The organism is Tepidimonas sp. HKU77 (assembly GCF_049728535.1).
Taxonomy (GTDB): domain Bacteria; phylum Pseudomonadota; class Gammaproteobacteria; order Burkholderiales; family Burkholderiaceae_C; genus Tepidimonas.
On record NZ_CP187300.1, the window covers coordinates 1,844,986 to 1,899,252 of the forward strand.

General features: G+C 67.2%; 52 protein-coding genes, 2 tRNA genes and 4 pseudogenes (1 of these 58 only partly in view). 19 read left to right on the top strand and 39 right to left on the bottom strand.

What is annotated here, in order from left to right:
- Positions 1 to 4: 4 nt before the first annotated feature.
- From ACPP3B_RS08880 to yegQ, 4 genes are all read left to right on the top strand, one after another.
- On the top strand, positions 5 to 1,018 hold the full coding sequence (locus ACPP3B_RS08880) for an HpcH/HpaI aldolase/citrate lyase family protein (RefSeq protein ID WP_424858750.1): 1,014 nt from the start codon (positions 5 to 7) through the stop codon (positions 1,016 to 1,018).
- Between the two features lie 24 nt (positions 1,019 to 1,042).
- Positions 1,043 to 3,637, top strand: coding sequence for a bifunctional aconitate hydratase 2/2-methylisocitrate dehydratase (acnB, locus tag ACPP3B_RS08885; RefSeq protein ID WP_424858751.1), 2,595 nt, complete (start codon positions 1,043 to 1,045; stop codon positions 3,635 to 3,637).
- 49 nt (positions 3,638 to 3,686) lie between these two features.
- A complete protein-coding gene (gene pabB / locus ACPP3B_RS08890) occupies positions 3,687 to 5,441 on the top strand; it encodes an aminodeoxychorismate synthase component I (protein ID WP_424858752.1) in 1,755 nt (584 codons plus the stop codon).
- Between the two features lie 63 nt (positions 5,442 to 5,504).
- Entirely contained in the window at positions 5,505 to 6,932 is a 1,428-nt protein-coding gene (gene yegQ / locus ACPP3B_RS08895; protein WP_424858753.1) for a tRNA 5-hydroxyuridine modification protein YegQ, read from the top strand.
- Between the two features lie 30 nt (positions 6,933 to 6,962).
- On the opposite strand, the gene hemL is transcribed toward yegQ, so the two are convergent.
- Positions 6,963 to 8,258, bottom strand: coding sequence for a glutamate-1-semialdehyde 2,1-aminomutase (gene hemL / locus ACPP3B_RS08900; protein WP_424858754.1), 1,296 nt, complete (start codon positions 8,256 to 8,258; stop codon positions 6,963 to 6,965).
- On the bottom strand, positions 8,255 to 9,121 hold the full coding sequence (gene thiD / locus ACPP3B_RS08905; protein WP_424858755.1) for a bifunctional hydroxymethylpyrimidine kinase/phosphomethylpyrimidine kinase: 867 nt from the start codon (positions 9,119 to 9,121) through the stop codon (positions 8,255 to 8,257). Before thiD ends, hemL begins: the two co-directional genes overlap by 4 nt.
- Before the next feature lie 95 nt (positions 9,122 to 9,216).
- On the opposite strand from thiD, the gene ACPP3B_RS08910 reads away from it, so the two are divergent.
- Positions 9,217 to 9,393: a rubredoxin gene (locus ACPP3B_RS08910; protein ID WP_299019672.1), complete on the top strand. Its 177-nt coding sequence runs from the start codon at positions 9,217 to 9,219 to the stop codon at positions 9,391 to 9,393.
- Here the strand turns inward: ACPP3B_RS08910 and ACPP3B_RS08915 are convergent.
- A complete protein-coding gene (locus ACPP3B_RS08915) occupies positions 9,332 to 10,879 on the bottom strand; it encodes a cryptochrome/photolyase family protein (protein ID WP_424858756.1) in 1,548 nt (515 codons plus the stop codon). The genes ACPP3B_RS08910 and ACPP3B_RS08915 overlap by 62 nt on opposite strands.
- Positions 10,880 to 10,905: 26 nt before the next feature.
- Here ACPP3B_RS08915 and ACPP3B_RS08920 point away from each other — a divergent pair, with 26 nt between their 5' ends.
- The 7 genes from ACPP3B_RS08920 (at position 10,906) to ACPP3B_RS08950 (ending at position 16,829) form a co-directional block, all read left to right on the top strand.
- Positions 10,906 to 11,649 (top strand): YqgE/AlgH family protein, encoded by a 744-nt coding sequence (locus tag ACPP3B_RS08920; RefSeq protein ID WP_299021225.1) that lies wholly within the window; start codon positions 10,906 to 10,908, stop codon positions 11,647 to 11,649.
- Positions 11,646 to 12,056 (top strand): Holliday junction resolvase RuvX, encoded by a 411-nt coding sequence (gene ruvX / locus ACPP3B_RS08925; RefSeq protein WP_299021222.1) that lies wholly within the window; start codon positions 11,646 to 11,648, stop codon positions 12,054 to 12,056. The genes ACPP3B_RS08920 and ruvX overlap by 4 nt, the downstream gene beginning before the upstream one ends.
- Positions 12,053 to 12,616 carry a bifunctional pyr operon transcriptional regulator/uracil phosphoribosyltransferase PyrR gene (pyrR, locus tag ACPP3B_RS08930; protein WP_424858757.1) on the top strand — a complete coding sequence of 188 codons (564 nt, stop codon included), beginning with the start codon at positions 12,053 to 12,055 and terminating at the stop codon, positions 12,614 to 12,616. The genes ruvX and pyrR overlap by 4 nt, the downstream gene beginning before the upstream one ends.
- 21 nt (positions 12,617 to 12,637) lie before the next feature.
- A complete protein-coding gene (locus ACPP3B_RS08935; RefSeq protein ID WP_299021216.1) occupies positions 12,638 to 13,594 on the top strand; it encodes an aspartate carbamoyltransferase catalytic subunit in 957 nt (318 codons plus the stop codon).
- Entirely contained in the window at positions 13,591 to 14,919 is a 1,329-nt protein-coding gene (locus ACPP3B_RS08940; RefSeq protein WP_424858758.1) for a dihydroorotase, read from the top strand. The genes ACPP3B_RS08935 and ACPP3B_RS08940 overlap by 4 nt, the downstream gene beginning before the upstream one ends.
- A 7-nt stretch (positions 14,920 to 14,926) precedes the next feature.
- Positions 14,927 to 15,715, top strand: a complete 789-nt coding sequence (locus tag ACPP3B_RS08945) for a lysophospholipid acyltransferase family protein (RefSeq protein WP_424858759.1) — start codon at positions 14,927 to 14,929, stop codon at positions 15,713 to 15,715.
- 85 nt (positions 15,716 to 15,800) lie between these two features.
- Positions 15,801 to 16,829 (top strand): DUF475 domain-containing protein, encoded by a 1,029-nt coding sequence (locus ACPP3B_RS08950; RefSeq protein WP_424858760.1) that lies wholly within the window; start codon positions 15,801 to 15,803, stop codon positions 16,827 to 16,829.
- 25 nt (positions 16,830 to 16,854) lie between these two features.
- Here ACPP3B_RS08950 and ACPP3B_RS08955 read toward each other — a convergent pair whose 3' ends face one another.
- Genes ACPP3B_RS08955 through puuE form a run of 3 tightly spaced genes read right to left on the bottom strand, consistent with a single transcriptional unit; the run spans position 16,855 to position 20,922 of the window.
- Entirely contained in the window at positions 16,855 to 18,138 is a 1,284-nt protein-coding gene (locus ACPP3B_RS08955; protein ID WP_299022738.1) for a M20/M25/M40 family metallo-hydrolase, read from the bottom strand.
- A gap of 22 nt (positions 18,139 to 18,160) precedes the next feature.
- Positions 18,161 to 19,942, bottom strand: a complete 1,782-nt coding sequence (gene uraD / locus ACPP3B_RS08960; protein WP_424858761.1) for a 2-oxo-4-hydroxy-4-carboxy-5-ureidoimidazoline decarboxylase — start codon at positions 19,940 to 19,942, stop codon at positions 18,161 to 18,163.
- Positions 19,939 to 20,922: an allantoinase PuuE gene (puuE, locus tag ACPP3B_RS08965; RefSeq protein ID WP_424858762.1), complete on the bottom strand. Its 984-nt coding sequence runs from the start codon at positions 20,920 to 20,922 to the stop codon at positions 19,939 to 19,941. Before puuE ends, uraD begins: the two co-directional genes overlap by 4 nt.
- A gap of 39 nt (positions 20,923 to 20,961) precedes the next feature.
- Between puuE and uraH the strand changes: the two genes are divergently transcribed.
- Positions 20,962 to 21,312: a hydroxyisourate hydrolase gene (gene uraH / locus ACPP3B_RS08970; protein WP_424858763.1), complete on the top strand. Its 351-nt coding sequence runs from the start codon at positions 20,962 to 20,964 to the stop codon at positions 21,310 to 21,312.
- Here uraH and ACPP3B_RS08975 read toward each other — a convergent pair.
- Positions 21,297 to 21,974 carry a hypothetical protein gene (locus ACPP3B_RS08975; protein ID WP_424858764.1) on the bottom strand — a complete coding sequence of 226 codons (678 nt, stop codon included), beginning with the start codon at positions 21,972 to 21,974 and terminating at the stop codon, positions 21,297 to 21,299. The two genes, uraH and ACPP3B_RS08975, sit on opposite strands and share 16 nt — an antisense overlap.
- A gap of 179 nt (positions 21,975 to 22,153) precedes the next feature.
- Between ACPP3B_RS08975 and xdhC the strand changes: the two genes are divergently transcribed.
- A complete protein-coding gene (xdhC, locus tag ACPP3B_RS08980; protein ID WP_424858765.1) occupies positions 22,154 to 22,975 on the top strand; it encodes a xanthine dehydrogenase accessory protein XdhC in 822 nt (273 codons plus the stop codon).
- 217 nt (positions 22,976 to 23,192) lie between these two features.
- Here xdhC and ACPP3B_RS08985 read toward each other — a convergent pair.
- Positions 23,193 to 23,268, bottom strand: a tRNA-Lys gene (locus ACPP3B_RS08985).
- Between the two features lie 7 nt (positions 23,269 to 23,275).
- Positions 23,276 to 23,351: transfer RNA gene (locus ACPP3B_RS08990), tRNA-Ala, on the bottom strand.
- A 200-nt stretch (positions 23,352 to 23,551) separates the two neighbouring features.
- Here ACPP3B_RS08990 and ACPP3B_RS08995 point away from each other — a divergent pair.
- The gene (locus ACPP3B_RS08995; RefSeq protein WP_424858766.1) at positions 23,552 to 24,301 is read left to right on the top strand and encodes a pirin family protein; all 750 of its coding nucleotides are present in this window, start codon (positions 23,552 to 23,554) and stop codon (positions 24,299 to 24,301) included.
- Between the two features lie 75 nt (positions 24,302 to 24,376).
- A complete protein-coding gene (locus ACPP3B_RS09000) occupies positions 24,377 to 24,931 on the top strand; it encodes a flavodoxin family protein (RefSeq protein WP_299021895.1) in 555 nt (184 codons plus the stop codon).
- 27 nt (positions 24,932 to 24,958) lie between these two features.
- Here ACPP3B_RS09000 and ACPP3B_RS09005 read toward each other — a convergent pair whose 3' ends face one another.
- The 19 genes and pseudogenes from ACPP3B_RS09005 to galE all read right to left on the bottom strand — a co-directional run bounded on the left by ACPP3B_RS09005 (position 24,959) and on the right by galE (position 40,037).
- Positions 24,959 to 25,279, bottom strand: a complete 321-nt coding sequence (locus ACPP3B_RS09005; RefSeq protein ID WP_424858767.1) for a helix-turn-helix domain-containing protein — start codon at positions 25,277 to 25,279, stop codon at positions 24,959 to 24,961.
- A complete protein-coding gene (locus tag ACPP3B_RS09010; RefSeq protein WP_424858768.1) occupies positions 25,269 to 25,550 on the bottom strand; it encodes a BrnT family toxin in 282 nt (93 codons plus the stop codon). Before ACPP3B_RS09010 ends, ACPP3B_RS09005 begins: the two co-directional genes overlap by 11 nt.
- Before the next feature lie 39 nt (positions 25,551 to 25,589).
- Positions 25,590 to 26,680: pseudogene (locus ACPP3B_RS09015) on the bottom strand (MraY family glycosyltransferase).
- Entirely contained in the window at positions 26,680 to 28,002 is a 1,323-nt protein-coding gene (locus ACPP3B_RS09020) for a hypothetical protein (protein ID WP_424858769.1), read from the bottom strand. Before ACPP3B_RS09020 ends, ACPP3B_RS09015 begins: the two are co-directional and overlap by 1 nt.
- Complete coding sequence (locus ACPP3B_RS09025) at positions 27,999 to 29,153, bottom strand: glycosyltransferase family 4 protein (RefSeq protein WP_424858770.1); 1,155 nt, start codon at positions 29,151 to 29,153, stop codon at positions 27,999 to 28,001. The genes ACPP3B_RS09020 and ACPP3B_RS09025 overlap by 4 nt, the downstream gene beginning before the upstream one ends.
- Positions 29,150 to 29,527: an asparagine synthase-related protein gene (locus tag ACPP3B_RS09030; protein ID WP_424860173.1), complete on the bottom strand. Its 378-nt coding sequence runs from the start codon at positions 29,525 to 29,527 to the stop codon at positions 29,150 to 29,152. Before ACPP3B_RS09030 ends, ACPP3B_RS09025 begins: the two co-directional genes overlap by 4 nt.
- A 2-nt stretch (positions 29,528 to 29,529) precedes the next feature.
- A complete protein-coding gene (locus tag ACPP3B_RS09035; RefSeq protein WP_424858771.1) occupies positions 29,530 to 31,026 on the bottom strand; it encodes an IS5 family transposase in 1,497 nt (498 codons plus the stop codon).
- 128 nt (positions 31,027 to 31,154) lie between these two features.
- A pseudogene (locus tag ACPP3B_RS09040) lies at positions 31,155 to 31,700 on the bottom strand (asparagine synthetase B family protein); the annotation flags it as partial.
- A 189-nt stretch (positions 31,701 to 31,889) separates the two neighbouring features.
- A complete protein-coding gene (locus tag ACPP3B_RS09045) occupies positions 31,890 to 32,879 on the bottom strand; it encodes an IS5 family transposase (protein ID WP_066708478.1) in 990 nt (329 codons plus the stop codon).
- Between the two features lie 89 nt (positions 32,880 to 32,968).
- Positions 32,969 to 33,814: a mannose-1-phosphate guanylyltransferase gene (locus tag ACPP3B_RS09050; RefSeq protein ID WP_424858772.1), complete on the bottom strand. Its 846-nt coding sequence runs from the start codon at positions 33,812 to 33,814 to the stop codon at positions 32,969 to 32,971.
- Positions 33,815 to 33,863: 49 nt separating this feature from the next.
- A pseudogene (locus tag ACPP3B_RS09055) lies at positions 33,864 to 34,001 on the bottom strand (Vi polysaccharide biosynthesis UDP-N-acetylglucosamine C-6 dehydrogenase TviB); the annotation flags it as partial.
- Positions 33,998 to 34,177: pseudogene (locus tag ACPP3B_RS09060) on the bottom strand (PIN domain-containing protein); the annotation flags it as partial. The pseudogenes ACPP3B_RS09055 and ACPP3B_RS09060, both read right to left, overlap by 4 nt.
- Before the next feature lie 8 nt (positions 34,178 to 34,185).
- Positions 34,186 to 34,440, bottom strand: coding sequence for a type II toxin-antitoxin system Phd/YefM family antitoxin (locus tag ACPP3B_RS09065; RefSeq protein WP_424858773.1), 255 nt, complete (start codon positions 34,438 to 34,440; stop codon positions 34,186 to 34,188).
- 36 nt (positions 34,441 to 34,476) lie between these two features.
- Positions 34,477 to 36,048 (bottom strand): ATP-binding protein, encoded by a 1,572-nt coding sequence (locus tag ACPP3B_RS09070; RefSeq protein ID WP_424858774.1) that lies wholly within the window; start codon positions 36,046 to 36,048, stop codon positions 34,477 to 34,479.
- Positions 36,049 to 36,064: 16 nt separating this feature from the next.
- The gene (locus ACPP3B_RS09075) at positions 36,065 to 36,451 is read right to left on the bottom strand and encodes a type II toxin-antitoxin system VapC family toxin (RefSeq protein ID WP_424858775.1); all 387 of its coding nucleotides are present in this window, start codon (positions 36,449 to 36,451) and stop codon (positions 36,065 to 36,067) included.
- Positions 36,448 to 36,699: a type II toxin-antitoxin system Phd/YefM family antitoxin gene (locus ACPP3B_RS09080; RefSeq protein WP_299022949.1), complete on the bottom strand. Its 252-nt coding sequence runs from the start codon at positions 36,697 to 36,699 to the stop codon at positions 36,448 to 36,450. Before ACPP3B_RS09080 ends, ACPP3B_RS09075 begins: the two co-directional genes overlap by 4 nt.
- Before the next feature lie 55 nt (positions 36,700 to 36,754).
- The gene (locus ACPP3B_RS09085; RefSeq protein WP_299022945.1) at positions 36,755 to 37,780 is read right to left on the bottom strand and encodes an NAD-dependent epimerase/dehydratase family protein; all 1,026 of its coding nucleotides are present in this window, start codon (positions 37,778 to 37,780) and stop codon (positions 36,755 to 36,757) included.
- Positions 37,777 to 39,009, bottom strand: a complete 1,233-nt coding sequence (locus ACPP3B_RS09090; RefSeq protein WP_424858776.1) for a nucleotide sugar dehydrogenase — start codon at positions 39,007 to 39,009, stop codon at positions 37,777 to 37,779. Before ACPP3B_RS09090 ends, ACPP3B_RS09085 begins: the two co-directional genes overlap by 4 nt.
- Positions 39,006 to 40,037: a UDP-glucose 4-epimerase GalE gene (gene galE / locus ACPP3B_RS09095; protein ID WP_424858777.1), complete on the bottom strand. Its 1,032-nt coding sequence runs from the start codon at positions 40,035 to 40,037 to the stop codon at positions 39,006 to 39,008. Before galE ends, ACPP3B_RS09090 begins: the two co-directional genes overlap by 4 nt.
- Before the next feature lie 300 nt (positions 40,038 to 40,337).
- Between galE and dnaE the strand changes: the two genes are divergently transcribed.
- Positions 40,338 to 43,904 (top strand): DNA polymerase III subunit alpha, encoded by a 3,567-nt coding sequence (gene dnaE / locus ACPP3B_RS09100; RefSeq protein WP_424858778.1) that lies wholly within the window; start codon positions 40,338 to 40,340, stop codon positions 43,902 to 43,904.
- Positions 43,905 to 43,924: 20 nt separating this feature from the next.
- Here the strand turns inward: dnaE and tolA are convergent, their stop codons facing one another.
- The 8 genes from tolA to ACPP3B_RS09140 are packed head-to-tail and all read right to left on the bottom strand — an operon-like array spanning position 43,925 to position 49,190.
- Positions 43,925 to 44,800 (bottom strand): cell envelope integrity protein TolA, encoded by an 876-nt coding sequence (gene tolA / locus ACPP3B_RS09105; RefSeq protein WP_424858779.1) that lies wholly within the window; start codon positions 44,798 to 44,800, stop codon positions 43,925 to 43,927.
- Between the two features lie 7 nt (positions 44,801 to 44,807).
- Complete coding sequence (locus ACPP3B_RS09110) at positions 44,808 to 45,251, bottom strand: ExbD/TolR family protein (protein WP_424858780.1); 444 nt, start codon at positions 45,249 to 45,251, stop codon at positions 44,808 to 44,810.
- Between the two features lie 18 nt (positions 45,252 to 45,269).
- Positions 45,270 to 45,953 carry a protein TolQ gene (gene tolQ / locus ACPP3B_RS09115; RefSeq protein WP_299022692.1) on the bottom strand — a complete coding sequence of 228 codons (684 nt, stop codon included), beginning with the start codon at positions 45,951 to 45,953 and terminating at the stop codon, positions 45,270 to 45,272.
- Positions 45,950 to 46,435, bottom strand: a complete 486-nt coding sequence (gene ybgC / locus ACPP3B_RS09120) for a tol-pal system-associated acyl-CoA thioesterase (protein ID WP_424858781.1) — start codon at positions 46,433 to 46,435, stop codon at positions 45,950 to 45,952. Before ybgC ends, tolQ begins: the two co-directional genes overlap by 4 nt.
- Entirely contained in the window at positions 46,413 to 46,868 is a 456-nt protein-coding gene (gene nusB / locus ACPP3B_RS09125; protein WP_299022691.1) for a transcription antitermination factor NusB, read from the bottom strand. The genes ybgC and nusB overlap by 23 nt, the downstream gene beginning before the upstream one ends.
- Before the next feature lie 27 nt (positions 46,869 to 46,895).
- Complete coding sequence (gene ribH / locus ACPP3B_RS09130; protein ID WP_299022690.1) at positions 46,896 to 47,366, bottom strand: 6,7-dimethyl-8-ribityllumazine synthase; 471 nt, start codon at positions 47,364 to 47,366, stop codon at positions 46,896 to 46,898.
- Positions 47,363 to 48,532 (bottom strand): bifunctional 3,4-dihydroxy-2-butanone-4-phosphate synthase/GTP cyclohydrolase II, encoded by a 1,170-nt coding sequence (gene ribBA / locus ACPP3B_RS09135; RefSeq protein WP_424858782.1) that lies wholly within the window; start codon positions 48,530 to 48,532, stop codon positions 47,363 to 47,365. Before ribBA ends, ribH begins: the two co-directional genes overlap by 4 nt.
- A gap of 22 nt (positions 48,533 to 48,554) precedes the next feature.
- Positions 48,555 to 49,190 carry a riboflavin synthase gene (locus tag ACPP3B_RS09140; RefSeq protein WP_299022684.1) on the bottom strand — a complete coding sequence of 212 codons (636 nt, stop codon included), beginning with the start codon at positions 49,188 to 49,190 and terminating at the stop codon, positions 48,555 to 48,557.
- 159 nt (positions 49,191 to 49,349) lie between these two features.
- On the opposite strand from ACPP3B_RS09140, the gene ACPP3B_RS09145 reads away from it, so the two are divergent.
- Positions 49,350 to 50,390, top strand: a complete 1,041-nt coding sequence (locus ACPP3B_RS09145; RefSeq protein WP_299022681.1) for a sensor histidine kinase — start codon at positions 49,350 to 49,352, stop codon at positions 50,388 to 50,390.
- Here ACPP3B_RS09145 and nrdR read toward each other — a convergent pair.
- The 3 genes from nrdR to ACPP3B_RS09160 form a co-directional block, all read right to left on the bottom strand.
- Positions 50,359 to 50,808, bottom strand: coding sequence for a transcriptional regulator NrdR (nrdR, locus tag ACPP3B_RS09150; protein WP_299022677.1), 450 nt, complete (start codon positions 50,806 to 50,808; stop codon positions 50,359 to 50,361). The genes ACPP3B_RS09145 and nrdR overlap by 32 nt on opposite strands.
- Before the next feature lie 6 nt (positions 50,809 to 50,814).
- Positions 50,815 to 52,059, bottom strand: coding sequence for a serine hydroxymethyltransferase (gene glyA / locus ACPP3B_RS09155; protein WP_424858783.1), 1,245 nt, complete (start codon positions 52,057 to 52,059; stop codon positions 50,815 to 50,817).
- A gap of 216 nt (positions 52,060 to 52,275) precedes the next feature.
- Positions 52,276 to 53,184: a transglycosylase SLT domain-containing protein gene (locus tag ACPP3B_RS09160; protein WP_424858784.1), complete on the bottom strand. Its 909-nt coding sequence runs from the start codon at positions 53,182 to 53,184 to the stop codon at positions 52,276 to 52,278.
- Between the two features lie 960 nt (positions 53,185 to 54,144).
- On the opposite strand from ACPP3B_RS09160, the gene ltrA reads away from it, so the two are divergent.
- Positions 54,145 to 54,267, top strand: partial view of a group II intron reverse transcriptase/maturase gene (gene ltrA / locus ACPP3B_RS09165; protein WP_424858785.1) — the beginning only. 1,242 nt of this gene lie beyond the right edge of the window; 123 of the gene's 1,365 nt are visible here — the first part of the coding sequence; its start codon is at positions 54,145 to 54,147; its stop codon lies off the right edge, out of view.

Here is a 54,267-nt window from a genome sequence, read left to right on the forward strand (position 1 = left end):
CCCCATGACCCACGCCCGAGCCACGAAAGCACCGCACCCGCGCGACGTGCTGCTGGGGGCGCAGGCGGGGGCGGTGGCGTTGCCCGTGTGCGATCACTACGCCGGGGTCGAGGCGCGCATGCGCAAGAGCCTGGCGCTGCAGGCGCAGTGGGCTGCCGAGCGCGGCGCGTGCCCGTTCGACGTGACGCTGGATTGCGAGGACGGCGCGCCGGTGGGCGGCGAAGCCGAGCACGCGGCGCTGGTGGTGGCGCTGGTGCAGGGGTTGGACTGGTCGGCCCCGGTGCGGCCGCGCGTCGGCGTGCGGGTGCACCCGGTGGATCATCCGGCCTTCGAGGCAGACGTGGCGACCATCGTCGGTGCCGTGGGGGATCGGCTCACGCACGTGATGTGCCCCAAGGTCGAGTCGGTGGCCGACGTCCAGCGCGCCGCGGCCGCGCTGGACGCTGCGGGCGCGCCCGCGCTGGCGCTGCACGTGCTCATCGAGTCGCCCGCGGCCGTGCATCGGGCGTTCGACATCGCGGCACACCCGCGCGTCGTGTCGCTGAGCTTCGGGTTGATGGACTTCGTCTCGGCGCATGGCGGGGCCATCCCAGCCGAGGCGATGGCGCTGCCCGGGCAGTTCGAGCACCCGCTGGTGCGGCGGGCCAAGCTCGAGATCGCCAGCGCCGCGCATGCGCACGGCAAGGTGCCGTCGCACTGCGTGGTGACCGAGTTTCGCGACCGCGACGCGGTGCGCGAGGCGGCGCGGCGCGCGGCGCGCGAGTTCGGCTACACCCGCATGTGGAGCATCCACCCCGACCAGATCGAGCCCATCGTGCAGGCCTTCCAGCCCAGCGAGCAAGCGGTCGCCACCGCGGCCGAGATCATCGAGCAGGCGGCGGCGGCCGACTGGGCGCCGATATCGCATCAAGGGCATTTGCACGACCGCGCGTCTTTCCGTTACTTTTGGCAGGTGCTCGAGCGCGCCCACGCCACCGGCGTGCCGCTGCCCGAGTCGGTGCGCGGCTACTTTTCTTGACACCTTTTCTTCGGAGCACTCACCATGTTGCAAGCCTACCGTGACCATGTGGCCGAGCGCGCGGCGCTGGGCATCCCGCCGCTGCCGCTCAACGCGCAGCAGACCGCCGACCTGATCGAGCTCATCAAAAACCCGCCCGCCGGGGAAGACCCGCAGTTCCTGGTCGACCTGTTGACGCACCGCGTGCCGCCCGGGGTGGACGACGCGGCCAAGGTCAAGGCCAGTTTCCTCGCTGCCGTCGCCCACGGCGACATTTCGGTGGACCTGATCAGCAAAGCCAAGGCCACCGAGCTGCTGGGCACGATGGTGGGGGGCTACAACGTCAAGCCGCTCATCGACCTGCTCGACGATGCCGAGGTGGCGCCCATCGCCGCCGAGGGCCTGAAGAAAACCCTGCTCATGTTCGACGCCTTCCACGACGTGGTGGAGAAGGTGCAGGCGGGCAACCCCCATGCCAAAGCCGTGATGCAGAGCTGGGCCGATGCCGAGTGGTTCTTGTCGCGCCCCGAAGTGCCGCACAAGATCACGGTGACCGCGTTCAAGGTGCCGGGTGAGACCAATACCGACGACCTGTCGCCCGCGCCCGACGCCTGGAGCCGCCCGGACATTCCGCTGCACGCGTTGGCCATGCTCAAGAACAAGCGGCCCGATGCGCCGTTCGAGCCCGACGAGGACGGCAAGCGTGGGCCCATCAGCGTCATCGAGCGCCTCAAGCAAAAAGGCCATCTGGTGGCCTACGTGGGGGACGTGGTCGGCACGGGCTCGAGTCGCAAGTCGGCCACCAACAGCGTCATCTGGCACACGGGCTTCGACATCCCGTTCGTGCCCAACAAGCGCTATGGCGGCATCACCCTGGGCGGCAAGATCGCGCCGATCTTCTTCAACACGCAAGAAGACTCCGGCTCGCTGCCGATCGAGGTCGACGTCAGCGGCATCGACTTCGGTGACGTCATCGACATCTACCCCTACGAGGGCAAGATCGAGAAAAACGGCACCGTCATCGCCACCTTCCAGCTCAAGAGCGAGGTGCTGCTCGATGAGGTGCGCGCCGGCGGGCGCATCAACCTCATCATCGGCCGCGGGCTGACGGCCAAGGCGCGGGAGTTCTTGGGCCTGCCCGCCTCGACCGTGTTTCGCCTGCCCAAGGCGCCGCAAGACAGCGGCAAGGGCTATACGCTCGCGCAAAAGATGGTCGGCCGTGCCTGCGGGCTGCCCGAGGGCAAGGGCATCCGCCCGGGTACCTACTGCGAGCCGCGCATGACCACCGTCGGAAGCCAAGATACCACTGGCCCGATGACGCGCGACGAGCTCAAGGACCTGGCGTGCCTGGGTTTCTCGGCCGATCTGGTGATGCAGTCGTTCTGCCACACCGCGGCTTACCCGAAGCCGGTGGACGTCAAGATGCACCGCGAGCTGCCCGCCTTCATCAGCAGCCGCGGCGGCGTCAGCCTGCGCCCGGGTGACGGCGTCATCCACTCGTGGCTCAACCGCATGCTGCTGCCCGATACCGTGGGCACGGGCGGCGACTCGCACACGCGCTTCCCCATCGGCATCAGCTTCCCCGCCGGCTCGGGCCTGGTGGCGTTTGCCGCGGCCACCGGCGTCATGCCGCTGGACATGCCCGAGTCGGTGCTGGTGCGCTTCAAGGGCCAGATGCAGCCGGGCATCACGCTGCGTGATTTGGTGCACGCCATTCCCTATTACGCCATCAAGCAAGGGCTGCTGACGGTCGAGAAGAAGGGCAAGAAAAATATCTTCTCCGGCCGCATCCTCGAGATCGAAGGCCTGCCGCATCTGAAAGTGGAGCAGGCGTTCGAGCTGTCGGACGCGTCGGCCGAACGTTCGGCGGCGGGCTGCACGATCAAGCTCGACAAGGAACCCATCATCGAGTACCTGAAGTCGAACATCGTGTTGCTCAAGAACATGATCGCCGACGGCTACCAGGACGCGCGCACGCTGGCACGCCGCATCAAGGCCATGGAGGCGTGGCTGGCCAACCCGCAGCTGCTCGAAGCCGACCCCGACGCCGAGTACGCCGCGGTCATCGAGATCGACCTCAACGAGATCAAGGAGCCCATCCTGTGCTGCCCGAACGACCCGGACGACGCGCGGCCGCTGTCCGAAGTGGCGGGCACCAAGATCGACGAGGCGTTCATCGGCTCGTGCATGACCAACATCGGGCACTTCCGCGCCGCAGCCCAGCTGCTGCACGGTCAGCGCGACATCCCCGTGCGGCTGTGGGTGGCACCGCCGACCAAGATGGACCAAAACGAGCTCATCAAGGAAGGCTACTACGCCACGTTCGGCACCGCGGGCGCGCGCACCGAAATACCGGGCTGCAGCCTGTGTATGGGCAACCAGGCGCAGGTGCGCGAGGGCGCGACCGTCGTGTCGACCAGCACGCGCAACTTCCCCAACCGGCTGGGGCGCAACACCAACGTCTTCCTGGCCTCGGCCGAGCTGGCGGCGATCGCCTCGCGTCTGGGGCGCCTGCCCACGGTCGAGGAGTACCATGCCGAGATGGGCATCATCAACCAGAAGGCGAGCGAGGTCTACCGCTACATGAACTTCGACCAGATCGAAGAGTACGCCGAGACGGCCAAGACGGTCGAGGTGTGACCGGCGCGGAGCCGATCGCGCGGGCGGCCCCGGATGGGGCGGTTTTTGCTTGCTTTTCATCGTGTCGACCCCCAACCCTATTGCACTGATCGATTTCACGGCACCGACCGAGGGTGCTTTCCGTGAGCGCCTGGCTTTCGTCGAACCGATCGAGGTGCTGCGTGCCGATACGCTGGATGCGGTGTTGTCGGTGCTGCAGCAGGTGGAGGTCGAAGCCAAGCGCGGACGCTGGTCTGTGGGTTTCGTCGCTTATGAGGCAGCAACCGCATTCGATCCCGCCTTGCTGACGTACCCGCCCGACGGTGAGCTGGCCTGGTTCGCCGTCTTCGATCAAGCGCGGCCATGGCCAAGGCTGCCAACTGGCACCTACGCGCCTTTGTCTTGGAGAGCCGGTCTCGACCGACGCGACTTCGAGCGGGCGATCGACCAGATTCACCGAGCCGTCGCCGATGGTGAGGTCTATCAGATCAACTTCACGGCACCATTGTCAAGCCCCTTTTCGGGCGACCCCCTGGCGCTGTTTGAGGCGTTGCTGCGTGCACAGCCTGGTGGGTACGCGGCCTATATCGACACAGGATCGCAGCAAGTGCTTTCGGTCTCTCCGGAGCTGTTTTTCGATTGGCGCGATGGGTTGTTGTTGTCGCGACCGATGAAAGGGACTGCAGCGCGCTCACCGGACCCGGCCGATGATGCGAGCCGCGCCAACCACTTACGCACGAGCGATAAAGAGCGCGCTGAAAATGTCATGATCGTGGATCTGGTCCGCAACGATCTGTCACGCGTGGCCGAGCCACACAGCGTGCAGGTGCCCCGATTGTTTCATGTCGAGGCCCTGCCGACGGTATGGCAGATGACGTCGGATGTGGTTGCCCTTACTCGCCCGCACGTCGGACTGCCCGATATTTTTCGAGCGCTCTTTCCATGCGGATCGGTCACAGGCGCGCCCAAACGGCGCGCGATGCATTGGATCGCTCAGCTCGAGACAGGTCCACGCGGCGTGTATTGCGGTGCGGTAGGGGTGGTGCGGCCTGGCGGCTCGGCCACGTTCAATGTGCCTATTCGCACGGTGCGTGTACGCTCGGACGCGGCCCGCTGCGGTATTGGCAGCGGTATCACGGCTGATGCAACTGCCGCTGGCGAATGGGCGGAATGGCGCAGCAAACAAGCTTTCCTGCTGCGGGCCGAATCACCGTTCGAACTGTTAGAGACGATGCGGCTGGAGAACGGCTACCTATGGCACGTCAGCGAGCACTTGGCGCGCATGGCCAACGCTGCCCAGCGTTTTGGATTTGCTTGGCAGCCGCAGATGGCTCAGCAGGTGTTGCGTCATTTGATTGACGAACATCCCACCGGCCGGTGGCGGGTGAGGTTGCTGGCTGGCGCGGATGGCGCTTGCCGGGCCGAGGCTTTCGAGCTTGCCGAAATGTCACTACCCGCCCGGGTACGGCTCGCTGAGCAACCTTTCGAGGCGGCCGGAAGCGAATTCGTACGCTTCAAGACCACTCGGCGAGGCCACTACGACGCGTTTGCGCCGGACGACCCCGATGTTTTCGACACCTTACTGTGGAACGAGGCGGGCGAGTTGACCGAGTTTACCCGCGGTAACGTGGCCGTAAGAATAAACGGTCAGTGGGTGACCCCACCGACCTCCTGCGGCCTGCTCAGCGGTGTTGGGCGTGCGGTGGCGTTGCGTGAGGGGAAGGTCGTCGAACGCGTGGTCCAACGCAGCGAGCTGGCGCATGCCCAAGGGCTGGCTTTCATCAACGACCTGCGGGGCTGGCTGCCGGTCGAGCTCATTCCATGAGCCTCTGTCTATGGTGTACCGAGCGGCCGAGGTCGCGGGGCTCGTGCGGCGACAATACGCCTTATGAACGCCCCTGAATTGCTCTTGCCTGCGGGCTCCTTGCGCCATCTGCGGGCCGCCTTCGACTTCGGGGCCGACGCGGTCTACGCCGGCCAGCCACGCTACTCATTGCGCGCGCGCAACAACGAATTCCGCTTGGAGCAGCTCGCACAGGGCATCGCCGAGGCCCACGCGCGCGGCAAAAAACTCTTCGTCACCAGCAACCTGATTGCGCACAACGACAAGGTGCGCACCTACCTGCGCGATTTGGCGCCGGTGGTCGAGCTGCGGCCGCACGCCCTCATCATGGCCGATGCGGGCCTGATCATGCTGGTGCGCGAGGAGATGGAGCGCGGCCGCTGGCCAGAGATCCCCATCCACCTGTCGGTGCAGGCCAACACCACCAACTGGGCGGCGGTCAAGTTTTGGCAGCGCGCGGGGGTATCGCGCATCATTCTGTCGCGCGAACTCAGTCTGGATGAGGTGGCGCAGATTCGCGACGCCTGCCCCGACGTGGAGCTGGAGGTGTTCGTGCATGGCGCGCTGTGCATTGCCTACTCGGGGCGCTGCCTGCTGTCGGGGTATTTCAACCGCCGCGATCCCAACCAAGGCACCTGTACCAACGCCTGCCGCTGGTCGTACACCACCCACGCCGCGCAGCCGACCGAGACCGGTGACGTACAGGCGATGGCCACCGGGGCCGGGTGTGGCAGCGGGTGCGGCAGCGATGCGCCCGACCCGCAACCGCTGGGGACGGACTTCGACTGGGCGCGCGAGCAGGCCGACGCCGAAGCGCGGCCCGCCACCACCGGCGATGGTCGGCGCCACCCGTTGGCCGACCGGGTGTGGCTGCTGCAAGAGAGCCAGCGCCCGGGCGAGCTCATGCCCATCATGGAGGACGAGCACGGCACCTACATCCTCAACAGCCGCGATCTGCGCGCGGTCGAATACGTCGAGCGGCTGGTGCGCATCGGGGTGGACTCGCTCAAGATCGAGGGCCGCACCAAAAGTGTGTACTACGTGGCGCGCACAGCCCAGGTGTACCGGCGCGCCATCGACGACGCGGTGGCGGGTCGGCCTTTCAACCCCGAGCTGCTGCGGGAGCTGGAGGGACTGGCCAGCCGTGGCTACACGAGCGGGTTGCTCGAGCGCCGACCGGCGCAGGACTACCAGAACTACCTCAGCGGCCACTCCGCACCCACGCGTGCGCAGTACGTGGGGGATGTGATCGGCGTGCGCGCCGACGGTTGGGCCGAGGTGGAGACGAAAAACCGCTTTGCCGTCGGCGACCGGCTGGAGGTGATCCACCCCGCGGGCAACCGCACGTTGACCCTGTCGGCCATGCAGGATGGCAACGGCCAGCCGATCGAGGTGGCGGCGGGCAACCCGCTGCGCGTGTGGGTGCCGCTGGGCGCACCCGCCGACGGGGCGTTGCTGGCGCGGCTGGTGTGATGGCCGGACAGCGGGGCAGCAGCCCCGGTGTCAGAGCTGGGCCAACACCGCCCGCGCCGCCTGCAGCGTGGCGTCGATGTCGGCGTCGCTGTGCGCAGCGCTGACGAAGCCCGCCTCGTACAGCGCGGGGGCGAAATAGACGCCGCGCTCGAGCATGCCGTGGAAGAAGCGGTTGAAGCGCGCGGCGTCGCTGGCCATGACCTGCGCGTAGTTCTGCGGCAGCTCGGGCAAGAAGAAAAAGCCAAACATCCCGCCTTCGCTGTCGGCGCTGAACGGGACGCCCGCGCGCTGGGCCTCGGCGCGCAGCCCGCCGACCAGCGCCCGTGTTTGCGCGGCCAGCCGATCGAAAAAGCCCGGCTGTTCGATCAGCCGCAGCGTCGCCAGCCCGCAGGCGGTGGCCACCGGGTTGCCCGACAGCGTGCCAGCCTGGTACACCGGCCCCAGCGGGGCGAGCTGTTCCATAACCGCGCGCTTGCCGCCGAAGGCCGCCAGCGGCATACCGCCGCCGATGACCTTGCCCATGACGGTCATGTCCGGCTCGAAGCCGGGGATGTGGCGTGCATAGACGCTTTGCGCCCCGCCGAGCGCGACGCGAAAGCCCGTCATCACTTCGTCGAACACCAGCAGTGCGCCGTGCTCGGTGCACAGCTCGCGGCAGCGGCGCATGAACGGGACGCTGGCGCGCACGAAGTTCATGTTGCCCGCGATCGGCTCGATCATCAGCGCCGCGATCTGCTCGCCGTGCTCGGCAAAGGCCGCTTCCAGCTGCGCGATGTTGTTGTACTCCAGCACCAGCGTGTGCTGCACCACCTCGGGCGGCACGCCGGCGCTCGTGGGGTGACCGAAGGTGGCCAGCCCCGAGCCGGCCTTGACCAGCAGCGCGTCGGCGTGGCCGTGGTAGCAGCCTTCGAATTTGATGATCTTGGGCCGGCCGGTGGCACCGCGCGCCAGTCGAATGGCGCTCATGCCGGCTTCGGTGCCGGAGCTGACCAGCCGCACCATTTCCAGGCTGGGCAGCAGGCGCCGGATGGCCTCGGCCAGTTCGATCTCGCGCTCGGTCGGGGCCCCGAACGAAAACCCTTCGGCGATCGCCGCCTCCACCGCCTGCACCACCTCCGGGTGGCCGTGACCCAGGATCATCGGGCCCCACGAGCCGATGTAGTCGATGTAGCGCTGGCCGTTGGCGTCCCACAGGTAGGCGCCCTGGGCGCGGGTGATGAAGCGGGGTGTGCCGCCCACGGCCTTGAAGGCGCGCACGGGCGAATTGACCCCGCCCGGGATGACGGTCTTGGCGCGCTCGAACAGCGTGGCGTTGCGGTCGGTCATGGCTCTCCGGGGGTGTCGTTGGGGTTGTCAGTATCGTCGTCGGCCCAGAACAGACGGTCGGGCACGGCGTGCCCCATGCCCGGCTGAAAGCCGTTGGCCAACGTCTGGTCCAGGTAGGTGAGCGCCTCCGCGCCGGCCTGCGACAGGTCGCTGCCGTGCGCCAGCAGCGCGGTCAGCGCGGCGGACAGCGTGTCGCCCGCGCCAATGAAGGTGGCCTCGATGCGCTCGAAGCGCGCCTGCGCCAGCACGACCTCGGGCGACGCCAGGTGGTTGTCGATGCCGTCGTCGTGCACCATGCCCGTGACCAGGGTGACGCTGACGCCATGGGCGGCGGCGGCGCGGGCGATGTCGCGCGCGCCCGGCGCTCGCTCGTCCTCCCAGTCAGGCAACAGCCAGCGCGCCAGCGTGTGATGGTTGCCCACCAGCACGTCGGTCTGGGGCAGCACCAGCTCCTCGCACGCTTCCAGATAGGCCTCGCGCTCGCCGTCCGACAGCCATGCCAGCTCGGGCAGGTAGGTCACCACGGGCACGTCGTCGTAGTCGCTCAGGATGCTGCCGATGGCCGACAGACCTTCGGGGCTGCCACCAAAGCCGACCTTGATCGCTGCCACCGGCATATCCTCCAGCACGGCGCGCGCCTGGTCGTCGATCCATTCGGCGTCTAGCGCGTGGTGGCCGTGCAGGTGGCGCGTGTCGCGCAGCCAGACGCTGGTGGTCACCGGCAGCACGTGACACGAGGCGCTGGCTAGCGCCCCGATATCGGCGCCCAGGCCGCCGGCGCCGCTGGGGTCGCTGGCATTGAAGCACAGCACGCACGGCGGCCGCGCCGGGGTGTCGCGAGCAGCGGGGGTTTCTGGGGACATGGGCATCGGACGTCGGTCGACCGAGGTCGCAAAGCGCGCCGGGGTCATGGCTACAATGGTTCCATTCTACTTGGACCCCTCGTGCCGACGCTGCCATGACGACCCCGACCCGAACCTGGATGTGCTTGATCTGCGGCTGGATCTACGACGAGGCCGCAGGCGACCCCGAGCACGGCATCCCCCCCGGCACCCGCTGGGAGGACGTGCCCGTCAACTGGACCTGTCCCGAGTGCGGCGCGCGTAAGGAAGATTTCGAGATGGTTCCGATTTGACCACCGCGTAGCGCTCCAGCGTGCGCAGCCGCGCCTGCGCATGGTCGACGATCGGCGCCGGGTAGTCGCGCCCGATCACCACGCCGGCGGCCGCCAGATCGGCGGCACTCGCGCGCCAGGGTGCGTGCAGTGCTGGGGTGGGTAGCGCCGCCAACACCGGCAAGTAGCGGCGGATGAATTTGCCGTCCGGGTCGAACTTTTCGCTCTGGGCGACGGGATTGAAGATGCGAAAGTACGGCTGCGCGTCGCACCCGCTGGACGCGGCCCACTGCCATCCGCCGTTGTTGGCGGCCAGGTCGAAGTCGATCAAACGATCGGCGAAGTAGCGTTCGCCCCAGCGCCAGTCCAGCCCCAGGTCTTTGGTCAGAAAGCTCGCCACCACCATGCGCAGCCGGTTGTGCATATAGCCGGTCTGGTTGATTTGGTGCATGGCTGCGTCCACCAGCGGATAGCCGGTGCGGCCCTCACACCAGGCGGCAAACAGTGCCTCGGCGTGGCGGCCCCGCTCCCAGTGGATGGCGTCGTAGGCGGGCTTGAAGGCCTTGCCCTCGCCGACGTGCGGAAAATTGGCCAGGATCTGGTGATAGAAGTCGCGCCAGATCAACTCGTTGAGCCAGGCGGTGGCGCCGGCGCGGCCCTGCCGGTGCAGGCGGTAGGCGGTGCCGGCCACCTCGCGGATGCTGATCGTGCCAAAGCGCAAATGCACGCTCAGATAGCTGGGCCCCTTGATGGCGGGGTAGTCGCGCGCCTGGTGGTAGTGGTCGATGCGCTCCAGGAAATCCTCCCACAGCGCGCGCGCACCGCGGCTGCCGGTGCGCACCTTGAGTGCGCGCAGGTTGGTGGGCACAAACCCAATCGACGCCAGGCTGGGCACGCCCGGCGGGTGTGTGGGCGGGCAGGGGGCCAGCGCGTCGGCGTGGCGTTCCACCGGGTGGGGCTGCAGGTGCGCGTCGGTCAACGCTTTGAACCACGCGTTTTTGTACGGGGTAAAGACCGTGAAAGGCTGCCCGTTGGCGGTCAACACCTCGCGCCGCTCGAAGATCACGTGATCTTTGACCGTGCGCAGCACCACCCCCTGGTGCGCCAGCGCCCCCAGCACCTGCGCGTCGCGGGTGCGGGCGTAGGGCTCGTCGTCGTGGTTGGCAAAGACCGCCTGCACGCCCAGCTCGGCGGCCAGGCGCGGGATGTCCTGCCGCGCCGGGCCATGCCGCACGATCAGCCCGACCCCCTCCACGCCATTGGCGCGGCCGAGCGCGCGCAGCTGCTCGTCCAGGTCGATCAGGCTCTCATGGATAAACTCCACCCGCCGGTCGGCGTGCAGCCCTCGCTCCAGCAGCGGCTGCAGGATGTCGGTGTCGAAGACGAACACCGCCCACACGCGCCGGCATTGTTGCAGGGCGTGGCACAGCGCCGCGTTGTCGGCCGTGCGCAGGTCACGGCGAAACCACATCAGGCCACGGTCGTACGGTTTGCGGTCAGGGTTCATGGGGGTGCGCGCGTAGAATCGATGCCATGAGCTCGGATTCTGCCCCCGTCAACCTGACGCATCATTTCTTGATCGCCATGCCCGGGCTGAACGATGAGCTGTTCGGCCGCAGTGTCGTCTATGTCTGCGAGCATACGCCGCGCGGCGCGCTGGGCCTCATCATCAACAAACCCACGGGCATCACGCTCGACGACCTGTTCGAGCGGCTGGAACTGCCCCTGGGCCGCCCCGAATGGTCGGGCATGCCCGTGCTGCGAGGCGGGCCGCTGCAGACCGAGCGTGGCTTCGTGCTGCACGAGCACATGGGCGAGCCCGAGCCCGTGGGCTCGGTCAACCCCCCTGCGACGCAGGCCGTGCCCGCGCCGACGTCGGCTTTGCCGTCGTTGTTGCAGGCAGCGGGGGCAGCCGACGAGGCGCCCGACGAGGTGTCGGGATCTTCCGCCCGCGACCCGGCGGCCCCGCCGCCACGCGCTAGTGCCTATGCCTCGTCGCTGCGCATCGACGGGGCAGGGCTGGAGCTGACCACCTCGCGCGACGTGCTCGAAGCCGTCGCCGCCGGCGCCGGGCCGCGGCAGATGCTGGTGGCGCTGGGATATTCGTCCTGGGGCGAGGGGCAGCTCGAATCCGAATTGGGCGACAACGCCTGGCTGACGGTGCCGGCCGACCCGGCGCTGCTGTTCGAGGTGCCCATCGAGCAGCGCTACGAGCGGGCGATGGGCCTGCTGGGCCTGCAGCCGTGGATGCTGGCACCGGGCGCTGGGCGGGCATGACGACCTGGGGCGTGGTGCGCGCGGGCGCACAGAGTTTTTTGGCGTTCGACTGGGGCGAGCGTCGCGTCGGCATGGCCAGCGGCAACGCCATCACGCGCACCGCCACGCCCTTGCCCACGGTGGACGCCCAGGGCGACGCGCGCTGGCAGCGCCTGCTGGCGGCGATCGCCCAATGGCAGCCGGACGCCCTGGTGGTGGGCGTGCCGTACCATCCCGACGGCGCGGCGCACGCGCACACGCAGCGCGCGCAGCGCTTTGCGCGCCAGTTGCACGGCCGCACCGGTCTGCCCGTGGTGGAAGTGGACGAACGCTACAGCAGCACCGAAGCCCACGCGCTGGGTGCCAAAGACGCCGATGCCGCTGCCGCGTGCATCATTTTGGAGCAGTATTTGAGGAGTCTGCCATGACCCACGACGGGGGGCGGGACGCCGCGCCGACCGACGGGCGGCTGCCGCTGGATGCCGAGGCCCTGTATGCCGAGTTGCGCCGCGCGGTGCAGGCCTTGCTGGCCGCCGGGCCACAACCCACCCACCTGGTGGGCGTGGCCTCGGGCGGCGCATGGCTGGCCGAGCGGCTGCACCGCGAGCTGGGCTTGCCCGGCGAGCCAGGTGTCATCGTCGCCACCCTGCACCGCGACGACTACGCGCAGCGCGGGCTGGCGGCCAGCACCGCGCAGACGCGCCTGCCGTTCGAGGTCGAAGGTGCGCACGTGCTGCTCATCGACGACGTGCTCTACACCGGCCGCACGCTGCGCGCCGTGCTCAACGAGCTGTTCGACTATGGCCGCCCGGCCAGCGTGCGGCTGGCGGTGCTGGTCGACCGCGGTGGGCGCGAGCTACCGGTGGCAGCCGACGCCGCAGCCGTGCGCCTGCCGCTGCCCGCGCACCAGTCGTTCGAGCTGGTGCGCGACGGCGGCGGGCGCTTCTCCTTCGCCCTGCTCGAACGCACCCCGCCGCGCCTGGGCTAAATCTGCCGGAGCCCCCACGCCATGACGCGCAATCCCCAACTCAACCGCCACGGCGAGCTCATCCATCTGCTCTCCACCGAAGGGCTGCCGCGCGACATCCTGCTGCACATCCTGGACACGGCCGCGCAGTTCGTCAGCGTCAACGACCGCGAGGTCAAAAAAGTCCCCCTGCTGCGCGGCAAGAGCGTGTTCAACCTCTTTTTCGAAAACAGCACGCGCACCCGCACCACGTTCGAGATCGCGGCCACCCGCCTGTCGGCCGACGTGTTCAACCTCGACATCGCGCGCTCCTCCACCGCCAAGGGCGAGACGCTGCTCGACACGATCGCCAACCTCTCGGCGATGGCGGCTGACATCTTCGTCGTGCGCCACAGCGAGTCGGGCGCGCCGTACCTGATCGCGCAGCACGTGGCACCGCACGTGCACGTCATCAATGCCGGTGATGGCCGCCACGCCCACCCCACACAGGGCCTGCTGGACATGTACACCATCCGCCACTACAAGGGTGACTTCACCCGTCTGTCGGTGGCCATCGTGGGCGACGTGCTGCACTCGCGCGTGGCGCGCTCCGACATCCACGCGCTCACCACCCTGGGCTGCCCGGACGTGCGTGTGGTGGGCCCGCGCACGCTGGTACCCAGCGACTTGGCGCACCTGGGCGTGCGCGTGTGCCATTCGCTGGAAGAGGGCATCCGTGACTGTGACGTCGTCATCGCGCTGCGGCTGCAAAACGAGCGCATGAGCGGCGCTTTGCTGCCCTCCAGCCAAGAGTTTCACCAGCGCTTTGGCCTCACGCCCGAGCGGCTGCGCTGGGCCAAGCCCGATGCCATCGTCATGCACCCGGGGCCGGTCAACCGTGGGGTCGAGATCGACTCCAGCGTCGTCGATGGCGCGCAAAGCGTGGTGCTGCCGCAGGTGACCTTTGGCGTGGCGGTGCGCATGGCGGTCATGGGCATCATCGCGGGGAACGAAGCATGAAACTCCTCATCCGAGACGGCCGCGTCATCGATCCCGCCAGCGGCACCGACCGGGTGGCCGACGTGGCCATCGCTGCTGGGCGCATCATCGGCATCGGTCAGGTGCCTGCGGACTTCCACCCCAACCGCGTGCTCGACGCCCGCGGCTGCTGGGTATTGCCCGGACTGGTGGACTTGTGCGCCCGCCTGGGCGAGCCCGGCCACGAGCATGCGGGCATGCTCGAGAGCGAAACCGCTGCCGCCGTCGCCGGTGGCGTGACCAGCCTGGTGTGCCCGCCCGATACCGACCCCGTGCTGGACGAACCGGGCCTGGTCGACATGCTGCGCGCGCGCGCCGAGCGGCTGCACCGCACGCGGCTGTTTCCGCTGGGGGCGCTGACGCGCGGGCTGCAGGGCGAGGTGCTGGCCGAGATGGTGCAACTGGCCGAGCGCGGCTGCGTGGGCTTTGGCCAGGCGGATGTGCCCATCGTCAACACCCAGGTGCTGCAGCGTGCCTTCCAGTACGCCGCCACTTTTGGCTACACGCTGTGGCTGCGGCCCGAGGAGCCGTGGCTGTCCAAAGGCGTCATGGCCAGCGGGCCGCTGGCCACGCGGCTCGGGCTGTCGGGCGTGCCCGCCGCGTCCGAGGTAATCGCGCTGCACGCGCTGCTGGCGCTGCTGCGCAGCGTCGTGGCGGGCATGCCGCCGGGGGCGCCGCCGCCCGTGCACCTGCACCTGTGCCGCTTGAGCACCGCCGCCGGCGTCGACTTGGTGCGCCAAGCCAAGGCCGAAGGCTTGCCGGTCACGGCCGACGTTAGCGTGCACCAACTGCTGCTCACCGATACCGACATCGGCTACTACGACACCCGGCTGCGCCTGCAGCCACCCGTGCGCCAGCAGCGCGACCGCGACGCGCTGCGCGCCGGGCTGGCTGACGGCACGATCGACGCGCTGGTGTCGGACCACACGCCCGTCTCGGCCGACGCGAAGGCGGTGCCATTCGCGCAGGCCGAGCCGGGCGCCACCGCCATCGAGCTGCTCGCGGGCCTCGCCGTCAAATGGGCGCAACAAGACGGCGTGCCCGTGGCGCGCGCAGTAGAGGTGCTCACCAGCGGGCCGGCGCGCGTGCTGGGGGCGCGGTTGGGCACGCTGCAGGCCAGCGTCGGCCGGCTGGCCGTGGGCGGGGTGGCCGACGTGTGCGTGCTCGACCCGCAAGCCACCTGGCGCGTGGAGCCATCACGCCTGCGCAGCCAGGGCCGGCATACGCCGTTCGAGGGCCACGCGCTGCCTGCGCGCGTGCGCACCACGGTCGTGGGTGGCCACATCGCGTTCGATGCCGCCGACTGACCGCGCCATGGCGACCGCCGCCGTGCCGTGGGGGTGCCGCGTGCGTGCCGTGGGCCGCGCGGCGCGGCTGCTGGCGCACGTCCTGCAGGGGCTGTGGACGCTGTGGCGGGTCTTTCCGCGCGCCGACGACGCGGCCCGAGCCGCCCACGTGCAGCGCTGGTCCCGGCAGGCACTGGACATTTTGGGTGTGCGCTGGTTCGTGCATGGCCCGCCACCCGCCCGCGGGCCGCTGCTGGTGGTGGCCAATCACATCTCGTGGCTGGACATTTTGGTGGTCAACGCGGTGCGCCCGTGTCGTTTCGTCTCCAAGGCCGACGTACGTCACTGGCCCGTGCTGGGGCGGCTGGTCGCGGGGGCTGGCACGCTGTTCATCGAGCGCGCCAGCCGGCGCGACGCGCTGCGCGTGGTGCACCAGATGGCGGAGCGCCTGCATGCCGGTGACGTGCTGGCGATCTTTCCGGAAGGCACCACCAGTGACGGGCGCGGTGTGTTGCCGTTTCACGCCAACCTGCTGCAGGCGGCGCTCGCGACCGACAGTCCCGCGCTGCCGCTGGGCATCGCCTACCGCCCTGCAGGCGCCAGCCCCGAGGCGTTGCAGCGCCACGACGCGCCCGTCTACGTGGGGGACGACACGCTCATCGCGTCCCTGTGGCGTGTGCTGACCGCGACCGACCTGTGCGCCCACCTGCACTGGGGCGAGCCACAGCGCGCCGATGGGCGCGACCGGCGCACCTGGGCTGGCGATTTGCGTGGCGCCGTGGCCACCTTGGCCGGGCTGCCGCCGCCCAACGTCTAAACCCAGCGCCGAAATTTCGCGACAATCGCGGGTTTTCCCCATAGCCATGCCGCTGCACCCCGCCCGCGGCGCAGGAGTCGTTTTCGTGCTCAAGGATTTTCGCTTTTCGCTGTTGTTTTCCGCCGTCTGCCTGGGGCTGGCGGCCTGGTGGGGTGTGCAGTCGCCCCTGGGCCTGTGGGCCGCGCTGTGGCTGACCGCGGTGCTGGCGGTGCTCGAAGTCAGCTTGTCGTTCGACAACGCGGTCGTCAACGCCAGTGTGCTGCGCGGCATGAGTGCGCTGTGGCGTCAGCTCTTTCTGACCGTGGGCATCCTGATTGCCGTCTTTGGCATGCGGCTGGTGTTTCCCATCGTCATCGTGGCCGTCTCGGCGGACATCGGCTGGGCCGAGACGGTGCGTCTGGCCCTGCAACAGCCCGACGAATACGCGCGCGTGCTCACGCAGGCGTATCCGGTCATCTCGGCGTTCGGCGGTGTCTTCCTGTTGCTGGTGTTTCTCAACTTTTTGTTCGACCGCAACAAAGAGACACACTGGCTCGGCCCTCTGGAGCGGCCACTCGTGCGTGCAGCCAAGTTCGACGAGATCAGCGTCTTCATCGCGCTGCTGGTGGTGTTTTCCACGCGCTGGTGGGTGCCCGAGGCAGAGCAGATGCGCGTCTTTGTCGCGGGCATTGCGGGCATCGTGCTGTACCTGGCAGTGGACGCGGTGGGCGCGCTGTTCTCAACCGAAGAGGCTGGCGAAGCGGCCGTGGCGACCGTGCAGCGCAGCGGTTTTGCCAGTTTTCTCTATCTCGAGGTGCTCGACGCGTCGTTTTCATTCGACGGCGTCATCGGCGCTTTCGCCATCACCAAGGATGTGGTCATCATCATGCTGGGGCTGGCCATCGGTGCCATTTTCGTGCGCTCGATGACGGTCTATCTGGTCAAACGCGGCACGCTGCAGGCCTATGTCTACCTGGAGCACGGCGCACACTATGCCATCGGGGCGCTGGCGGCCATCATGATCGTGGGCACCGTGGTGCACGTGCCCGAGGTCATCACGGGGCTGATCGGCATCGTCTTCATTGCCGCGTCGGTCGTGTCGTCGGTGCGCGAGCGGCGGCGAGCGTCGACGTGAGTGCCGGTGGTCGCCACCACCTGCCTCATCCGGCCAGCAGATCGGCCAGCGCGCGCGCCACTACCCTTGTGGCGCGGCGCAGGTCTTCCAGCACCAGGTGTTCGTCGGCGCGCTTGGCGTTGGATTCGCGCACGGTGCGCGGCCCCGCGCCATAGATGACGCCCGGAATGCCGCGCGCCACGTACAGCCGTACGTCGGTGTACAGCGGCGTGCCCACAGCCGGGATGGCCTCGCCCAGCACGGCCTGCGCGTGGCGCTGCAGCGCCTGCACCAACGGCTGCGCCCCGGGCAGCGGGCGCATGGCGTGTGCCAGCAATGTGCGACGCACCTGCACGCGCAGCGCGCGCCCACCGCGCGGGGGGGCAAAGTCGGCTGCCGCCTCGGCGATCACGCGGCGCAGCTGTGCCTCCACCTCGGCGGGGTCTTCCTCGGGGATCATGCGCCGGTCGAGCCGAAACACCACTTTGCCTGGCACGACATTGGTGTGTGTGCCGCCGTCGATACGACCCACGTTCAGGTACGGATGCGTAATGCCCTCCACCCCCGATCGCACTTGCAAATAATCGGCGTTGAGGCGGTAGAGCGCCTGCAGGATGTGGACGGCCCCCTGCAGCGCGTCCGTGCCCGTGTCGGGGATGGCCGCGTGCGCCATCTCGCCTTCCACCGTCACTTCCAACTGCAGGCAGCCGTTGTGCGCCGTCACCACCTGGTAGGTAAAGCCCGCCGCCAGCAGCAAGTCGGGCTGCGTCAGGCCCTGCGCCAGCAGCCAGCCCGGGCCCAGCTCGCCGCCCATTTCCTCGTCGTAGGTGAAGTGCAGCTCCACTGCGCCGCGCCGCGGGCGGGCCACCGCTTCCAGCGCGCGCACGGCAAAGGTGTAGGTGGCAAAGTCGCTTTTGCTCACCGCGGCCGCGCGCCCGTACAGTTTGCCGTCCACGATTTCGGCGCCATACGGGTCGTGCGTCCAGCCTTCCCCCGGGGGCACCACGTCGCCATGGGCGTTGAGCGCGATGACCGGCCGTGCCCGCTCGCCTGCGCCGTAGGGTCGGCGCACGATCAGGTTGGTGATCGACGCCAGCCCCGCGGCCTGCACCTGCTCGGCGGGCACCGGGTGGCGCTCCACTGCCCAACCCATCGCTTCCAGCGCGGCAGCGGTGATCTCGGCGTGGCGGGCGTTGTCGCCGGGCGGGGTGTCGGTGGGCACGCGCACCAGGGTCTGCAAAAAGCGTACCTGCTCGTCGAAGTGCGCGTCGATCCAGGCGTCCAAGGCGGCGTAGTCGGGGGTGGGGTCAGTGGTGGCGGGGGTGGTCATGGGCAGTGCCGGGGCAGGGGGGTCAGGCCACCGTCTCGGCGGCCAGGTCGTGCAGCAGGCGCTCGAACGCCTGCACCGCGCATTCGATGTCGTCGCTGGTGGTCGACTCCAGCGGGTTGTGGCTGATGCCGTCGTGCTCGCCGCGTACAAACAGCATCGCTTGGGGCAGCAGGCGGTGCATCATCATGGCGTCGTGCCCGGCGCCGCTGGGCAGGTGCAGCACCGGCAGGCCCAGCGCCGCCACGGCGCGCTCCCAGCGCGCCTGCCATGCCGCATCGCTGGGGGCGGCGCTGGCACGCACCGTCTCGCGCAGGGCCAGCGTCAGCCCGCGTCGCTCGGCAATCTCGTGCGCCGCAGCCAGCACCGCTTGCGCGAGCTCGTCGCGCGCGGCGTCGGTGGGGGCGCGCACATCCAGGCTGAAGCGGCAGCGCCCCGGCACCACGTTGATGGAGCCCTGCGGCACCTCCAGGATACCCACGGTCGCCACCGTGCCCGGGCGCTGCTGTGCCAGCCGCTCCACGGCCAGCGTTAGCTCGGCTGCGCCCGCTGCCGCGTCGCGCCGCTGCCCCATGGGCGTGGTGCCGGCGTGGCAGGCCACGCCGCCGTACTCGCCCAGCCACCGTAGGCTGCCGTTGATGCTAGTGACCACCCCCAGCGGCCGGTGGGCGCGCGCCAGTACCGGACCTTGCTCGATGTGTACCTCCACAAAGCCCAGGTAGTGCGCCGGGTCGCGGCGGCAGGTGGCGATCGCCTCCCACGTGCCCGGCAGGCCCGCTTGCTGCATCGCTTGCGCCATCGGGATGCCCGCGGCGTCGGTCAACGCCAGCCAGGCGGGGTCGAACGCGCCCACCAACGCCGCCGAGCCCAGAAACGTGGCGGGGTAGCGCTGGCCTTCCTCCTCGGCAAAGGCGACGATCTCGATCCCAAACGGCAGCCGCTGTCCGCGCGCGTGCAGCCGCTGCACCGCCGCCAGCGCCACGCCGATGCCCAAGCGCCCATCGTGCGGCCCTGCATTGCGCACCGTGTCGTAATGGCTGCCGGTCAGCAGCCAGCGCGCCGCGGATCGTTGCGCGTGGTAGCGGCCCACCACGTTGCCCACGGCGTCGTGCGTCACCTCGTCGCAGCCCGCCTCGCGCATCCACGCGGCCAGCTCGGCCGCGCACGCGCGGTGCGCCGGGCTCAGGTACGTCGCCGTCAGGCCATCGGCGCTTTCGCTGTGGCGCGCCAAGGCCGCCAGTCGGTCCCACACCGCGTGGCCGGTGGCAGGCTCCCAGCCCAGCTTGTCGTGTAGACGGATCTCGGCGATGCGGTGGATCTGGCGCAGGCACTCGCGCCGCTCGTCGTCCGGGTGGGCGTGCAAGCGTCGCTCGAAGTGCGCGATGATCTGCGCGCGCGTCAGCCCCGTGCCGCGCGGGCCACGCACCGCCAGAATGAACGGCCAGCCAAAGCGTGCCCGGTACGCCGCGTTGAGGCGTTGCAGCGTGTCGTATTCCTCGGGCGTGCAGTGGGTCAGTCCCGCGCGGCCTTGCTCGCCGCTGGATTCGGCCGTCAGCGTCCCTGCTAGCGCCGCCTTGCCCGCCAGCTCCGGGTGGGCGCGGATGAGCGCCAACTGCGCTTCCTCGCCCGCCTGTGCCACCACGTCGGCACACGCCGCGATCAGCGCCGCCGGGCTGGCAAACGGGCGCCGCTGCAGCGCCTGCGCCACGATCCAAGGCGAATGCTCGTACAGCCCATCCAGCAGCGCGGCCGCTTGCGCCAGCGGCGCGGTGTTGAGGGCGTCCAGCGCCGTGATGCCCGTGCTCATGCCGCCGCTCCCGCGCACCCGTTGTCGCCGCCCGGATACGGATGCACCGCCTGCCAATGGCGGGCGATGTCGATGCGCCGTGCCACCCACACGCCGTCGTGGCGCTGGATGTGGTCCAAAAACCGCTGCAGCGCCCCAATGCGCCCGGGCCGCCCCAGCAAGCGGCAGTGCATGCCCACGCTCATCATGCGTGGCTGATTCAGGCCGTTGGGGTCACCCTCGGCGTACAGGGCGTCGAAGGTGTCGCGCAGGTAGGCAAAAAACGGATCCCCGTGCGAGAACCCTTGCGGCAGCGCAAAGCGCATGTCGTTGGCGTCCAGCGTGTACGGCACCACCAGGTGCGGCACCACCTGCCCGTCGCTGCGGCGCACGCGCATCCAAAAGGGCAGGTCGTCGCCGTAGTAGTCGCTGTCATAGACGAAGCCACCGTGGTCCACCACCAAGCGGCGCGTATGGGGGCTGTCGCGCCCGGTGTACCAGCCCAGCGGGGCGGCACCGGTCAACTCGGTCAGGATGCGCACCGCCTCGTGCAGGTGGGCGCACTCGGTGGCTTCGTCCACCTGTTGGTAGTGGATCCACTTCAGGCCATGGCAGGCAATCTCGTGCCCCGCGGCCAAACAGGCCTGCGCCACCTCCGGGTGGCGCTGCAGCGCGCTGGCCACGCCAAATACCGTCAACGGCAGGCCGCGCGATTCGAATTCGCGCAAAATGCGCCACACGCCCACGCGCGAGCCGTACTCGTAAATGCCCTCCATGCTCAGGTGGCGGTCCGGGTACGCCGTGGGCGCAAACAGCTCCGACAAGAACGTCTCGCTCGCCGCGTCGCCATGCAGCACGCAGTTTTCGCCGCCTTCTTCATAGTTGAGCACGAACTGCACTGCGATGCGCGCCCCGCCCGGCCAGCGTGGGTGCGGCGGCTGGCGGCCGTAGCCGATCAAATCACGCGGATAAGGTGCAGTGCTGTCGTAAACGTGGGCCATGGTGACAAGGCAGTCGGTTTTGCGGCATCATAGACACAAATGGGCCTGAGCACACACGTTCTCGATACCATGCACGGCTGCCCGGCCGCGGGTATGGCTGTGCGGTTGTATGCCACCGGTGAGGGGCCACGCCTCATCAAACAGGTCGTGCTCAATGCCGATGGCCGTAATCCCGAAGGGCCGCTGCTGGCCACGGGCGAGCTGGCCGCCTGTACCTACCGGCTGGTGTTCGAGGTGGCCGACTACTTCCGCGCACGCGGTGTGGCGCTGCCGCAGCCGCCGTTTCTGGATTGCGTCACCATCGACTTTGGCGTGGCCGACGCGCAGGCGCACTACCACGTGCCGCTGTTGGTCAGCCCGTGGAGCTACGCCACTTACCGCGGCAGCTGAGGCGCACCGTCTTGACCTTGCGCCACCTGCGTGTCAGCGTTGGCCTGCGGCTTGCGCGTGCTGCGCGTGGCGGTTCGGGTATTGGTGCCGCGGGCCGTGGTGGCTTTCGGCTGGCTGACCGCAGGCTCGGGCGCCGCAGCGGCGCGCTTGGGCGCTGGGGCGGGGTAGCGGTCCAATTGTCCTTCGGTCAGGGTGTCGAGCTGGAAGGTGCCGCTGCGGTCCCACAACCAAGTGTCGGTATAGCTGACCGTGCCCAACTTTTGGGGGGCCGGGAAAGGCGCCGCCGCCATCACCAGCCGCTCGATCTCGGCCTTGACGTGCGGCACGTGATCCGGCGCGCGCATCCACTCGAAGCGCCGCACCTCGCCCCGCGGGCCGATGTCCAGTCGCATCACCCCCACCGCCTGCAGCAGCGGCGGCAACTTGCCACGGAAGATGCGATCGCCGTAGCGCTCATACAGGTGCTGCGCGCCGTCGCGCCGGTAGTCCCGCTCCGACGCTGCCAGAGACACCTTGCCACTGAAGGGTGGCTCGGGCGCGGGCGCGGGCTGCACCACCACGGGTGGGGCCGTTTCGGCGGGGGCGGGCGGCGCTTCCACGGCGCGCGGGGGCGCGGCGGGCGGCGGGCTGGCGCAGCCAGCCAGCAGTGCCAGCGTCGTCACCACCACGCTCCAGACCAACCGTGTACGGGGGGTGGCTGTGGGGGCGGGTGACATACGTGCGCCAGTTTCGGTCGTCGATGGCATCGTCGGATGGTGGGGCGGTTGGGCCCGAGGAGTCGATGTGGCTCGGATTGTGCGCCAACGCGCCCGGCCTTTCAACCCCGGCGATACTGCGGGGCATGGAATCCGTTTGTTTGCGCGGGGGCGATCTGCATGCGGCGCTGGCCTGGTTGCGCGCCGAGCCAGGCGTGTTGGTGTGGGTCGAGCGTACCGAGGGGTCGGCGCCGCGCGAGCCGGGCGCGTGGATGTTGGTGGGCGCGCAGCGCATGCTGGGCACCATCGGTGGCGGGCAACTCGAGTGGCACGCCATCCAGCAGGCGCGCGCGGGCCTGCGGCAACCGGGCTGGGCAGGGCAGGCGTTGCGCTGCGCACTCGGCCCCAGCCTGGGGCAGTGCTGCGGTGGCGTCGTGCACCTGCGGCTGCAGCGCGTCACGGCGGCCGACGCGGCGGCGCTGCGCGCGGCCTGGGTCGATGAGCGGGTGCCGGTGGCGCTGTTCGGCGGTGGGCACGTCGGGCAGGCCATCGAGCGCGCGCTGCGGCCGCTGCCGTTCGCCCTCACCTGGATCGACAGCCGCGACGGCATGTTTCCCACCGACCTGCCACCAACCGTGGTCGCCGAGCACTCCGACCCCGTCGAGCGCGCCGTCGCCGACTTGGTACCCGGCAGCCGCGTGCTGGTCATGAGCTTTAGCCACGCTGAAGACCTGGCCGTGGTGGACGCCTGTCTGCAGCGGTTGCGCCAGCAGGACGACCTGCCGTTCGTCGGCCTCATCGGCAGCCGCACCAAATGGGCCGCGTTTCAGCACCGCTTGCTCGCGCGCGGGCACGACGCATCGGCGCTGGCGCGCGTGACGTGCCCTGTCGGGATCCCGGGGATTCAGGGCAAAGAACCCGCCGTCATCGCCGCGGCCGTGGCGGCGCAGCTGTTGATGACGAGATAAGCCAGGAGACGCTTACCCTGCGACCTGTTGTGCCATGGATTTGTCCAGACCTACCCAGCAACGAATGCTCGGCGAGTCGGCCGACCGCTGCCTCGAGAAGTTCATCCACGCGGATGGCAGCGAGCGGGTTGTCCCGGGCTATGTGCGCCGGTCAGCGTCGACAGTTTTCGCTCATGACAGCCATTGAGCCTGATCTGTCGATGGGTGCGGGTCAAATTGGTGGGTCCTGTAGGATTCGAACCTACGACCTACGGATTAAGAGTCCGCTGCTCTACCAACTGAGCTAAGAACCCGGGTATTTGGTGGACCGAAGGAGGATCGAACTCCCGACCTCTGCATTGCGAACGCAGCGCTCTCCCAGCTGAGCTATCGGCCCGACAGGGCAGATTATATACCGTTGCACCCGACTGGTGGGCACGTCGCGCGCCGCGGAGGGCCGGGCGGCGTTGACCGGTGTGCAGCTGCAGCTGGTATTCAAAAACGTTGAATGCGGTCATCAAATGCCTGCATCCCGACTGGCGTGCGCACCGCGTACAGTCTGACCATCGCACTGCGTTGCCCAAGGAGGCTTCCTCGATGATCACCCTGCGCCCCAGCGACGCCCGCGGCCACGCCGATCACGGCTGGTTGCAGGCGCGCCATTCGTTTTCGTTTGCGGACTATTGGGACCCGCGCTACACAGGCTGGGGCAACCTGCGCGTGCTCAACGAAGACCGCATCGCCCCGGGCACCGGCTTTGGCATGCACGGCCACCGCGACATGGAAATCATCACCATCGTGCTGGCGGGCGTGCTCACCCACCGCGACAGCTTGGGCCACCAGGCCGTCATCCGCGCGGGCGATGTGCAGCGCATGAGCGCCGGGCGCGGCATCCGGCACAGCGAAGTCAACGAAGGCCCCGACCCCGTGCATCTGCTGCAAATCTGGATCGAACCGGCTGTGCGCGGCATCGACCCTGGCTACGAGCAACGGGCGCTGCGGCCGTCCAGTGTGGGCACGGGCGTGCGGCCGATCGCCCGGCCAGCGTCGTCGGTGTCATCGGACGCCGCAGCCGCGCCGGACGCCCCCTTGACCATTCACGCCGACGCGGCGTTGGACTTGGCCACGTTGCACGGGCCGCAAGCGGTGCGGCATCCGATCGCGCCCGGGCGCTGCGCCTACGTGCACGTGGTGCGCGGCAGTGTGCACCTGGCCGGGCAGCGGCTAGGCGCGGGTGACGCGGCCATGGTGGCCGACGAGCCCGCGATCACCCTCAGCGACGCGGAGCACGCCGAGGTCCTGTTGTTCGACCTGGCGCCCAACGGGGCTACGCCCGTGCCTGCCTGATACCCATCCGTTGGAACCGAGTTCTTCCCGTGGCCCAGCCGGGCCCAAACCACGCTACCAAAAGGAGAGTCCCACATGCCCAACATCATCGTCGTTTATCACTCGGGCTACGGCCATACCCAGCGCATGGCGCAAGCCGTCGCCGACGGCGCGGGTGCCGCGCTGCTGGCCATCGACGCCGACGGCAACCTGCCCGAAGGCGGCTGGGAGCAGCTCGACGCGGCCGATGCCATCGTCATGGGCAGCCCCACCTACATGGGCAGCGTCAGCTGGCAATTCAAAAAATTTGCCGACGCCTCCAGCAAGCGCTGGTTTACGCAGGCGTGGAAAGACAAGCTGTTCGCGGGCTTTACCAACAGCGCCACCATGAACGGCGACAAACTCTCCACACTGCACTACCTGTTTACGCTGGCGATGCAGCACGGCGGCGTGTGGGTGGGCACGGGCATGATGCCCGCCAACACCAAGGCCGCGCAACGCAACGACGTCAACTACGTCGGCTCGTCGGCCGGTGCCATGGCCACCACGCCGGCGGATGCCGGCGCGCAAGAAATGCTGCCCGGCGACCTGGAGACCGCCCGCCAGTTCGGCCAGCGCATCGCGCAGGTGGCGGCGCGGTGGGTGGGGTGAGGGGGTCTCGAGAAAAGCGCGACAGGCTCAATGCAGGGCGGCCAAGGCCGCCTCTGGTGCCTTGTCGAGCACCTTGAGCAGCGCCTTGGCTGCGCCCGTGGGGCTACGTTTGCCCTGCTCCCAGTTGCGGATCGTCTCCACGGGCACGTCGATACGCTCTGAGAACTCGGCTTGGCTCAACCCCAGGCGCTTGCGCACACGGCGCGCGAATTTGGCTGCGTCCTGCAAGGCCGCTGCCTCGTCAGCCGCCGCTTGTCGGGCAAGATCTGCTTCCGTGGTGCCGTCCACACGGGCCGGGTCGATGCGCCCGCCACTCAACGTGGCCGGGACGGCGGGGTCAATCGTCACGCGTACGGTCTTCATAGTGCTGAACCTCTCGTCGGTTGGCCTTGCGCGCCGAGATGATACGAATGGCATTGCCTCGCGGGGTGTAAACCACGACGAACAGGCGTTGCTCGATCTTCCCCATCAACTGGTACCTTTCCTCGCCATAGCAGTGGCGGGTATCAGCCTGAATCAGCCGGTTGGGATCGAAGAATGCCCTGGCCGCATACGCGAAATCGAAACCCCGCTCAGCGTAACACTGGTCGCTCTTGGCTTCGTCCCATTCGAACTTCACCCTTGAAGTATAGTTCATTGGCCGAGTCTGTTTGCTCGTTCAGACTCGCCGTCGCAGCCAGCGCGGCGAGCGAAAGCGCACCAGCTTGGCGTATAGCCAGACATAGGCCGCCACGAACACCACGGCGCTGGCGATCAGCAGCGCCTCGTGGCGCCAAAACAGCACGGCCGGCACGATCGACAACGTCGACAAGCCCCACAGATAGGGCGAGGTGGCGGAGTTGCGCAGGGTGATGTCCCGTGCCGCCTCGTGGCCCGCGGCCCAGCGCACCAGGCGGCGATAAACCAACATGTGCAAATGCAAACCATCGGGCACCCCTGGAGAGATGCCCCGCAAAAACCGCTTGCGGTAGATGGAAAACACCGTCTCCGTGACCGGGTACAGACACACCAGCAGGCCAAACCAGGGCGAGACCTGCGGCTGTCGTACCACCAGCAGCACCGCCACCTCCGCCAGCACGAATCCTACCAGATACGCCCCGCCGTCGCCCAAAAAAATCAAGCCGCGCGGGTAGTTCCACACCAAAAACCCCAACAGCGCGCCCGCCATGGCCAGGCACAATTGCAGCAGCAGCGTATCGCCCACGGCCCACGCCACGTAGCCCAGGGCGGCAAACATCAACATCGTAGTGGCCGCCGCCAGCCCATTGAAGCCATCGATGATGTTGACCGCGTTGGCCACGCCCGCCACGGCCACCAGCGTCACGATCACACCTAGCGCAGGCCACGTCGCCAGCCACACATCGAGCACCCCCACACGCCCAGCCGCGGCAGCCACGCGCCCAGCAGCCAGCCAGCCAGCCCTGCAGCCACCATCGTGGCGCCCAGGCGCGCCAACACGCCCACGCGCTTGGTCATATCCTCGGCCAAGCCGGCAGCAAACGCGGGCAGTGCGGCCAGCAACAACCACATGGCTTCGGCACCGATCAGCCCGCGCCAAGCGCTCCAGCCCAGGGTGGCACACAAGCCAATGGCGATGGCCACGCCGCCGATACGCGGTACGGAGCCACGGTGGAATTTTTGGACACCCGATATGGCGTCAGCACTCAGATGCAGGTGCCAATGATTGAAACGAATGATAAGGAGTACGGCCAAAAAAGTCAATGAAAAAGCAACGACAAAAGATTGCATTAATTGGTCCTCGTCTTGTCAAGGGTATTGATCCGCTTGGACCATCCTGCGGTTGCTGCGATCAACAATAGTAAAAGAAATGGCAATCGGTATCGATATAATGCACCCACATTGGGTGACGTGTAGACGTAAAAGAGTATGCCTATTATCGCGATGATTGATAGTGACACGAAAGCGCTGTCGATGCCCCGGTAACGCCAAACCCAAAACAAGCCTACCAGTGTGCCATATACCCATACCATTTCTAGACCACTGATCAGTCGCTTGACGCGGCCGCCAGGCGATGACGCCTCGTCCCACCAATGGACTGGAAAGGGAGCTAAAACTCCCACCTGAAGGGCTCGAGGAACGTAGGCTAATGCTTCAACGTAGTTGGTCAGAGGGCGATCGTGATCTATATTGGCATTTCCATCTGACAAGAATCGGATGAAGCCATGGCGATAGCAAAAAATTGCCGCTATCGGTCGACCCAAGATCGGTAAATCAACCTCAGGCTTCCAGGTTTCGCACGGCGGGGCTGCCGGGGCTGCTGGGACTGCCGGGGCTGTTAGGTTCGTAAGTTTTTCGGCGGACAAATAAACCGAGACCACGCAGAAAAATACCACCGTAGCCTTGACGCCCAAACTAAACCACTGTCGCTGCTGGGCGGCCATTCCCAGCGCAAAGATCCACAACAAAGCTGATATCGCAACAAGCAGCTGAGCCTGATATGGTCTAACCCACCACGACAGAAGAACGCCAACGGTTGCTGCCGCCGCTATTTTCCACGAGCGACTCGACTGCAGAGGCTGGCGACCAAATGTCATGACCCACGACCACGCAAAAAGCAAAACTCCGGGTAGAGACAGAATGTCTTTCTGCAACTGCCCGTAAATAAGTAATGACGATGGAAAAATAAACGGTACGATGATCAACCATGTCAGATTGTCTTTTACACCCAGTGCCTGGCCTATCGATACGGCAGCCACTAACGCCACGGCGTACAGCATACCACTGATTGGTAGCAATACCCACGGCTCCCTTATGCCGGACAACACATAAAAAGCGGCTGCCAGACTCGCCGGTGCTTGTCCCTCGTAACGCAAAACCCAGGCTGACCAGCCTTCGCGTTCGATGGACTCGGCCAGGCGCAGCGCTTGCTCGTGAAACATCACCCAATCACCGCCCGCCAGCAAGCCATATCCCGCATGCCATGGTGTCGCGGGGATCACCCACCACTGCAACAATACACCTGTTATCAGCACCCAGGCCCACCCGCCGATGAGAAAGGTGCCACCACGCAATGGATACCGCATCGTTTGCTCCCACAGTCTTTGAATCATTTCGTTGTTCGGTTTACATCGACCGTTTGTATCAGGATGGCGTTGGCCCGCCGGACGTCAAAACGCTCCTCGGCCAGGCGACGACTCTCCGCCCCCATGCGCGCGATCAGCGCCGGTTCGTCGATGAAGCGCTGCATGGCGGCTGCCAGTGCGGGCACGTCGCGTGGCGGTACTAAAAAGCCGTTGACGCCATCGACGACCGTCTCGCGGCAGCCGGGTGCGTCGGTAGTGATGACCGCGCGACCCATGGCCATGGCCTCTTGTGTGCTGCGGGGCACGCCCTCGCGGTACGATGGCAGGACGAACACACTCGTTTGCGCGAGCCACGGCTTGACGTCTACCTGCCCAGGCCATTCGATGATGCCAGCCTGCACCCAAGGCTGGACGTCGGCCTCGCGCAGCGACCCGGGATTGTCGTCGAGTGCGCCCAACAACAGAAAGCGCGTCGACAGATGGCGTTCTTTGATCAACCGCGCCGCTTGCACGAACTCGAGCACGCCTTTTTCGCGCAACAGGCGGGCGACCAGCGTGAACGTGATGGGAGTCGTATGGGGAGGGCAAAAGGGCCAGTCGGAAAGCGGCACGCCGATGCCGCCCAGTACGATGGCTTTCTGCCGCTCCAGGCCGCACTGACGCTGCAGATCACGGGCGTCATCGGGGTTGAGTACGATCACCCGATGCGCCTGTCGAAACGCTACGCGGTAGAGCACGGAAAGTACGGCGCCGACCATGCGCTGCTTGCTGGTGCGGCCGTCCTGCCCTTCGGTGAAGGCAAAGCCCATGCCTTCCACCATGGCCACCCGGCGCGGCACCCGGGCCCATGCCGCCGCCAGCATTCCCCATACATTGGTTTTGGCGGCATAGGTCAACACGGCATCTGGTCGGCTGTCGCGCAAATGGCGATAAAGCACCCACAGCGAGCGCAAGTCCTGCAGGGGGTTGAGCCCGGTGCGGGACAAAGGGAATGTCCGCGCCTGGGCACCCAAAGCCCGCAAACGCTGCCGCTGGTCTGGCGTCCAGTCGGGTGCCAGCACCTCGACCTGCCAACCCGCTGCCACCAGATCGGCAATCAACGGCGCGCGGAAGTTGAGCGTCGCCCCCGCCGCGTGACCGATGAGGGTGATTTGGCGCGTCTGTGATGCTGCGTTCATAGCACCGTCTGCCGCTTGGGCATCGTTGTCGCATCCAGCCACGCCTGAAACATCAACACATCCCACAAATAAAACGCCCAGTTGCGCTGGCCAGAGAGGTGTTCGTCCCACTTTTCACGAATTGGCGCGGGGAGAAAGAAACCATCGCGCGTTAGTCGTTCGTGTGACAGCAGGTTTTCAGCCCATTCGCGCAGCGGCCCGCGCAGCCAGCCATCCAGCGGCACATCGGTGAGCATCTGGCCGGCAATGGCTTGACGCAGCAGCGCATCCAGCGTTTGCGCGGCGTCGGCGTCGCTGCCTGTAAAGGGGTGCGCACGTCCGTGCTGGACCGCGTGATGTACCGACCAGTAGGTCGTCGTCCCTGAAAAATTCATTTTCACGCCGCCCTTAGCCGCAGCTGGGCAGGGTTGGCGCCACTGGTCTCGGTTGGCCGCCGCTGGGCGAGCCACCGGCCGATGAGGCGCACGGCCGCAATGAGGCGCAAAAAAGCTCGCCTCAAGAAGGGCACGCCCTTGTTGGCGATCATGCGCAGCAGCCAGCGGATGTTGTAGCCCGCCGCGCACAGCACCGCGTGCAGCCGGTCACCCTGCTCGCCCTTGAGGTGGCACCTGTCCATGCGGTGATCCTGCTTCAAGTGCCCGATGACCGGCTCGATGGCCTGGCGGCGCTTGAGCAGTCTGCGCTCCTCGTGCGTCAGGCGCTTGATCTTGCCGCGGTGCACCAGGCGCACATCCGCAATGTCGGCCTCCACCCCGCGGTAGCCCAAGTCGGCATAGGCCGTGTTGGGCTTGATGCCGCTGTCCTGCATCAGGATCGTGGCCTGCTCCAGCTGCGCTTGCAGCGTGTGCCCGTCGTAGGGGTTGCCATGGAAGGCCCGGGCTCCGACGATGAGGCTGTGCTTCAGGGTGCTGGCAATGCCGACCTTGACGCCGAACTCGTAAGGGCAGCGGGCCTTGCCCTTGTTGATGCACTCCACCTCCGGCGCGTGCCAGGCGTAGAGCTTTCGAGTCCCGTCGGCGGTCTTTCGGTTGGCAGTCTGCGCCACCAGACGCGCCGCCTTGTTGAGGGTGTGGCCAAGAGCGCTCTGGATGGCCTGCCCCAGGCGGCTGGCCTTGCGCTCGATCTCGCGCTGCAGCCTGGCCACGATCGTGCGCTGACGCTTGATGACCCGGCGCATGCGCGCAAACTGCCGCGCGTGCGCATAGCGTCCTGCCTTGCGGGCCAGCTCCTTGCCTTCCTTGGCAAAGGTCTGCTTCAAGGCGATGCCGGCGGCCTTGGCCGCCTCCACCAGCTTGGTGCGTGCGGTCTGCAGCAACCGGCTGTCGGTCGGATGGGCCACCGCCTTGGGCTGCACGGTCGTGTCCACCACCACGCGCTTGAGTTCCTGCGGCTTGATGAGTCCGGTTTCCACCGCCACGTTGATCGTCTGCGCCAGGAGTTCTTCCACCCCCTCCTCGCCCAGCAGCCGGCGAAACTTCACCAGCGTCGTGGCGTCGCACGGCCGGCGATGTTCAAAGTACGCCCGCCCCGAGAAGAACTGCCATGTGGGGGTTTCGCCCCAGCGCTCGACCACCCCTTCGTCCGACTCGTTGAAGGCGTGCTTCAGATACAGCAGCGCGATCATCACGCGCAGCGGCACGCGGGGTCGGCCTGCGTTGGACGCCCGAGCTGCGCGCACCGGAGATTCGCCAAAGAGGTCCAGATCGGGCATCGCGACACCTGCGCGCGCTTTGCGCATGAACAGGTGCGACAGCCTTGCTTCCAACTCCTGCCACGGCATGCGTGAGGACAACACCGCCAGCGGATGGCGCAGGTCGATCATCTGATCGAGCCGGGCGCGGAAGAAGTCCTCGGTGGCAGGGCAGGCAAACATCGCAAAACTCCCAGAAAACGGCGCATCAGACCATCAAATCTGGGGGAAATTGTACTCGCAAACAGACAATAACACAAGAAAAATCATGAGGTTATGAATATTTCAGGGGCGACTAGGTCTGTGGCGCTGGGTTGTGGCACGACTGAGCGTCTTTTTTCGCCAACGGTCAACCACGTACCTGGGGGCAGCTTATGAATACCCCAATAGATCGAGTTCGGCGCTGGCACGTAACCCAAGCGCATGAATAGCGCCAACGCCCCGCGGTCGATGCCGCCCACAAAGGCGGGATGCGCCCGCAGCGCCTTGAGCTCCGACCCAAAGAGGAAGACGCCGCCCTGCCAGCCGTAGTAGAGTGGCTTTTCGCCCATGCGGTCGCGCGCCAGCGTCAGGGTGCGGGTCTCCCGGTCCCACAAAGCCAGGTGGTTGTAAATCTCGCCGTTGAAGGCGATGACCAACCGGGCACGCACCGAAACCATCGGCTGATGCCCAGCGGGCGACAAGTCCAGAATCGCCAACCGCCGGTGGCCCAGGGCAAAACCGGCTGTCTCATCGAGCCACACCCCGGCATCATCGGGGCCACGGTGGATGAGGGTGTCCGCCGTCCGGCGGATGAAAAGCTGCGCTTCCTCAGCGGCGCAGCCCTTGGGCTGCCAGAAACCGGTCAGGCCGCACATGGTTCAGAATACATTACTAGGGAACCTCTGCACTACCCCGCCCACTCGTTCGTGGCGACGAGTTGAGGGTCAATATCGTTTCGTAGGACGGGATCGAAGCAGATGCTGAGCCGTCTTTTGGCTCCAGCAAGCCCCTTGATGGGCCCTCTGGAGCCCCATCCGGCCCCAGTGAGCCCACTGCGGGCGCACTTATCCCGTCGCAGCCAGCAAGGCTTTGCGCGCCAGCCACAGATTGACCAGCGCAAACAGGACGTTGAGCTGCGCGCCGTTCTTGGCCAAGCCTCGATAGGGCGTCTTGCGGTAGCCAAACTGGCATTTGAGTACCCGAAACGGATGCTCACCCTTGGCACGAATGCGCGCCTTGGTGCGTTCCAAGGCATCCATCACCTGGCCAAGAAAAGTGCGCTTGTCCAATGCCCGGCGCTTGCCCGGCCGCATGGCCACGTGCCAAGCGACTTGCTTGCCCTGGTTTTCCGCTCGCTTGTCCACTCCCTGATAGCCCGCATCGGCAAAGACGTCGGTCTCTTGCCCGTGCAAGAGCCGATGCGCCTGCGTCACATCCGAGACGTTGGCAGCGGTGGCCACCACCGTGTGTACCAGCCCTGTCTCGGCGTCGACCCCAACGTGCGCTTTCATGCCGAAGTACCACTGGTTGCCCTTCTTCGTCTGGTGCATCTCAGGGTCGCGCTCACGGCGGGCGTTCTTGGTCGAGCTGGGAGCAGCAATGAGCGTGGCATCCACGATGGTGCCGCTCTTGAGCATGAGGCCACGCTCGGTCAGGATGCGATTGACCGTCTCGAGGATACGCTGGCTCAGGCCGTGTTGCTCCAGCAGGTGGCGAAAGCGCAGGATGGTGCTCTCATCCGGCACGACATCCACCCCCAGGTCCAGACCAACAAAGCTCGCCAGCAGCGGCGTGTCGTACAAGGCTTCCTCCACCGCCGGGTCCGACAGACCAAACCACTGCTGCAAAAAATGAATCCTCAGCAGCTTCTCTACCGCAAAGGGTGGCCGCCCACCCTTGGGACCCGCCTTCGGCGCATACGGCTCGATGAGTGCGACCAACTCTGCCCACGGCACCACACGGTCCATCTGCTCCAAAAACGCACGCTTGCGGGTGCGCTTGGCGCGCAGCTCAAAGCCCGTATACATCGGCGCCTCCAGACTCATCTGCTTCATGTCGCTATTGTCCCATCCCGGCAGTCTGGCAGGAAGGTTTTGCAGACCTTCCTTAGGGGTCTTCATGGACAAATGGCATCCCATGCGCCCTAATCGCTCCAACCCGCGTCGAGCGGAACCATTTTTATGGTGTGCCGAGTCGCGCTGAGCGGCTCCATGACGGCATAGTCGATGGATTCGGCAGGAACGGCGCCAAATTCGGCTTTGGCTGGGCGGATGAAGGCGGCATCGATGCTGCGTCTTTCCCACGCTTCGCGCGTGGTGTGCAGGATATCGGGCCGGAATTGCGCCAGCGCCTCCAGCCAAACCGAGGCTGTGAGCACGAACATGCCGGCATTCCAGTAATAGCCGCCCTCGGCCAGAAAGCGGGAGGCGGTGGCGGCATCGGGCTTCTCGACGAAGCGTTCCACCGAGAAAACAGGCCCCGGTTGGGCGGCCGCAGCGACCTTGATGTAGCCGTAGCCGGTTTCGGGGGCTGTGGGTGGCACGCCAAGGATGACGATGGCGCCCTCGGCGGCCTGACGGGTGGCGGTGTGCATCGCAGCCGTGAAGGCTGCAGTATCAGCGACAGCTTGATCGGCGGAGGTGACGATGAGTATCGGATCCTGATCGTCCTCTCGGGCGGCAAGGGCAGCCAGCGTCAGCGCCGGCGCGGTGTTGCGGCCAACGGGCTCGAGCAATACCGACGCCGTGTTCACGCCGATTTCGCGCATTTGCTCGAGTGCCAGGAAGCGATGTTCTTCGTTGGTGACGATGAAGGGAGCGCATACATCGATATCTTCGCCCGCCAGGCCAACCAAGCGCCTGGTCGCCTGCTGGAATAGGCTTTCCTTGCCGGTCAGACACAGGAACTGCTTAGGAAAGCCCGACCGAGAAAGCGGCCACAACCGGGTGCCCGAGCCGCCGCAGAGAATGACCGGTCTGGTCTGAATCATGGTTTTCCGGGGAGCGGTCCGTTCAAGTTCCTACAACCTGCCCGCCGTGCCCCGCTTGCAGCTCGGCAATGCGCTCGGGTTTGATGTCAAAGCCGGTGACAGGGTAGCGTTTGCCAAACTCGACCGCCAAGGGCGGGCCGACGTAGCCGAGGCCGATGACGGCGATGGGTTGTCCGATGAGGTTCATGTCGCGGGTTGCCAGGGGTTGACGATCGGGACGCCAGTGGGTGTGAAGTCGGTGACGTTGCGCGTGACGACCGCCATACCATGCACCAATGCAGTAGCCGCGATCAGGGCGTCACGTTCTCCCCGCGGGTTGGGTACATGCAACCGGGCACAGCGCAGGGCGACATTGGTGTCGAGCAGGTACATCACGCCAAATCGGCCGTACGAAGAGAGCCGGCGATGCGTGGCGGCTGAAAGTCGATGTCAGTCACGTCCGGCATGGCCAGCGCGTCGGCGATGCTGCGGTGCTGGTGGGTGAGGCGCTGGTATTCCTCGAAACTTAGCAGCACATGCGCGGGTTTACCACGGACGGTGATGATGACTGGACCGCGGCTGGCCGCCGTTTTGGCGCGTGTAACGTCTTGGTTGAGTTCTCGGCTGGAGAGGGTTGTAATGGCCATGGGGATCTCCTTTGCCATGCTGATGTGGCTATGTTTCTACGTCGCCGATGGCTTTGGTGTAAAACCCTCCACTTCCCACCCCACCACATTGCGCGTGGCGCTGCTGAACTCCACGCCCAGCAACCAGATGGGGCGGCCGTCGGCGCGGTATTTGTCGGCGTAGCCCCTCTGTCGCAGCTGGGCGATCGCCTCGCCCGTGGGGGCGTCGCCGTCGATGCGCTTGAACTCCATGATGACGATGGCCTGCGGGAGTCTCAGCGTCAAGTCGATGCGGCCTTGGTTCGTGACGTCTTCCGGCGTCAGGTCGAGCCCGAGGCTGGCGAGGTGCGAGTAAAAGACACTGGCCCAGTAGCCCTCGTAGTGCAGCACGGGATTCGCCCGGTACCAGTCGGCGGGGATGCTGGCAAAGAGCGACTCGAAGTGCGCGCGCAGCGCGGGCCAGTCCAGCGTTTGCAGCAGGTCGTACAAGCGGCTGATGTGCGCGCTGGTGGTGCTGGGGTTGGGGGTGAGCGCCAGGAGCAGCGCCTCGTTGAAGGCGCTCTCGACCTCTTGGTTGGGGTAGCCCAGCCGGTAGTCGGCCCGTGCGCCCCGCCGCCGCACGTCCTGTATCGTCAAATAGCCCGTCTGCCACAGCAGCGCTTCGGTGCCGATGTGCTCGACGTCGAAGGCGTTGAGCAGCTGGTCGCTGGCATAGAGTGCATCGAGCTGCGGGGTAAACGTCTGGCGGCTGCGCAGCAGATCGACCAGGAACGTGGGCGTGCCGGTTTCGAACCAGTAAGCGCGAAAGGTGCGCTCTTGCAGCAGCAGCAGCACATCGAACGGGTTGTAGACCGACTCGCCCAACCAGCGGTAGCCGTTGTACCAGCGGCGGATCTCGTCACGGTCGAGCCCTTCCAACTCCGGGGCAAAAACGGCGTCGAGGTCGGCTTCGGTGTAGCCGCAGATGGCCGAATACTCCGCCGAGACGGTGATGTCGCGCAGGTTGTTCAGGCCCGAGAAGATCGAGACCTTGCTGAACTTGGAAACCCCGGTCAGGAACGCGAACTGGATGTGCGCGTCCTGATCCTTGATGACGGAGTACAGGTTGCGCAAGCCCTCGCGCATGGCGCGCGCCACCTCGGGGTCGGTCAGGTTGTCCAGGATGGGTTTGTCGTACTCATCGACAAGCACCACGGCGCGCTGGCCGTGGCGTTGGACCGCCTGCTGGATCAGATGGCGAAAGCGCAGGTGGCTGTCTCCGGCCGCGGGTACGTCTAACCCCAAGCGTTGGGCGTTGGCGTCGAGCTCGTCGGCGATGTGGGCTTCCAGCCCAGCACGGTTGTCTAGCCGTCCCCCACCGAAGCTGATCCGAATGACGGGGTGCTTCTTGGACCAATCCCACTGGTCGTGGCAGGTCAGGCCACGAAAGAGCGGCTCGTTGCCGGCGAAGAGTTCCGCGAGTGTGTCCAGAAAGAGCGACTTGCCAAAGCGCCGCGGGCGGGAGAGGAAGTAGTGCGAGCCCGATTCGATCAGCCGAAGCGCATAGGCGGTTTTGTCGACGTAGTAGTAGCCCCCTTCGCGGATCTTGGCGAAGGTCTGGATGCCGATGGGCAGTGGGCGACGGGTCATGGGTGCGTACTTCGCTTCAGACGCGGATGATCGTGTCGCTGTAGCGTAACACCTGGGCATCGTGTGTCAGTAACCGCATCGGCTCGACGAGAGCTTGCGCGACCAGCAAGCGATCGAAGGGGTCTTGATGGTGTGGCGGCAGGGTTTCCACGGCGGCTGCGTGCTCGGCCTCGATGGGTAGTATGCGGTAGCCAGCTTCGAGAAAATAGCTCAACGCGTCCGCGCCAGAAATTGGCATATCGCCGCGACCCAGGGAGTGCTTGATGGCAATCTCCCAAACGGAGGCAGCGCTAACCCATACGGTGGCGCGTGGCGACAAGATGAGCTCCCGCGCTTTCTCAGACAGTCTGGGGCTGTCGATGAGGGCCCACAGTGCCACGTGCGTATCCAGTAGCAGGTTCATGCGGCGGCTGCGTCACCGGTCATCAGACGTGAAATTTCGTCGTTATGGGTATCGATGGAGTCAGGCACCTGGAAACAACCCTTAGCCACGCCGATGCGTCGGCTCGGCGACGTGCCATCGATGGGGACCAGCTTGGCGGCAGGGCGCCCGTTGCGGGCGATGATGATTTCGCGCTCGCGCCCGGTCTCGATGGCCTCGACCAGTCGAGACAGTGACGACTTTGCTTGGAGCATGTTGATCGCAGGCATGGGGCTGAGTGTCTTGGTCTGGCTTGGCCAATGCTAGCATCGGTGCCGACCGTTGTCATCCTGAGTAAAAGGTACGGTACCACTGCACGAATGCACGCACGCCTTCGCGAACGGGGGTTTGGGGGCGGTAGCCGGTCAGGCGCTGCAGTAGGCTGGCGTCGGCCCAAGTAGCGGGCACGTCGCCCAGCTGCATGGGCAGGTAGTGGCGGATGGCGGGGCGGCCGATTTCGGCCTCGATCGCATCGACGAAGTCGAGCAGCCGCACGGGCTGGCTGTTGCCGATGTTGACGACGCGCCATGGCGCCGCGGGGCTGAGCGTGTCGCCCTCGGTGGGCTGCCAGCCGTGCGCGGGCGTGCGGGCGTCGGGCGCGGGTGGGATGGCGTCGATGAGCAAGCGGATGGCGCGCACCAAGTCGTCGACGTAGGTGAAGTCGCGCTGCATGTCGCCGTGGTTGTAAATCTCGATCGGGGTGCCGTCCAAGATGCCCTTGGTGAATTTGAACAGCGCCATGTCGGGCCGGCCCCAGGGCCCGTAGACGGTGAAGAAGCGAAACACCGTGGTGGGCACACCGTGGATGTGGCTGTAGGCGTGGCTCATCGCCTCATTGGCCTTTTTGGTGGCGGCGTAGAGCGTGAGCGGGGTGTCGGCCTTGTCGCCTTCGGCAAACGGCATGTGGGTGTTGGCGCCGTAGACGCTGCTGGTGGAGGCCAGCAGCAAATGGCGCGGGCGGGCCTGCACGGCGGCCTGCAGCAGGTGGAAGGTGCCGACCAGGTTGGCGTCGATGTAGGCGGCGGGGTTTTCCAGGCTGTAGCGCACGCCAGCCTGCGCGGCCAAGTGCACGATGACGTCGGGCTGCGCGGCTTGCACGGCAGCCTGCAGCGCGGGCAGGTCTTCCAGCATGGCCTCGGTGGCGACGAAGGCCGGAAATTCGCGCAGCATGGCGTGGCGGCGTTGTTTCAACCGCACGTCGTAGTAGGGGGTCATGCCGTCGTAGCCGTGGACGGTATGGCCCTCGGCCAACAACAGCCGCGCCAGGTGAAAACCGATAAAGCCGGCGGTGCCGGTGATGAAAACTTTCATGCGTCGGCCCCGAACAAATCGCGCGTGTAAACCTTGTGCACCACGTCTGCCAGATCCGGGTGGAGGCGGTTGGCCAGGATGACGTCGGCTTGCGCTTTGAAGGCCAACAGGTCGCGCACGAGTGGCGAGTGAAAGAAGTGCTCGCCCTCGAGCATGGGCTCGTAGACGATCATGGGCACGCCTTTGGCCTTGATGCGCTTCATGACGCCCTGGATGGCCGAGGCGCGGAAATTGTCCGAGCCTTGCTTCATGACCAGGCGGTACACGCCCACCGTAGGGGCGCGTCCGTGGCGTGCGGGCTCGCCATCGGCGCAGAGCACCTGCAGGCGGCGCAGTACGTCGTCGGCGATGAAGTCTTTGCGCGTGGCGTTGGCCTGTACGATGGCGGCGATCAGGTTCTGCGGCACGTCGCGGTAGTTGGCCAGCAGCTGCTTGGTGTCTTTGGGCAGGCAGTAGCCGCCGTAGCCGAAGCTGGGGTTGTTGTAGCCGCGGCCCACGCGCGGGTCCAGGCACACGCCGTCGATGATCTGGCGCGTATCCAGCCCGTGGGCGGCGGCGTAGCTGTCGAGCTCGTTGAAAAACGCCACGCGCATGGCGAGATACGTGTTGGCAAAGAGCTTGATCGCCTCGGCCTCGGTGGGGTCGGTCAAGAGCACCGGTACGTCGGCTTTGTGCGCCCCTTGACGCAACAGGTCGGCCACGAGCTGGCCGCGCGCACCGCGGTCGCCCACCACGATGCGGCTGGGGCGCAGGTTGTCGGCCAGCGCCTGGCCCTCGCGCAAAAATTCCGGCGAAAAGACGATGCGGTCGGTGCCGTGCTGTTGCCGCAGCCGCTGCGTAAAGCCCACCGGCACAGTGGATTTGATGACCAGGGTGCTGCTGGGGTGCGCGGCCAGCGCTTGGGCCACCACCGCTTCGACACTGCGGGTGTCGAAAGCGTTGGTGGCAGGGTCGTAGTCGGTGGGGGTGGCAATGAAGACCACGTCGGCGTCGGCCAGCGCTGCGGCCGCGTCGGTGCTCGCATGCAGGCGCAAATCGGGCCGCTGCAAAAACTCGTCGGCCAACGCGTCGGCCACGGGGCTTTGGCGTGCCTGCAGTTGGGCCACGCGCTGCGGGTTGATGTCCACCACGGTGACGGTGTGGTGCTGCGCCAGCAGCAGCGCGTTGGCCATGCCGACATAGCCCGCGCCGACGACGGCGATGTGGTGGGAGGGTAGGGACGGGTTCATACGGCGAGGGTATGCGGGGCAGAGGCGCTGCGCTGGCCGGCCGTGAAGGCCCAGGTGCTGGCGCACATGTCGTGCAAGCCGCGCTCGGCGCGCCAGCCCAGCACGCGCTGGGCTTTGGTGGGGTCGGCCCAGCACTCGGCCACGTCGCCTGGGCGGCGCGGAGCGATGCGGTAGGGCACCGACTGGCCCGTGGCTTGCTCGAAGGTGCGCACCATCTCCAGCACGCTGGTGCCGCGCCCGGTGCCGAGGTTGAACACGTCGCACGGGGTGGTGGTGCGCTGCAGGTGTTCGAGCGCGGCGCGGTGACCCTCGGCCAGGTCCATGACGTGCAGGTAGTCGCGGATGCCGGTGCCGTCGGGCGTGGGGTAGTCGTTGCCCCACACGTTGAGGTGGGGCAGTTGGCCTGCTGCCACGCGCGCGATGTAGGGCATGAGGTTGTTGGGGATGCCGTTGGGGTCCTCACCGAGCAGGCCCGACGCGTGCGCCCCCACTGGGTTGAAGTAGCGCAGGATGGCGATGCGCCACGTGGCGTCGCTGGCGGCCAGATCGTGCAGCATTTGCTCGATGTGCAGCTTGGTGCGGCCGTAGGGATTCGTGGCGCTGGTGGGGTGGGATTCGTCCAGCGGGAGGTACTGCGGCTGCCCGTAGACGGTGGCGCTGCTGGAAAAGACCAACGATCGCACGCCCTCGGCCGCCATCGCCTGCAGCAGGCTGACGGTGCCGGCGACGTTGTTGTGGTAGTAGGCCAGGGGCTGCGCCACCGATTCGCCCACCGCCTTGAGCCCAGCGAAATGCACCACGGCGTCGATGCGGTAGTGGCGCAGCGCCATGCGCACGCGGATGGTGTCGAGCACGTCACCCACCTCGGTCACCGGGCGCGTGCCGGTGGTGCGGGCGATGCGGTCGGCGACGTCGAGCTTGCTGTTGGAGAGGTTGTCGAGCAGCACGACGTGATGGCCGGCCTGCTGCAACACGGCGGCGGTGTGACTGCCAATGTAGCCCAGGCCGCCGGTGAGGAGAAGATTCATGTCTCGTCTTGGTCGTTCGACGGAAGGGGCTGGCGTCTTTCGCCCAGGCTACCGCAGATCGCGGTGCATTTCCTGTGCACGGCGACCCCCCCTTTTTTGGGCAGGATTGTAACCGCGCCTAACCCTTGCGCAGCGCACCCACCGGCACGGCCACCCGGACTTCGCGCTGCAGGTAGTCCAGCGCGCGCCTCTTGCCGGGGCTTGGTGTGGACCAGGTACCAATGCGTGGCCGAGGGGGTGGCCGGGGCGGAAGAAGACATGGCGACATTATCGCGACCCTGCCGCCTACAATCCTCGCCCATGTTCGTTCACCTGCGCCTGCACACCGAGTTTTCCATTGTCGATGGCACCACCCGGGTGGACGATGCGGTGGCGCGGGCGGCCGCCGATGGGCAGCCCGCGTTGGCGATCACGGACCTGAGCAACCTGTTTGGCGCGATCAAGTTCTACAAGGCGGCGCGCTCAGCGGGCGTCAAGCCGATTCTGGGCGCGGAGGTCTGGCTGGATGGGCTGGGGGTGGACGCGCGCGTGGCGGGCGGCGCGGGGCCGCAGCCGGTGGTGCCGCGCGTGCTGCTGCTGGTGCAAAACGCGCGCGGCTACCTGAACCTGTGCGAGCTGCTGTCGCGCGCGTGGACGCGCGGCGTGGTGCGCGAGCAGGCGCATGTGCAGTGGGCCTGGTTGCAGGAGCGGCACGAGGGGCTGATCGTGCTCGATGGTGCGGCTGCGGGCCCGGTGGGGCAGGCGCTGCTGGCGGGTGACGAGGCGCGGGCGGCCGACGTCGCGCTGCGGCTGGCGCAGGTGTTTGCGCACCGGTTTTATCTGGAGGTGCAGCGCGCCGGCCGCGCCGACGACGAGCGCCATGTGCAGGCGGCGGTGCCGCTGGCCGCGCGTCTGGGGCTGCCCGTGGTGGCCACGCACCCGATCCAGTTTCTGGCGCCAGACGATTACGAGGCGCACGAGGCGCGCGTGTGCATTGCCGAGGGCGAGATCTTGGCCAACCCGCGCCGGGTGCGGCGCTTCACGCGCGAGCAGTATTTTTTGTCGGCGGCCGAGATGGCACAGCGCTTTGCCGATCTGCCCGCGGCGCTGGCCAATACGGTGGAAATCGCGCGCCGCTGCAACCTGACGCTGACGCTGGGCAAGCCGCGCCTGCCGGACTTTCCGATTCCGGCGGTGGATGGGCGGCAAATGGACACGGAAGCCTACTTTCGCCACGTGTCACTGCACGGGCTGGAGCAGCGCCTGGCGCAGTTATACCCCGACGAAGCCGAGCGTGCTGCGCAGCGCCCGCGCTATGTGCAGCGGCTCGAATTCGAGCTCGACACCATCGTAAAAATGGGGTTTCCGGGCTATTTCTTGATCGTGTCCGACTTCATTCAGTGGGCCAAGACCCATGGCTGCCCCGTGGGGCCGGGGCGGGGGTCGGGGGCGGGGTCGCTGGTGGCGTATGCGCTGCAGATCACGGACCTGGATCCGCTGCGCTACAACCTGCTGTTCGAGCGCTTCCTGAATCCCGAGCGGGTGTCGATGCCGGACTTCGACATCGACTTCTGCCAAGAAAACCGCGATCGCGTCATCGAATACGTCAAAACCCGCTACGGGCGCGAGGCGGTGAGCCAGATCGCCACCTTTGGCACCATGGCGGCGCGCGCGGCGATCCGTGACGTGGGGCGGGTGCTGGATTTTGCCTACGGGTTTTGTGACGGCATTTCGAAGCTGGTGCCCAACAAACCGGGCATGAGTGTCACGCTGCAATACCCGCCCAACCCCAAGCCGGAGGGCGACAAAAACCACTACGCGCTGGAAATGGAGCCGCTGCTGGCCGAGCGCGTGCAAAAAGAAGAGGAGGTGCGCCAGTTGATCGAACTGGCGCAAAAGCTGGAGGGCCTTACGCGCAACGTGGGCATGCACGCCGGGGGCGTGTTGATTGCCCCGGGCAAATTGACCGATTTTTGTCCGCTATACCAACAGCCCGGCAGCGACGCGGCGGTCAGCCAATTCGACAAGGACGACGTGGAGGCCGTCGGTCTGGTCAAGTTCGACTTTCTGGGTCTGGCGACGCTGACCATTTTGGAGTTGGCCAAGGCATTCATCGTGGCGCGACACCCTAGCCAGCGGGATTTTGCGTTCGAGCGCATTCCGCTCGATGATGCTGAGACATACCGGCTATTCCAGGAAGGGCGCACGGAGGCGGTGTTCCAGTTCGAATCCCGCGGCATGCAGGCGATGCTGCGCGAGGCCAAGCCGACGCGGCTGGAGGACTTGATCGCGCTCAACGCACTGTACCGTCCCGGGCCAATGGACCTGATTCCGAGCTTCGTGGCGCGCAAGCACGGGCGCGAGCCGGTGGAATATCCGCACCCGTTGGTGGAGCCGGTGCTGGCCGAGACCTACGGCATCATGGTCTACCAAGAGCAGGTGATGCAGGTGGCGCAGGTGTTGGGAGGCTACACACTGGGCGGTGCCGACCTTCTGCGCCGGGCCATGGGCAAAAAGAAACCCGAGGAAATGGCCAAACACCGCGAAATCTTTCGCGAGGGCGCGGCCAAAAAAGGCATCGATCAGACCAAGGCGGACGAAATCTTCGATTTGATGGAGAAGTTCGCCGGCTACGGGTTCAACAAATCGCACGCGGCGGCGTATTCCCTGTTGGCGTACCACACGGCGTGGCTCAAGGTGCATTACACCGCGGAGTTTTTTTGCGCCAACATGACGATCGAAATCGACGACACCGACAAATTGAAGGTGCTCGTCGACGATGCGCGCACGTTCGGGATCCGGTTCGCGCCGCCCGACATCAACGAGGGCACATACCGCTTCGAGCCCATCGACGACCACACCATCCGCTACGGCTTGGGCGCGGTCAAGGGCACGGGGCAGCAGGCGATCGAGGCCATCGTGGCGGCGCGCCAGGGCCACGGCGTCGGGCCGCGCGGCGCGGTCGAAGGCCCGTTTGCCAGCTTGTTCGACTTTTGCAGCCGGGTCGATCGCAGCCGTGTCAACAAACGCACGGTGGAGGCGCTCATCAAGGCGGGGGCGTTCGACCGACTGCACCTGGACCGCGCGGCACTGCTGGCGTCGCTGGACCGGGCGTTCGAGTGGGCGTCGGCGCAGGAGGCCAATGCCCAGCAAGGAGGGCTGTTCGATGCGCTGGGCGACAGCGGCCATGGTTCAGCGGCGCAGGAGCCGCCGCTGGTCGAGACCATGCCCTGGGGCGTGAAAGAGCGGCTCACGCACGAGAAGGCGGCGCTTGGGTTTTACTTTTCCGGCCATTTGTTCGACGAAGTGGAGGCCGAGGTGCGCCGGTTTGCCAAGACCCCACTGGCGCAGGTGGCCGACAGCCGCGAGCCGTGGCTGGTGGCGGGCATCGTCAGCGAGCTGCGCGTCATCAACGGCCAACGGGGCAAGGTGGCCATCTTCAAGCTCGACGACAAGTCCGCCGTGCTGGAAGCCAGCGCCGATGAAGCGCTGATCCAGGCGCACCGCGCGCTGCTGCGCGACGACGAGCTGGTGGTGGCACAAGTGCTGGCGCAGCCGGACCGGTTTTCGGGTGGGTTGCGCTTGAAGGTGCAGCAGCTGTGGGATTTGCCGACGGCGCGCTGCCGCTTCGGGCGCTATTTGCGCGCCGTGGTGTGCGACCGCGTGCCGGACATCGCGGCGTTGGTGCGGGATTTTCCGCCGCAGCGCGAGATGACCGAGCATGGCGAGCTACTGCGCGCGCTGCCGGTGCGGCTGCAGGTGTGGCGCCCGAGCGCGCGCTGCGAGTTGCAACTCGATGACCGGGCCAGCTTTTATCCCACCGATGCGGCGCTGGCGCGCTGGATGGCGCAGGCGCACGAGCAGCGCGCGGAAGTGGTGTACGAGTGAACGCGTCAGCCCCAGTGCGCTCACTCGTTGGGCCGAAAGCCCAGGATCAGCGTGGATGGCACGCGGCCGTTTTCGTCCCGCGGCAGGCGCGCGGTGCGCTCGATGGCGCGCAGCACGGCGTCGTCCCAGGCGCGATGGCCGCTGGATTTGAGCAGGCGCGCGCTCAGGATGGTGCCATCGGGCAAGGTGCGCACTTCGACCTCGGCGCGAGGGTTGCCCGGCACCGTATCGGTAAAGACAATGTGGGGACGGATGTGCGCGACCAGTTTGCCCGCGTAGCTGGCCGATGGGCCGGCATCGCGCTCGGCGCTGCCGCGGGCGCTGGGGCCGCCGCTGGCGCCCGCCTGGCCCAGGATGCGCTCTAGGTTGCGCTGGCGCTCGGCTTCGAGCAGCGCCTGCTCGGCCTTTTCGCGCTCCGCCCGTTGTGCCCGCTCGCGTGCCGCCCTCTCACGCTCGGCCTTCTCGCGCTCGGCGCGGACTTTCTCTGCTTGCTCCCGCTCGCGTCGTTCGCGTGCGGCGCGTTCCTCGGCCAGACGGCGTTCCTCCGCTTGACGGCGGGCCTCGTCGGCGCGGCGCTGCTGCTCACGTTGGCGTTGCAGTGCGATGTCGGCGTCGCGCGGGGCGTCGGCGGTGGCGGGCGGGGTGGGGGTGGGGGTGGGGGGCGCCGGCACGGGCGGGGCGGGGGGCGGCTCTTGGGCGCGCGGCGCGGCGACTTGCGGCAGGGCCGACCAGAGCTCGGCGCTGGCGACGACGGTCGGTGCCTCGCGCTGCCACGCCAGCCCCCAGGCCAGGGCCAGCGCCAGCACGCCGTGTGCCAGCACCGCGAGCGTCCACGGCAGCCAACCACCGCGCGCAGGCGGGGGGCTCAGGTCCAGCTCGTCGGCGATGGCGTGCATGGGGAACTTAGCGGCGCGTGGTTTCGGGTTGTACGGCCAGGCCGATGCGGGCCACGCCCGCACGCTGCAGCGCGTCCATCACCTGCACCACCTGTTCGTAGGCGACGCGCTTGTCGGCGCTGATGATGACGGGCACCGGGGTCGAGGCGGACTCCTGCAGCGCCCGCACGCGCGCGGGCAACTCGCGCAGCGTGAGCACGTCGCCCTCGCCGCTGGTGCGGGCGCTGTCGCGCAGCCGCAGTCGGCCGTCGTGCTCGACGATGATCTGCACATAGCGCTCCGGCTGGCGCGCCGCCTGCCCGACGCGGGGCAGCTCGACCTGGCCCGGCACGATGAGCGGCGCCGTGACCATGAAGATGATCAACAGCACCAGCATCACGTCGATGAAGGGCACCATATTGATCTCGGTGATCGCGCGGCGGCCGCTTCGACGAGGGGCGATGGCGGGCATGGCGAGCGCCTCCGTGGCTCAGTGTCCTGCGGCACCCGCGTGGCGGTGCAGGATGTTGGAAAACTCTTCGATGAAGGTCTCCAGCCGGTTGGCCAGGCGGTCGATGTCGTGCGCAAAGCGGTTGTAGGCCACCACGGCCGGAATGGCGGCGAACAGCCCGATGGCGGTGGCCACCAGCGCTTCGGCGATGGCCGGCGCCACGGTGGCCAGCGTCACTTGCGTCAGCGCAGCCAAGCCAGTGAAGGCGTGCATGATGCCCCAGACGGTGCCGAACAAGCCCACGTAGGGCGACACCGAGCCGACCGAGCCCAGGAACGACAGGTTGACCTCCAGCGCGTCGAGCTCGCGCTGGTAGGCCGCACGCATGGCGCGCCGGGCGCCGTCGAGCAGCGCGTCGGGCTGGGTGATGCGCCGCTCGCGCAGCTTGAGAAATTCGCGCATACCGCTGGCGAAGATGCGCTCCATGGGGCTGCCTTCCGGCGCGCGGCGCAGCGACGACTCGTACAGCGTCTGCAGGTTGCCGCCGGACCAGAAGTCGCGCTCGAACTCGTCTGTCAGGCGCCGCACGCGCTTGAGCGCAAAGACCTTGCGCAAGATGGCCGCCCAGCTGGTGATGGAGACCCCCACGAGCAACAACACCACCGCCTGCACCACCCAGGAGGCGTTGAGCATTAGCTCGACGACGGAAAACTCATGTGTCATGCGGATCGTGTTCCTTGGCTGTCGGTGGGCAGGGTGCCGGCCAGCGCAGCGGCCACTTCGGCAGGCAGCCGGGCGGGGCGCAACGCATCGGCTTGCACCCAACCGATGCGCACCGTGCCCTCGCACAGCGGCCCGCTGCCGTCGCCGGTCCGCCACGCCTGCTGTTGCAGTGTCACGGTGGCGCGCCCGAGTTCCCGTACACGTGTGTGGATCGTCAGTTCGTCGTCCAGCCGCGCCGGGCGCAGATAGCGTACCTCGATCGCACCGACGACGAACATGCCACCGGTGCGCTCGCGCAGCGCTTGCTGCCCCAGCCCCAGGCTGCGCAACCACTCGGTGCGCGCACGCTCGAAAAACTTCAGGTAGTTGGCATAGTAGACGATGCCACCCGCGTCGGTGTCTTCCCAGTAGATGCGCACGGGCCAGGTGTGCCCCGGCGCGGCGCTGGCGGCCGACGGTTCAGCTGCGGCGGGCGGGATCACGCGCCACCTCCTCGGGTCGTAGCTGGGGGGCCAGGCGGTTGAGCACGCCGTTGACGAATTTGTGTCCGTCGGTGCCGCCAAAGGTCTTGGCCAGTTCGATGCATTCGTTGAGAACGACGCGCCAGGGCACGTCGGGACAGTGCTGCAGCTCGTAGGCGCCGATCCACAGCACGGCATGCTCGATGGGCGACAGCTCCGCCAGCGGGCGGTCGAGCAGCGGGCTCAGGTGCGCGTCCAATTCGCTGGCCTGCGCAATGCAGCCGTGCAGCAGCGCGTCGTAGTGCGCGCTATCCGCTTTGTGAAAGCCGCTGAGGTCGCGCGTAAAGACATCGATGTCGGCTGCCTCGTTGCGGCCGACCAGGTGCTGGTAGAGCCCTTGCAGGGCGAATTCGCGCGCACGGGTGCGGGCAGATTTTTCGGGTGCTTTGGTCATGGGCGCTATTGTCCCAGACCACGGGGGTCAGTCGAGCGGGTAGCGCCGCAGCAGCGCGGCCATCTCCACCGCCACGCGGGCCGCGTCACGGGGTTTTTCGTCCTGCCGAGCGACGGCCTGCGACAGATTTTCGGTGGTGAGGATGGCGTTGGCGATCGGGATGTGGTGATCCAGCCCCACGCGCGTGATGCCCGCTGCCGACTCGTTGCACACCAGTTCGAAGTGGTAGGTCTCGCCGCGAATCACGCAGCCGAGCGCGATCAGGGCGTCGAAGCGGCCGCTTTGCGCCATCGCCTGCAGGGCGAGCGGCACCTCGAGCGCGCCGGGTACTTGCTCCAGCACCACGTCGGCATCGGCCACGCCCAGCGCGCGCAGCTCGTCGCGGCAGGCTTTGGCCAGGGCGTCGGTGATGCCCTGGTTGAAGCGCGCCTGCACGATACCGATGCGCAGGCCACGGCCATCCAGCGCCGCAGCTTGCCCTTTGTGCGCTCCCATCATGTCGAGTTTCCTTCCGGGGGTTGGGGGTGAACAAAGCCGACCACTTCAAGCCCGTAACCGGTCATGCTGGGCATACGCCGGGGGGGGCCGAGCAGCGCCATGCGGTGGATGCCGCAGTCGCGCAATATCTGCGCGCCGATGCCGTACGTGCGCAAATCCATGCGGCCGCGCTCGGGCGCTTGTGACGATCGGGCGGTGCCGTCGAACTGCGCCAGCAGCTGCTCGGCGCTCTCGCCCGCATTGAGCAACACCGCCACGCCACGACCCGCCTGTTGCAGGTGGCGCAGGCTGGCCTCCAGGCTCCAAGAGTGCATGCGGCGGCCGACTTCCAACGCGTCCAGCAGCGACAGGGGCTCGTGCACGCGCACCGGCACCGCGTCGTCGGGCCCCCACTGACCCACCACCAGCGCCAGGTGCACACCGCCGCCCGTCTGGTCGCGGTACGCGTGTGCGGTGAAGGGGCCATAGGCCGTCTGCAGCGGCCGGCTGCCGACCCGGCGCACCAGGCTTTCGGTGCGGCTGCGGTATTCGATCAGATCGGCGATGGTGCCGATCTTGAGCCCATGCCGCGCCGCAAAGCGCTGCAGATCGGGCAGCCGCGCCATGGTGCCGTCGTCGTTCATGATCTCGCAGATCACCGCGGCTGGCGTGCAGCCCGCCATGGCGGCGAGGTCGCAGCCGGCTTCGGTGTGGCCAGCGCGCATCAGCACGCCGCCATCGACCGCCTGCAGCGGGAACACGTGCCCGGGTTGCACCAGATCGTCGGGGCGTGCGTTGGGGGCGACGGCGACGCGAATGGTGTGCGCCCGGTCCGCGGCCGAGATGCCGGTGGTCACGCCTTCGGCCGCTTCGATGGAGACGGTAAACGCCGTGCCCATCTTGGTGCCGTTGCGCGGCACCATGGGCGGCAGCTGCAGCTGCTCGCAGCGCTGGCGCGTCAGCGTCAGGCAGATCAGCCCGCGGCCGTACTTGGCCATGAAATTGATCGCTTCGGGCGTGACATGATCGGCGGCGAGCACCAAGTCGCCTTCGTTTTCGCGGTCTTCCTCATCGACCAGGATGACCATGCGCCCGGCGCGCAACTCGGCGACGATGTCGTCGACCGGTGAAATGGGGGCCACGGCCTCGGCCGGGCCAGCAGAGGGGGCGCAAGCAGGGGTGTGCATAGGGTAGATCGCGCCGTCGCCGTCACGCCGACGCCGGCGTGGCGCCGAGCGAGAGCATGCGTTCGACGTAACGCGCCATCATATCGATCTCGAGATTGACCCGCGATCCAGCCGCCAATGTACCCAGCGTGGTGTGCTGCACGGTGTGCGGGATGAGGTTGATGGTGACTTCGCACCCGTCGGGGCGGTCGGTGACCTGGTTGATGGTTAGGCTGACGCCGTTGACCGTGATCGAGCCCTTATAGGCCAAGTACTTGGCCAGCACGGGCGGTGCGAGCACGCCCAGTGTCCACGACTCGCCCACCGGCTCCAGCCGCGTGACGGTACCCACCCCGTCCACGTGGCCGCTGACGATGTGGCCACCCAGCCGGTCGGTGGCGCGCAGCGCTTTTTCCAGGTTGACGGGCCCGGGTTGGTCCAGCCCCGTGGTGCGGGCCAGCGACTCGGCCGAGACGTCCACGGTGAAGGCACCCCCCGCCCGATCGAGCGTGGTGACAGTCATGCACGCGCCGTTGATCGCGATGCTGTCGCCCAGTCCGACGTCGTCGAGGTAGTCCGGGGTGGCCGCCACCTGCAGCCGCAGGCCATGATCCGGGCCGCAGCCCAACGGGTGCAATGCCTCGATGCGCCCGACGTGCGTGATGATGCCGGTAAACATGGCCCCGATTGTCGCAGCTTCCGCACGTACGACAGCGCCTCGTTGGCGTACACGCACCTGCAACGGGGCGACGGCGTTACCATCGGCGCGGCAGCGATCGGCGTGCCCGGTGGCACGCGGCCAGTTTCTATGCTGCCAACATCGCGTCGACCCCACACCATGCGCCAGCGACCCACCGCGCGTTTGACGGTACCGGATTTTCGCAATCTGGGGGTGTTGCTGCGGCTGCTGCTGCTGGCCGAGGGGTTGCGGCTGCTGTGGTGGGCGATCGAGGCCCCGATGCGTGGGCACGCGTGGACGGGCTGGTGGAGGGAGGGCGCGCTGTACGAACCCGTGCTGCTGACGGTCACGGGTGTACTGGCATGGTTGGCGCCGTGGCTGCGCCGTCTGCCGCCCCTGCGGGCTCTTTGGATGACCGCGTTGCTGGCGGTGGTGGTGGCGTTGCTGTGGCGTTTCGGGCTGCAGCGCCTGGGCCTGACGGTGCCGCCACTGGCCACGGTGGTAGTGGCGACGCTGGCCGTGTGGCTGGCCGTGGTGGGCTATTTCGACTGGCGGCACCAGCGCCTGTCGCCCGCGCTGGCTGAGGCCCGGTTGCTGGCGCTGCAGTCGCGCATGCGGCCACACTTTCTGTTCAACAGCCTCAATGGCGTGTTGACGCTGATCCGCCGCGATCCCGGGCGCGCCGAAGCGATGCTGGAGGACCTGGCCGACCTCTACCGTGCCCTTCTCACCGAGCCCCGGGCTCTCGTGCCCTTGCGTGAGGAGCTGGCATTGGCGCGTGCCTACCTGGCGGTGGAGCAGGTGCGCCTGGGTGATCGGCTGCGGCTGGCGTGGCAGGTCGACACCGCCCCCGACGATGCCTTGTTGCCGCCGCTGACACTGCAGCCGCTGGTCGAGAATGCCGTGCGCCACGGTATTGAACCCCGCGAGGAGGGGGGCTGCGTCACTGTCGAGGCGTTTCGCGACGACGACCATTTGGTGCTGTTCGTGCGCAACCCGCTCCCGCCGCCGCAGGCACCACCAGGCGCGCGGGGGAATGGGCTGGCGCTGGCCAATCTGCGCGAGCGGCTGGACTTGCTGTACGACGCCGAAGCGCGGCTGCGCGTGTACGAGTCCGAGGGTGAGTTCGTGGCCCAGGTGCGACTGCCGATCCGCGCCCGCGACCCTGTCAGCCGCGCACCTCGTCGATCAGTGTCCTGAAGGCGTCCACGTCCTCGAAGCTGCGGTAGACGCTGGCAAAGCGCACGTACGCCACTTGGTCGAGCTGGCGCAGCTCCTCCATCACCCATTCGCCAATGCGCTGCGCGGGCACCTCGCGCGTGGGCTCGGCCAGCAGTTTTTCTTCGATGCGGGCGACGGCGGCATCGAGCCGTTCGGTGCTCACCGGTCGCTTGCGCAGCGCCAGCGCCATGCTGGCGCGCAGTTTGGCGGGGTCGTAGTCGACGCGCCGCCCGTCTTTCTTGACCACTTGCGGAAAGGTGACCTCGGCGCGTTCGTAGGTGGTAAAGCGCCGCTCGCAGCCGGCGCAGCGGCGGCGGCGGCGCACGAATACCCCATCGTCGGACTCGCGCGTCTCCACCACCTGGGTGTCGGCGTGTCCGCAGAAGGGGCACTTCATGGCGCGTCAGCCGTAGACGGGGAAGCGCGCCGTCAGCTCGGCGACCTGCGCGCGCACGCGCTCGACGGTGGCCGGATTGTGCGGATCGTCGAGCACGTCGGCGATCAGGTTGGCGGTCAGCCGCGCCTCGGCCTCTCGGAAGCCGCGCGTCGTCATGGCGGGTGTGCCCAGACGGATGCCGCTCGTGACCATGGGCTTTTGCGGGTCGTTGGGGATGGCGTTTTTGTTGACCGTGATGTGCGCTTGTCCCAGCACGGCCTCGGCCTCTTTGCCGGTGATGCCCTTGGCGCGCAAATCGACCAGCATCACGTGGCTTTCGGTGCGGCCGCTGACGATGCGCAGGCCGCGCGCCTGCAGTGCCTCGGCCATGGCTTGGGCGTTGCGCACCACCTGCTGTTGATAATCGCGGAACGCGGGGCTCAGCGCTTCTTTGAAGGCCACCGCCTTGGCAGCGATCACGTGCATCAGCGGCCCCCCTTGCAGGCCGGGGAAGACGGCGCTGTTGATGGCCTTTTCGTGCTCGGCCTTCATCAGGATGATGCCGCCGCGCGGGCCACGCAGGCTCTTGTGCGTGGTGGAGGTGACCACGTCGGCGTGCGGCACGGGATTGGGGTAGACGCCGGCCGCGATCAGGCCGGCGTAGTGCGCCATGTCCACCATGAAGATGGCGCCGATTTCTTTGGCCACACGGGCGAAGCGTTCGAAGTCGATGCGCAGGCTGTAGGCGCTGGCCCCGGCGATGATGAGCTTGGGCCGGGTTTCGTGCGCCTTTCGCTCCATCGCGTCGTAGTCGATCTCCTCGCGGTCGTTCAGGCCGTAGGAGACGACGTTGAACCACTTGCCCGACATGTTCAGCGCCATGCCGTGCGTCAGGTGCCCGCCCTCCGCCAGGCTCATGCCCATGATGGTGTCGCCGGGCTTGAGGAAGGCGAGGAACACCGCCTCGTTGGCGCTGGCGCCGCAGTGCGGCTGCACGTTGGCGGCCTCGGCGCCGAACAGCCGCTTGACGCGGTCGATGGCCAGCTGCTCGGCCACGTCCACGTGCTCGCAGCCGCCGTAGTAGCGCTTGCCCGGGTAGCCCTCGGCGTACTTGTTGGTCAGCTGCGTGCCCTGCGCGGCCATCACCGCGGGCGAGGCGTAGTTTTCGCTGGCGATCAGCTCGATGTGGGCCTCCTGGCGGGCGTTCTCGGCCTGGATGGCGGCCCACAGCTCGGGGTCGGTCTGTTCGATGAGGATATTGCGGTCAAACATGGGCAGTCCTGTCGGCGGCGTTGCACCCGGGTGCGGCGGTTTGTCACACGGGTTGCCCAGGCGAACGGCAGACCGCCGCGCTGGCCACGTCGTGAAGACGCGTTCGTGCGGCTGCGCGCTTCCCCGTGGTGAGCCCCACGTCGGTTGGCGGCGTGGCGGCCTTCCCGGAAAGGCCGCTGCCGGACCTATCGCCAGTCGCGCGCGCGGCAAATTCTATCAGGACGGTCGCGTCCCCCTCGCCGGTGGCGCGTCGTCTGGGGTGGGCTCACCTCCGATTCGCAACGGCAGGGCGCCATTGGTCTCTTCCTGTGCCGCAGCGTCCACCACCAGACCCGGGGGCAGCGGCATCGAGGCGGTGAAGCCCACCTGTTGGCCGGCGGCGACGCGTTTGAGCCGCTCCTGCTCCGCCATCACCTTGACGATGTAGTCGCGCGCATCGACGCTGACCGCGCCCACGTACAGCCGCAGGCCGCCGGGTACGGAGCCTGCCGTTCGGATGGCATCGTGCAGGATTTGCGCACCCACCCGCAGGTTGCTGAGCGGGTCGAAGGCGGCCAGCGTGCCGCCCAAGTCATCGAACTTGTCGGCGTGTACGCGGGTGTGGACCTGCATCAGCCCATGGGCGCCGAAAGGACTGGCGGCAAAGGGATTGAAACGCGACTCGATGGCCATGACGGCCAGGATCAGCGCCGGATCGAGCCGCAACTGACGGCCCACCTGGTGCGCCTCGGCTACCAGCGCAGCCAGCGGTTCGCTGGCGACACGGTATTTGCGCGCCAACCACTGGGCCACACGCTGCTGCTCGGGGGGCAGTGCCTGGGGGTCCATCGCCGCGGGGTGGTCGGCTGCCGCCGAGGCGGGTATTTCGGCGCCGAGGGTCAGCGCGGCGTGCCGTTCCAGCAGCCAGTCGGCCATACCGCGTTCGAGTTGGGCGCGCAGCTGGGGCTGCGCCAGCAGCAGCGCTACGATGGCCAGGACGCCCACGCCCAGCGCCGCCAAGCCGTGACTCGCCGCGCGCCAGAGCCGCATCCATCGGTGCCCCACGCGATGTGGGGGGGTCGGGCGGTTGGCCCCGGCCCGCGGGCCGGCGGCGAAAGCGCCCGGGGTGTCGATGCACGTCGTCATGCACACACTCCTTGTTCGTTGTCCGCGGCGGTCCGCGCCAGCCGCTCCCGGTTGGGTGGCGGGCGGACACGCCGTCCATGGCGCCGATGCGTGGCATCGGCGGTCGATTGGCCCCACTCGCCATGGCGGTCGGGGCAGCGGTGCGGGGTCGATGGCCGCACCCAACCTAGGGTTGACCCTAGTCGTTGGGCGCGATGGTAGGGCCCTCGACATACCAAGTCAATACTTAGAGAGCAGCTTTTTATAACCAATATTGTTTTTCTGCGGCGCAGTAAGCGGAGGGCGGCGATGGGAATCGGGGTTTTCCTGGGGCAATGAACAGCCGGTGAGCCATGAAAAAAATTGGCGTGCGCGGGCCTCGCGACTGCCGTACAGTACAGACGTCGTCTCCGGTTACTCAGGGCATCCCGCCCCGTCCGGAGCGACGGGCCCGCCCGGGTGGTCACGCCCAGGCCTGGCCAGCATGATGGGAGCAATCCCTTGCTTCCGGCAGCGTGCGACATGACCCTCCGCGCTGCCTCGCCCGGCACGACTGGGTCGTGCCAAGGCCCCGACGGGTGCAGCCCGACGGGGCCTTTTCGTGTGCGCCCGGCACGGGCGCACTCTTGTGGGTGAAAGTCCCACCGTAAGTTGATCACAGCGAACGAAGCGAAGCGCAACTGCATGAGGGCGACCGAGTGTGGGGAGGAAGCGTGGAGCGAAACTGCGAGCCGATGGACAAGAACCGGATAGAAGGCGCTGCCGAGCAGGGCGAGCGGGCATGAATCCGCGAAGCTCTCGTGATCAAGGCGAAGCGGCGTAAATCCGGCGGTTGTGCAGTGAAGGAGTGCGTTCTTACCCGGGGAGATCTCGCCTTATGCCTGAAAGGGCGACGTGGTGACACGGAGCGAGAAGTCAGCAGAGGCCATAGTAGCTGCCAGTCGTGGGCGAAGGGCCGAACGAGAAGGAGTGCTTGAGACCATGTCGATGCTGGAAGCAAGGCGTCAGAAGTCTGCGCAAGCAGAGCGGGCGGGGGTAGCGCACGGTGAAGCCGGGCGGGAACCTGTCAGCGACGAAGCGGCCGGCCCGCGACGGGACACCGAG

Bases quoted from the DNA above. Each gene is read 5' to 3' on its own strand.
- ACPP3B_RS08880 (WP_424858750.1), top strand. From the start codon at position 5: ATGACCCACGCCCGAGCCACGAAAGCACCGCACCCGCGCGACGTGCTG.
- acnB (WP_424858751.1), top strand. From the start codon at position 1,043: ATGTTGCAAGCCTACCGTGACCATGTGGCCGAGCGCGCGGCGCTGGGC.
- yegQ (WP_424858753.1), top strand. From the start codon at position 5,505: ATGAACGCCCCTGAATTGCTCTTGCCTGCGGGCTCCTTGCGCCATCTG.
- hemL (WP_424858754.1), bottom strand. From the start codon at position 8,258: ATGACCGACCGCAACGCCACGCTGTTCGAGCGCGCCAAGACCGTCATC.
- thiD (WP_424858755.1), bottom strand. From the start codon at position 9,121: ATGTCCCCAGAAACCCCCGCTGCTCGCGACACCCCGGCGCGGCCGCCG.
- ACPP3B_RS08910 (WP_299019672.1), top strand. From the start codon at position 9,217: ATGACGACCCCGACCCGAACCTGGATGTGCTTGATCTGCGGCTGGATC.
- ACPP3B_RS08915 (WP_424858756.1), bottom strand. From the start codon at position 10,879: ATGAACCCTGACCGCAAACCGTACGACCGTGGCCTGATGTGGTTTCGC.
- ACPP3B_RS08920 (WP_299021225.1), top strand. From the start codon at position 10,906: ATGAGCTCGGATTCTGCCCCCGTCAACCTGACGCATCATTTCTTGATC.
- ruvX (WP_299021222.1), top strand. From the start codon at position 11,646: ATGACGACCTGGGGCGTGGTGCGCGCGGGCGCACAGAGTTTTTTGGCG.
- pyrR (WP_424858757.1), top strand. From the start codon at position 12,053: ATGACCCACGACGGGGGGCGGGACGCCGCGCCGACCGACGGGCGGCTG.
- ACPP3B_RS08935 (WP_299021216.1), top strand. From the start codon at position 12,638: ATGACGCGCAATCCCCAACTCAACCGCCACGGCGAGCTCATCCATCTG.
- ACPP3B_RS08940 (WP_424858758.1), top strand. From the start codon at position 13,591: ATGAAACTCCTCATCCGAGACGGCCGCGTCATCGATCCCGCCAGCGGC.
- ACPP3B_RS08945 (WP_424858759.1), top strand. From the start codon at position 14,927: ATGGCGACCGCCGCCGTGCCGTGGGGGTGCCGCGTGCGTGCCGTGGGC.
- ACPP3B_RS08955 (WP_299022738.1), bottom strand. From the start codon at position 18,138: ATGACCACCCCCGCCACCACTGACCCCACCCCCGACTACGCCGCCTTG.
- uraD (WP_424858761.1), bottom strand. From the start codon at position 19,942: ATGAGCACGGGCATCACGGCGCTGGACGCCCTCAACACCGCGCCGCTG.
- puuE (WP_424858762.1), bottom strand. From the start codon at position 20,922: ATGGCCCACGTTTACGACAGCACTGCACCTTATCCGCGTGATTTGATC.
- uraH (WP_424858763.1), top strand. From the start codon at position 20,962: ATGGGCCTGAGCACACACGTTCTCGATACCATGCACGGCTGCCCGGCC.
- xdhC (WP_424858765.1), top strand. From the start codon at position 22,154: ATGGAATCCGTTTGTTTGCGCGGGGGCGATCTGCATGCGGCGCTGGCC.
- ACPP3B_RS08995 (WP_424858766.1), top strand. From the start codon at position 23,552: ATGATCACCCTGCGCCCCAGCGACGCCCGCGGCCACGCCGATCACGGC.
- ACPP3B_RS09000 (WP_299021895.1), top strand. From the start codon at position 24,377: ATGCCCAACATCATCGTCGTTTATCACTCGGGCTACGGCCATACCCAG.
- ACPP3B_RS09020 (WP_424858769.1), bottom strand. From the start codon at position 28,002: ATGATTCAAAGACTGTGGGAGCAAACGATGCGGTATCCATTGCGTGGT.
- ACPP3B_RS09025 (WP_424858770.1), bottom strand. From the start codon at position 29,153: ATGAACGCAGCATCACAGACGCGCCAAATCACCCTCATCGGTCACGCG.
- ACPP3B_RS09030 (WP_424860173.1), bottom strand. From the start codon at position 29,527: ATGAATTTTTCAGGGACGACGACCTACTGGTCGGTACATCACGCGGTC.
- ACPP3B_RS09035 (WP_424858771.1), bottom strand. From the start codon at position 31,026: ATGTTTGCCTGCCCTGCCACCGAGGACTTCTTCCGCGCCCGGCTCGAT.
- ACPP3B_RS09045 (WP_066708478.1), bottom strand. From the start codon at position 32,879: ATGAAGCAGATGAGTCTGGAGGCGCCGATGTATACGGGCTTTGAGCTG.
- ACPP3B_RS09050 (WP_424858772.1), bottom strand. From the start codon at position 33,814: ATGATTCAGACCAGACCGGTCATTCTCTGCGGCGGCTCGGGCACCCGG.
- ACPP3B_RS09065 (WP_424858773.1), bottom strand. From the start codon at position 34,440: ATGGCCATTACAACCCTCTCCAGCCGAGAACTCAACCAAGACGTTACA.
- ACPP3B_RS09070 (WP_424858774.1), bottom strand. From the start codon at position 36,048: ATGACCCGTCGCCCACTGCCCATCGGCATCCAGACCTTCGCCAAGATC.
- ACPP3B_RS09075 (WP_424858775.1), bottom strand. From the start codon at position 36,451: ATGAACCTGCTACTGGATACGCACGTGGCACTGTGGGCCCTCATCGAC.
- ACPP3B_RS09080 (WP_299022949.1), bottom strand. From the start codon at position 36,699: ATGCCTGCGATCAACATGCTCCAAGCAAAGTCGTCACTGTCTCGACTG.
- ACPP3B_RS09085 (WP_299022945.1), bottom strand. From the start codon at position 37,780: ATGAAAGTTTTCATCACCGGCACCGCCGGCTTTATCGGTTTTCACCTG.
- ACPP3B_RS09090 (WP_424858776.1), bottom strand. From the start codon at position 39,009: ATGAACCCGTCCCTACCCTCCCACCACATCGCCGTCGTCGGCGCGGGC.
- galE (WP_424858777.1), bottom strand. From the start codon at position 40,037: ATGAATCTTCTCCTCACCGGCGGCCTGGGCTACATTGGCAGTCACACC.
- dnaE (WP_424858778.1), top strand. From the start codon at position 40,338: ATGTTCGTTCACCTGCGCCTGCACACCGAGTTTTCCATTGTCGATGGC.
- tolA (WP_424858779.1), bottom strand. From the start codon at position 44,800: ATGCACGCCATCGCCGACGAGCTGGACCTGAGCCCCCCGCCTGCGCGC.
- ACPP3B_RS09110 (WP_424858780.1), bottom strand. From the start codon at position 45,251: ATGCCCGCCATCGCCCCTCGTCGAAGCGGCCGCCGCGCGATCACCGAG.
- tolQ (WP_299022692.1), bottom strand. From the start codon at position 45,953: ATGACACATGAGTTTTCCGTCGTCGAGCTAATGCTCAACGCCTCCTGG.
- nusB (WP_299022691.1), bottom strand. From the start codon at position 46,868: ATGACCAAAGCACCCGAAAAATCTGCCCGCACCCGTGCGCGCGAATTC.
- ribH (WP_299022690.1), bottom strand. From the start codon at position 47,366: ATGATGGGAGCGCACAAAGGGCAAGCTGCGGCGCTGGATGGCCGTGGC.
- ribBA (WP_424858782.1), bottom strand. From the start codon at position 48,532: ATGCACACCCCTGCTTGCGCCCCCTCTGCTGGCCCGGCCGAGGCCGTG.
- ACPP3B_RS09140 (WP_299022684.1), bottom strand. From the start codon at position 49,190: ATGTTTACCGGCATCATCACGCACGTCGGGCGCATCGAGGCATTGCAC.
- ACPP3B_RS09145 (WP_299022681.1), top strand. From the start codon at position 49,350: ATGCGCCAGCGACCCACCGCGCGTTTGACGGTACCGGATTTTCGCAAT.
- nrdR (WP_299022677.1), bottom strand. From the start codon at position 50,808: ATGAAGTGCCCCTTCTGCGGACACGCCGACACCCAGGTGGTGGAGACG.
- glyA (WP_424858783.1), bottom strand. From the start codon at position 52,059: ATGTTTGACCGCAATATCCTCATCGAACAGACCGACCCCGAGCTGTGG.
- ACPP3B_RS09160 (WP_424858784.1), bottom strand. From the start codon at position 53,184: ATGACGACGTGCATCGACACCCCGGGCGCTTTCGCCGCCGGCCCGCGG.